Source organism: Phenylobacterium kunshanense, from assembly GCF_003254525.1.
In the GTDB taxonomy this organism is placed as follows: domain Bacteria; phylum Pseudomonadota; class Alphaproteobacteria; order Caulobacterales; family Caulobacteraceae; genus Phenylobacterium; species Phenylobacterium kunshanense.
This window is the reverse complement of the sequence record NZ_QFYS01000006.1, coordinates 53,559-108,646: the sequence shown is the minus strand read 5'-3', so window position 1 is coordinate 108,646 and position 55,088 is coordinate 53,559. Positions and strand designations below refer to the sequence as shown.

The 55,088-nt window shown below is 70.4% G+C and carries 52 protein-coding genes (2 of these 52 cut by a window edge); 28 read left to right on the top strand and 24 right to left on the bottom strand.

Annotation, left to right across the window (positions count from 1 at the left end):
- Positions 1-448 carry the end of an amidohydrolase family protein gene (locus DJ019_RS14075; RefSeq protein WP_111276688.1) on the top strand. 734 nt of this gene lie to the left of the window's left edge, so 448 of the gene's 1,182 nt are visible here — the last part of the coding sequence; its start codon lies beyond the left edge, outside the window; it ends in the stop codon at positions 446-448.
- Positions 449-455: 7 nt separating this feature from the next.
- On the opposite strand, the gene DJ019_RS14070 is transcribed toward DJ019_RS14075, so the two are convergent.
- Both DJ019_RS14070 and DJ019_RS14065 read right to left on the bottom strand, forming a co-directional pair.
- On the bottom strand, positions 456-2,279 hold the full coding sequence (locus DJ019_RS14070; RefSeq protein WP_111276687.1) for an ATP-binding protein: 1,824 nt from the start codon (positions 2,277-2,279) through the stop codon (positions 456-458).
- 80 nt (positions 2,280-2,359) lie between these two features.
- The gene (locus DJ019_RS14065) at positions 2,360-4,102 is read right to left on the bottom strand and encodes an acyl-CoA dehydrogenase family protein (RefSeq protein WP_111276686.1); all 1,743 of its coding nucleotides are present in this window, start codon (positions 4,100-4,102) and stop codon (positions 2,360-2,362) included.
- 101 nt (positions 4,103-4,203) lie between these two features.
- Between DJ019_RS14065 and DJ019_RS14060 the strand changes: the two genes are divergently transcribed.
- Genes DJ019_RS14060 through DJ019_RS14050 form a run of 3 tightly spaced genes read left to right on the top strand, consistent with a single transcriptional unit; the run spans position 4,204 to position 7,180 of the window.
- On the top strand, positions 4,204-4,782 hold the full coding sequence (locus DJ019_RS14060) for a YceI family protein (protein ID WP_111276685.1): 579 nt from the start codon (positions 4,204-4,206) through the stop codon (positions 4,780-4,782).
- Between the two features lie 33 nt (positions 4,783-4,815).
- The gene (locus DJ019_RS14055; protein WP_111276684.1) at positions 4,816-5,745 is read left to right on the top strand and encodes an L-threonylcarbamoyladenylate synthase; all 930 of its coding nucleotides are present in this window, start codon (positions 4,816-4,818) and stop codon (positions 5,743-5,745) included.
- A 25-nt stretch (positions 5,746-5,770) separates the two neighbouring features.
- Positions 5,771-7,180: an FAD-binding oxidoreductase gene (locus DJ019_RS14050; protein WP_111276683.1), complete on the top strand. Its 1,410-nt coding sequence runs from the start codon at positions 5,771-5,773 to the stop codon at positions 7,178-7,180.
- Here the strand turns inward: DJ019_RS14050 and DJ019_RS14045 are convergent.
- Positions 7,177-9,042: a CHASE3 domain-containing protein gene (locus tag DJ019_RS14045; protein ID WP_111276682.1), complete on the bottom strand. Its 1,866-nt coding sequence runs from the start codon at positions 9,040-9,042 to the stop codon at positions 7,177-7,179. The genes DJ019_RS14050 and DJ019_RS14045 overlap by 4 nt on opposite strands.
- A gap of 101 nt (positions 9,043-9,143) precedes the next feature.
- Here DJ019_RS14045 and yaaA point away from each other — a divergent pair, with 101 nt between their 5' ends.
- Together yaaA and DJ019_RS14035 are read left to right on the top strand one after the other, a co-directional pair.
- On the top strand, positions 9,144-9,941 hold the full coding sequence (gene yaaA, locus DJ019_RS14040; RefSeq protein ID WP_111276681.1) for a peroxide stress protein YaaA: 798 nt from the start codon (positions 9,144-9,146) through the stop codon (positions 9,939-9,941).
- A 1-nt stretch (position 9,942) separates the two neighbouring features.
- Complete coding sequence (locus tag DJ019_RS14035) at positions 9,943-10,746, top strand: 3-hydroxybutyrate dehydrogenase (RefSeq protein WP_111276680.1); 804 nt, start codon at positions 9,943-9,945, stop codon at positions 10,744-10,746.
- On the opposite strand, the gene DJ019_RS14030 is transcribed toward DJ019_RS14035, so the two are convergent.
- Together DJ019_RS14030 and DJ019_RS14025 are read right to left on the bottom strand one after the other, a co-directional pair.
- A complete protein-coding gene (locus DJ019_RS14030) occupies positions 10,671-11,588 on the bottom strand; it encodes a pyridoxamine 5'-phosphate oxidase family protein (RefSeq protein WP_111276679.1) in 918 nt (305 codons plus the stop codon). The two genes, DJ019_RS14035 and DJ019_RS14030, sit on opposite strands and share 76 nt — an antisense overlap.
- A 2-nt stretch (positions 11,589-11,590) precedes the next feature.
- Positions 11,591-12,202: a glutathione S-transferase family protein gene (locus DJ019_RS14025; RefSeq protein ID WP_111276678.1), complete on the bottom strand. Its 612-nt coding sequence runs from the start codon at positions 12,200-12,202 to the stop codon at positions 11,591-11,593.
- Positions 12,203-12,299: 97 nt separating this feature from the next.
- On the opposite strand from DJ019_RS14025, the gene DJ019_RS14020 reads away from it, so the two are divergent.
- On the top strand, positions 12,300-13,199 hold the full coding sequence (locus tag DJ019_RS14020) for a LysR substrate-binding domain-containing protein (RefSeq protein ID WP_111276677.1): 900 nt from the start codon (positions 12,300-12,302) through the stop codon (positions 13,197-13,199).
- Positions 13,200-13,265: 66 nt separating this feature from the next.
- The gene (locus DJ019_RS14015; protein WP_111276676.1) at positions 13,266-14,246 is read left to right on the top strand and encodes an NAD(P)H-dependent flavin oxidoreductase; all 981 of its coding nucleotides are present in this window, start codon (positions 13,266-13,268) and stop codon (positions 14,244-14,246) included.
- Between the two features lie 10 nt (positions 14,247-14,256).
- Here the strand turns inward: DJ019_RS14015 and DJ019_RS14010 are convergent, their stop codons facing one another.
- On the bottom strand, positions 14,257-14,781 hold the full coding sequence (locus DJ019_RS14010) for a glycine cleavage system transcriptional repressor (RefSeq protein ID WP_111276675.1): 525 nt from the start codon (positions 14,779-14,781) through the stop codon (positions 14,257-14,259).
- Between the two features lie 81 nt (positions 14,782-14,862).
- Positions 14,863-15,372: a YbjN domain-containing protein gene (locus DJ019_RS14005; protein ID WP_111276674.1), complete on the bottom strand. Its 510-nt coding sequence runs from the start codon at positions 15,370-15,372 to the stop codon at positions 14,863-14,865.
- Between the two features lie 131 nt (positions 15,373-15,503).
- Here DJ019_RS14005 and DJ019_RS14000 point away from each other — a divergent pair, with 131 nt between their 5' ends.
- The 4 genes from DJ019_RS14000 to DJ019_RS13985 all read left to right on the top strand — a co-directional run bounded on the left by DJ019_RS14000 (position 15,504) and on the right by DJ019_RS13985 (position 18,829).
- Positions 15,504-16,463, top strand: a complete 960-nt coding sequence (locus DJ019_RS14000; RefSeq protein WP_420849879.1) for an SPFH domain-containing protein — start codon at positions 15,504-15,506, stop codon at positions 16,461-16,463.
- Between the two features lie 4 nt (positions 16,464-16,467).
- The gene (locus DJ019_RS13995) at positions 16,468-16,929 is read left to right on the top strand and encodes an NfeD family protein (RefSeq protein WP_111276673.1); all 462 of its coding nucleotides are present in this window, start codon (positions 16,468-16,470) and stop codon (positions 16,927-16,929) included.
- 167 nt (positions 16,930-17,096) lie between these two features.
- Positions 17,097-18,410 (top strand): hypothetical protein, encoded by a 1,314-nt coding sequence (locus DJ019_RS13990; protein ID WP_133255308.1) that lies wholly within the window; start codon positions 17,097-17,099, stop codon positions 18,408-18,410.
- Positions 18,411-18,535: 125 nt separating this feature from the next.
- Complete coding sequence (locus tag DJ019_RS13985; RefSeq protein ID WP_111276671.1) at positions 18,536-18,829, top strand: DUF1330 domain-containing protein; 294 nt, start codon at positions 18,536-18,538, stop codon at positions 18,827-18,829.
- A 45-nt stretch (positions 18,830-18,874) separates the two neighbouring features.
- Here DJ019_RS13985 and DJ019_RS13980 read toward each other — a convergent pair whose 3' ends face one another.
- From DJ019_RS13980 to DJ019_RS13960, 5 genes are all read right to left on the bottom strand, one after another.
- Entirely contained in the window at positions 18,875-20,416 is a 1,542-nt protein-coding gene (locus DJ019_RS13980) for an acetolactate synthase large subunit (protein WP_111276670.1), read from the bottom strand.
- Complete coding sequence (locus tag DJ019_RS13975) at positions 20,413-22,191, bottom strand: feruloyl-CoA synthase (protein ID WP_111276669.1); 1,779 nt, start codon at positions 22,189-22,191, stop codon at positions 20,413-20,415. Before DJ019_RS13975 ends, DJ019_RS13980 begins: the two co-directional genes overlap by 4 nt.
- 54 nt (positions 22,192-22,245) lie before the next feature.
- Positions 22,246-22,632, bottom strand: coding sequence for a hypothetical protein (locus DJ019_RS13970; protein ID WP_111276668.1), 387 nt, complete (start codon positions 22,630-22,632; stop codon positions 22,246-22,248).
- A 98-nt stretch (positions 22,633-22,730) separates the two neighbouring features.
- Complete coding sequence (locus tag DJ019_RS13965; RefSeq protein ID WP_111276667.1) at positions 22,731-23,942, bottom strand: RNA polymerase sigma factor; 1,212 nt, start codon at positions 23,940-23,942, stop codon at positions 22,731-22,733.
- 2 nt (positions 23,943-23,944) lie between these two features.
- Positions 23,945-24,295 carry a YciI family protein gene (locus tag DJ019_RS13960; RefSeq protein ID WP_111276666.1) on the bottom strand — a complete coding sequence of 117 codons (351 nt, stop codon included), beginning with the start codon at positions 24,293-24,295 and terminating at the stop codon, positions 23,945-23,947.
- Positions 24,296-24,392: 97 nt separating this feature from the next.
- On the opposite strand from DJ019_RS13960, the gene DJ019_RS13955 reads away from it, so the two are divergent.
- Positions 24,393-25,745 (top strand): serine hydrolase domain-containing protein, encoded by a 1,353-nt coding sequence (locus tag DJ019_RS13955; protein ID WP_111276665.1) that lies wholly within the window; start codon positions 24,393-24,395, stop codon positions 25,743-25,745.
- A gap of 148 nt (positions 25,746-25,893) precedes the next feature.
- On the opposite strand, the gene DJ019_RS13950 is transcribed toward DJ019_RS13955, so the two are convergent.
- Together DJ019_RS13950 and DJ019_RS13945 are read right to left on the bottom strand one after the other, a co-directional pair.
- Positions 25,894-27,228: a dihydroorotase gene (locus DJ019_RS13950; protein ID WP_111276664.1), complete on the bottom strand. Its 1,335-nt coding sequence runs from the start codon at positions 27,226-27,228 to the stop codon at positions 25,894-25,896.
- Positions 27,221-28,198, bottom strand: a complete 978-nt coding sequence (locus tag DJ019_RS13945) for a glycosyltransferase family 9 protein (protein WP_111276663.1) — start codon at positions 28,196-28,198, stop codon at positions 27,221-27,223. The genes DJ019_RS13950 and DJ019_RS13945 overlap by 8 nt, the downstream gene beginning before the upstream one ends.
- Before the next feature lie 61 nt (positions 28,199-28,259).
- Here DJ019_RS13945 and ygfZ point away from each other — a divergent pair, with 61 nt between their 5' ends.
- The 6 genes from ygfZ to DJ019_RS13915 all read left to right on the top strand — a co-directional run bounded on the left by ygfZ (position 28,260) and on the right by DJ019_RS13915 (position 34,870).
- Positions 28,260-29,102 carry a CAF17-like 4Fe-4S cluster assembly/insertion protein YgfZ gene (ygfZ, locus tag DJ019_RS13940; RefSeq protein ID WP_111276662.1) on the top strand — a complete coding sequence of 281 codons (843 nt, stop codon included), beginning with the start codon at positions 28,260-28,262 and terminating at the stop codon, positions 29,100-29,102.
- A 103-nt stretch (positions 29,103-29,205) separates the two neighbouring features.
- Complete coding sequence (locus DJ019_RS13935) at positions 29,206-29,796, top strand: DNA-3-methyladenine glycosylase I (protein ID WP_111276661.1); 591 nt, start codon at positions 29,206-29,208, stop codon at positions 29,794-29,796.
- Positions 29,796-30,461 carry a ribonuclease HII gene (locus DJ019_RS13930; protein WP_111276660.1) on the top strand — a complete coding sequence of 222 codons (666 nt, stop codon included), beginning with the start codon at positions 29,796-29,798 and terminating at the stop codon, positions 30,459-30,461. The genes DJ019_RS13935 and DJ019_RS13930 overlap by 1 nt, the downstream gene beginning before the upstream one ends.
- A gap of 107 nt (positions 30,462-30,568) precedes the next feature.
- Positions 30,569-32,809 (top strand): ATP-binding protein, encoded by a 2,241-nt coding sequence (locus DJ019_RS13925; protein ID WP_111276659.1) that lies wholly within the window; start codon positions 30,569-30,571, stop codon positions 32,807-32,809.
- Between the two features lie 83 nt (positions 32,810-32,892).
- On the top strand, positions 32,893-33,972 hold the full coding sequence (locus tag DJ019_RS13920) for a site-specific DNA-methyltransferase (protein WP_111276658.1): 1,080 nt from the start codon (positions 32,893-32,895) through the stop codon (positions 33,970-33,972).
- 73 nt (positions 33,973-34,045) lie between these two features.
- The gene (locus DJ019_RS13915) at positions 34,046-34,870 is read left to right on the top strand and encodes a carbonic anhydrase (RefSeq protein ID WP_111276657.1); all 825 of its coding nucleotides are present in this window, start codon (positions 34,046-34,048) and stop codon (positions 34,868-34,870) included.
- Positions 34,871-34,872: 2 nt separating this feature from the next.
- On the opposite strand, the gene DJ019_RS20990 is transcribed toward DJ019_RS13915, so the two are convergent.
- The gene (locus tag DJ019_RS20990) at positions 34,873-35,037 is read right to left on the bottom strand and encodes a hypothetical protein (protein WP_165844017.1); all 165 of its coding nucleotides are present in this window, start codon (positions 35,035-35,037) and stop codon (positions 34,873-34,875) included.
- Between the two features lie 119 nt (positions 35,038-35,156).
- Here DJ019_RS20990 and DJ019_RS13910 point away from each other — a divergent pair, with 119 nt between their 5' ends.
- On the top strand, positions 35,157-35,576 hold the full coding sequence (locus DJ019_RS13910; protein ID WP_111276656.1) for a PaaI family thioesterase: 420 nt from the start codon (positions 35,157-35,159) through the stop codon (positions 35,574-35,576).
- Position 35,577: 1 nt separating this feature from the next.
- Here DJ019_RS13910 and DJ019_RS13905 read toward each other — a convergent pair whose 3' ends face one another.
- Positions 35,578-36,009, bottom strand: coding sequence for a DUF3237 family protein (locus tag DJ019_RS13905; RefSeq protein WP_165844016.1), 432 nt, complete (start codon positions 36,007-36,009; stop codon positions 35,578-35,580).
- 185 nt (positions 36,010-36,194) lie between these two features.
- On the opposite strand from DJ019_RS13905, the gene DJ019_RS21210 reads away from it, so the two are divergent.
- Positions 36,195-36,980 (top strand): PEPxxWA-CTERM sorting domain-containing protein, encoded by a 786-nt coding sequence (locus tag DJ019_RS21210; RefSeq protein ID WP_205854165.1) that lies wholly within the window; start codon positions 36,195-36,197, stop codon positions 36,978-36,980.
- A gap of 76 nt (positions 36,981-37,056) precedes the next feature.
- Here the strand turns inward: DJ019_RS21210 and DJ019_RS13895 are convergent, their stop codons facing one another.
- Positions 37,057-37,431, bottom strand: coding sequence for a VOC family protein (locus DJ019_RS13895; RefSeq protein ID WP_111276654.1), 375 nt, complete (start codon positions 37,429-37,431; stop codon positions 37,057-37,059).
- 184 nt (positions 37,432-37,615) lie between these two features.
- Between DJ019_RS13895 and DJ019_RS13890 the strand changes: the two genes are divergently transcribed.
- Positions 37,616-37,843, top strand: coding sequence for a hypothetical protein (locus DJ019_RS13890; protein ID WP_111276653.1), 228 nt, complete (start codon positions 37,616-37,618; stop codon positions 37,841-37,843).
- A 7-nt stretch (positions 37,844-37,850) separates the two neighbouring features.
- Here the strand turns inward: DJ019_RS13890 and DJ019_RS13885 are convergent, their stop codons facing one another.
- On the bottom strand, positions 37,851-38,525 hold the full coding sequence (locus DJ019_RS13885; RefSeq protein ID WP_111276652.1) for a nitroreductase: 675 nt from the start codon (positions 38,523-38,525) through the stop codon (positions 37,851-37,853).
- Positions 38,526-38,652: 127 nt separating this feature from the next.
- Between DJ019_RS13885 and DJ019_RS13880 the strand changes: the two genes are divergently transcribed.
- The 3 genes from DJ019_RS13880 (at position 38,653) to DJ019_RS13870 (ending at position 43,327) form a co-directional block, all read left to right on the top strand.
- Positions 38,653-41,454 carry an ATP-dependent DNA helicase gene (locus DJ019_RS13880; protein ID WP_240606483.1) on the top strand — a complete coding sequence of 934 codons (2,802 nt, stop codon included), beginning with the start codon at positions 38,653-38,655 and terminating at the stop codon, positions 41,452-41,454.
- Positions 41,455-41,520: 66 nt separating this feature from the next.
- Positions 41,521-42,528, top strand: a complete 1,008-nt coding sequence (locus tag DJ019_RS13875; protein ID WP_133255307.1) for a hypothetical protein — start codon at positions 41,521-41,523, stop codon at positions 42,526-42,528.
- Positions 42,455-43,327, top strand: a complete 873-nt coding sequence (locus DJ019_RS13870; RefSeq protein ID WP_111276649.1) for a prephenate dehydrogenase — start codon at positions 42,455-42,457, stop codon at positions 43,325-43,327. The genes DJ019_RS13875 and DJ019_RS13870 overlap by 74 nt, the downstream gene beginning before the upstream one ends.
- 6 nt (positions 43,328-43,333) lie before the next feature.
- Here the strand turns inward: DJ019_RS13870 and DJ019_RS13865 are convergent, their stop codons facing one another.
- The 6 genes from DJ019_RS13865 to DJ019_RS13840 all read right to left on the bottom strand — a co-directional run bounded on the left by DJ019_RS13865 (position 43,334) and on the right by DJ019_RS13840 (position 53,314).
- Positions 43,334-44,464 (bottom strand): pyridoxal phosphate-dependent aminotransferase, encoded by a 1,131-nt coding sequence (locus DJ019_RS13865; protein ID WP_111276648.1) that lies wholly within the window; start codon positions 44,462-44,464, stop codon positions 43,334-43,336.
- 33 nt (positions 44,465-44,497) lie between these two features.
- On the bottom strand, positions 44,498-45,304 hold the full coding sequence (locus DJ019_RS13860) for a chorismate mutase (protein WP_111276647.1): 807 nt from the start codon (positions 45,302-45,304) through the stop codon (positions 44,498-44,500).
- A 97-nt stretch (positions 45,305-45,401) separates the two neighbouring features.
- Entirely contained in the window at positions 45,402-46,508 is a 1,107-nt protein-coding gene (locus DJ019_RS13855) for a response regulator (protein ID WP_111276646.1), read from the bottom strand.
- Positions 46,509-46,690: 182 nt separating this feature from the next.
- The gene (locus DJ019_RS13850) at positions 46,691-49,171 is read right to left on the bottom strand and encodes a TonB-dependent receptor (RefSeq protein WP_165844014.1); all 2,481 of its coding nucleotides are present in this window, start codon (positions 49,169-49,171) and stop codon (positions 46,691-46,693) included.
- Between the two features lie 652 nt (positions 49,172-49,823).
- Positions 49,824-50,375, bottom strand: a complete 552-nt coding sequence (locus DJ019_RS13845) for a demethoxyubiquinone hydroxylase family protein (RefSeq protein ID WP_111276644.1) — start codon at positions 50,373-50,375, stop codon at positions 49,824-49,826.
- Positions 50,376-50,527: 152 nt separating this feature from the next.
- On the bottom strand, positions 50,528-53,314 hold the full coding sequence (locus DJ019_RS13840) for a TonB-dependent receptor (RefSeq protein ID WP_338066088.1): 2,787 nt from the start codon (positions 53,312-53,314) through the stop codon (positions 50,528-50,530).
- Between the two features lie 280 nt (positions 53,315-53,594).
- Here DJ019_RS13840 and queC point away from each other — a divergent pair, with 280 nt between their 5' ends.
- The 3 genes in view from queC to DJ019_RS13825 are tightly spaced (at most 36 nt apart) and all read left to right on the top strand, a layout consistent with a single transcriptional unit that may run on beyond the window.
- Complete coding sequence (queC, locus tag DJ019_RS13835; protein ID WP_111276642.1) at positions 53,595-54,320, top strand: 7-cyano-7-deazaguanine synthase QueC; 726 nt, start codon at positions 53,595-53,597, stop codon at positions 54,318-54,320.
- A complete protein-coding gene (gene queE / locus DJ019_RS13830) occupies positions 54,317-54,949 on the top strand; it encodes a 7-carboxy-7-deazaguanine synthase (protein ID WP_111276641.1) in 633 nt (210 codons plus the stop codon). The genes queC and queE overlap by 4 nt, the downstream gene beginning before the upstream one ends.
- 36 nt (positions 54,950-54,985) lie before the next feature.
- Positions 54,986-55,088: the 5' end (the start) of a 6-pyruvoyl trahydropterin synthase family protein gene (locus DJ019_RS13825; RefSeq protein ID WP_111276640.1), read on the top strand. It continues 269 nt past the right edge of the window; 103 of the gene's 372 nt are visible here — the first part of the coding sequence; the start codon lies at positions 54,986-54,988; its stop codon lies off the right edge, out of view.

The window sequence follows — 55,088 nt, the reverse complement described above, 5'->3', positions numbered from 1 at the left end:
CTGGCAGACCCTGTCGGCGCTGGTGATCGACGGGGTCTTCGACCGGTTCCCGCGCCTGAAGTTCGGGGCCATCGAGCTGGGCGCCTCCTGGCTGCCCAGCCTGATGAAGTTCCTGGATTCCGGCTGCGCGGCCTTTGGCCGGGAGGAGCGGTTGCAGCGCCTCAGCGGCAAGCCGTCCGAGATCCTGCGCCGCCAGCTCCGCGTCACGCCCTATCCGCACGAGGATGTGGCCTGGATCATGGAGAACTCGGGCCAGGACATGGTGCTGTTCTCGTCCGACTACCCCCACGTGGAGGGCGGCCGAAACCCGCTGAAGCGGTTCAATGACAGCCTGGCGGGCGTCAGCGACGCCGGCCGGCGGGCCTTCTACCGCGACAACTTCATCGACCTGATGGGCAAGGGGCTCGATCCTTCGCTGCACGACCTGCCGTCGCTGCAGGCGGCGTGAGCGAGCCTCAGGCCGGCTCCGCCAGCGCCGCGGCGGAGGCGGATGTCGCGCGACCGATGGCCTCCAGCAGGTCGGCGAGTTCGATCGGCTTGGCGCAGTGGTCTGTGAAGCCCTGGTCGAGATAGCGCTGACGTCCCCCGGAGGCGACGTCGGCGGTCAGGGCGATGACCGGTGTCGCCTGGTTCGGGCCCGGCGCCGCGCGCAGCCGCCGAAGCAGATCGAGCCCCGTCATGCCCGGCATCTGGATGTCGCTGAGCACGAGGTCGTAGGCCGAGCCGGCAAGAGCGGCCAGCGCCTCGGGCCCGCTCGCCGCGCTCTCCACCACCAGGTCGAGACTGCTGAGGAGCTGGTCGAGGACCATCAGGTTCACGGGGTTGTCGTCGACGGCCAGGATGCGGAGGCGAGGAAAGGGCGCGCTCAACAGGTGCTCGTCGGCGTCGGGTTCCTCGGCCGGGGCTGAGGCCAGGTCCAGCGGCAGCTCCACGTGGAAGGTGGAACCGGTCCCCAGCTCGGTCTCGACCCACACGCGCCCGTCCATGAGCTCGACGAGCTGGCGGACGATGGCGAGGCCGAGCCCCGCACCGCCGTGGCGTCGCTCGTCCGAGCGGTCGGCCTGGGAGAAACGGTCGAACAGTCTCGGGACCTGTTCCTCGGCGATGCCGGGCCCGGTGTCGCGCACCGACAGGCGCACGCGGGCCTCGCCGGGGCCGCGGCGCGTCGCATGGACGATCACGTCGACCGACCCGGAGTCTGTGAACTTCAGGGCGTTGCCGACCAGGTTGAACAGGATCTGACGGAGACGGACCGCATCGGCCATCACCCAGGCGGGCGTCTCCGGCGTCATCCGCAGGTTCAGCTCCAGGCCGCGCTCCTGGGCCCTGGGGGTCCAGAAGGCGACCAGCCGATCGAGAAGTCCATGCAGGTCGGTCGGCGCGGCGACGATCTCCAGCCGCCCGGCGTCGATCCTGGCCACGTCGAGCACGTCGTTGAGGATCGCGAGCAGGTGTTCGCCGGATTGGATCAGCACGTCCAGGCGTTCGGCCTGCCCTGGGTTGGCCTCGTCCCGGCGCAGCAGGCGGGCCATGCCGAGCACGCCGTTCATGGGTGTCCTGATCTCGTGGCTCATGGTCGCGAGAAAGGCCGATCGCGCCTGGCTGGCCTCGGCCGCGGCCTCGCGGGCGGCGTCCGCCGCCGCGCGTTCGGCCACGCTCTGCATGAACGCGCGATGCCAGTTGCTGATGGTGGTGGAGGCTCCGCTGGACGAGACGGCGAACACGGCGAGCAGCACCAGGGCGGCCGGCAGCAGCGCAAGGACGGCGATCGGCGGCAGCAGGACAGCCGCGACCACCAGGACCTCGATCGCCATCGGCGCGGCGAAGGCCCAGAAGATCTTGGGGGACAACGCGCTGGCGCCTCCCGCCACCATGAGCAACGTGGCGAGCTGAAGGCCGAACAGCATCAGCTCGGCGACTCCACGGCCGGCGAGCACCATGGCGAGGGTCGGCGCCGTGTAGGCCAGCGTGCGCGCCAGTGAAAGCAGCGCCAAGCGGCGGTGGCCCGCCGTCTCGTCGGCGCCCACGCTCTCGGCGAACCAATGGCCCAGGATCCGCTGCATCGCCGCGTCGAACGCGGTCGCGCCCACGAACAGGCAGGCGGCCAGCATGGGGTGGCCCAGCAGCAGGATTCCGGCCGCGGTCAGCGCGTTCGCCAGCGCGTGGACGCTCACGGGCAGGCGGAAGGCGCTCAGGGCGAGCTGATAGGTGGTGAGATTGACGTCCACGACGCCGGCGACGGGCGGGGCCCGCACCTCGTCCGTCTCGGCCGTCGCCATCGTCACACTCCCCCGAATGGCGGAGCTTTAGCCGCCGGGAGGTAAACCGTTGGCGAACGCCGGGGTTGAGTTGACCTCTCCTATCCGGCGAGCGCCGCCGCGGGCGTCGATTCCAGGTCGTTGGCGTCGGTCTCGGCGATGGCGTCGGCCAGGCCCGGTGTCAGGGCCAGCACTTGGCTGGCGTAGACCCGCGCCAGGGCGCGCTTGCTTTGCAGCCAGGGGTCGTCCGATCCGGCCGCCGCCAGGGCCTGGCGCCCCAGGATCCAGCCGCCGACCACGTCGCCGGCCAGTTTCAGGAACGGCGTCGCGGCCGCGAGCGCCGCCGCGTTATCGGCGGCCAGCAGCCAGTCGGTCGCGCGCTCCAGGGCGGCGACTCCGGCGGCGAGGCGGTTGCCGACCGGGGCCAGCCCGGCGTTGTCGGCCAGCGCGTCGGCCGAGCCGGCGATCTCCGCGCAGAGGGCGCGCAGGGTCTCACCTCCGTTGGAGCGCACCTTGCGGCCGATCAGGTCGATGGCCTGGATGCCGTTGGTGCCTTCGTAGATCGGGGCGATGCGGGCGTCGCGATAGTGCTGGGCCGCGCCGGTCTCCTCGATGAAGCCCATGCCGCCGTGGACCTGCACGCCGGCCGAGGCGACCTCGACGCCGATGTCGGTGGACCAGGCCTTGGCGATCGGGGTCAGCAGTTCCTGGCGCGCCTTGGCGGCGGCGCGTTCCTCCGGCGTCTCGGCGCGATGGGCGACGTCGGCGAGGACCCCGGTGGTCAGGCAGATGCCGCGCGCGGCCTCAATCTTGGCCTTCGACAGCATCAGCGTACGGCGCACGTCCGGATGGCCATAGAGGCCGTCGCCGCCCCAGGCCGCGCGGCCTTGCACGCGCTCCTGGCTGAAGGTCAGCGCCTGCTGGAACGCCCGCTCGGCGATCGCCACGCCCTGTACGCCCACCTGCAGGCGCGCGGCGTTCATCATGACGAACATGTGGGCCAGCCCCTGGCCCAGCTCGCCGACCAGCTCGGCCTCGGCGTCCTCGTAGACCATGACGCAGGTGGGGGAGCCGTGGATGCCCAGCTTGTGCTCGATGGAGGCGGGCCGGAAGCTGTTGCGCGGACCCAGCGACCCGTCGTCCTTCACCTGGAACTTGTTGGCCAGGAACAGGCTGATGCCCTTCACGCCCGGAGGCGCGTCCGGGGTGCGGGCGATAATCAGGTGGCAGATGTTGTCCGCCGCGTCGTGGTCGCCCCAGGTGATGAAGATCTTCTGGCCCGAGAGCAGCCAGCCGCCCTTGCCGTCCGGCCGAGCGATGGAGGTGAGGGCGGCGAGGTCGGAGCCGGCCTGCGGCTCGGTCAGGCACATGGCGCCGGTCCATTCCCCCGAGACCAGCTTGGGCAGCACCAGCGCCTTCTGGCGTTCCGTTCCGTGCAGGGTCAGCGCCTCGATCGCGCCCTGGGTCAGCATCGGGCAGAGGCCGAACGCCATGTTGGCCGCGTGCACCATCTCGAAGACCGCCAGCTCCATGGCCTTGGAGAGGCCCTGGCCCCCGTGCTCGGGCGGGGCGGACAGCGAGTTCCAGCCCTGCTCCACGAAGGCGCGGTAGGCGTCGGCGAAGCCGGGTGCGGCCGTGACCGCGCCATTGGCGTAGCGCGCCCCCTCCAGGTCGCCCTTGCGGTTCAGCGGCGCCAGCTCGTTGTCGGCGAAGGCGCCGGCCGCCTCCAGCACCGCCTGCACCGTCGCCTCGTCCAGATCGGGGAAGGCGCTGGCAAGGAGTTGCGGATGGCCGACGGTCTTCAGGGCGAAGGCCAGGTCGCGGACGGGGGCGCGGAAGGTCATGGGCGTCCTCTGGAAGTTCGGCCGCGTTCTAGTGCGCACGGTGCGGCGCGCGCACGCAAAATCTCGCGAGCCGGCTAGGATGGGCGCTTCCGGAGGCCGCATTGCCGAATCTGATCCGCCCGCTCGCCATCCTCGCGGCCCTGCTCCTGGCGCTCCCGGCCCGTTCGGCGCCCGACCCCGTGCAGGCGCCGGCAGGCGTCTATCGGCTTGACCCCTCGGCGTCCCGGCTGACGGCGCGCGCATCGCTCTTCGGCGGTCTCTACCACTATCCGCTCCGCTTCACGGTCCTGGACGGGCGGCTGGACCACGAGCCGGCCGATCTGGCCGGTTCGCCCGTCTGGATCACGGTCGATCCCCGGTCGCTGGATGCGCCCGACAAGACAGGCGTCCGCGCCGCGCTCGCGCTGTTCGAGCCGGATCGCTACCCGACCATAGCCTTCCGTTCACGGGCCTATCGGCCGGGGCGGGACGGGCGCGGCGTCCTCTCGGGCGACCTCACGCTCCACGGGGTCAGCCGGCCGCTGACGCTGGACGTGATCCTGACCACGGCGGAACCGCGCCGGCTGGCTTTTACCGGCAAGGGCAAGGTGCGGCGGTCCGAACACGGGATGACGTCGGCCCGGCTCGTCACCGGCGACGTCATCGACCTGACCTTCGATGTGGAGTTCGTCCGCAAGTAGGCGCGGCCGGCAAGGCGGTGTAACGAGCCCCCGGTGAGCGGGACGGCAGCAACATCCACGGTGGCTGAGGCGGCGCGGGCGTTGAACGCCGGCGGCCTCGTGCTGATGCCGACGGAAACCGTCTATGGCCTGGCCGCCGACGCGGCCAACCCGCGCGCGGTGGCCGCCGTCTACGAAGCCAAGGGCCGGCCCAGCTTCAATCCCCTGATCGCCCACGTGGCGGACCTGGCCATGGCGCGCGGGATCGCCCGGTTCGACGCGCGGGCCGAGGCGCTGGCGGCGCGGTTCTGGCCGGGTCCGCTCACCCTGGTGCTGCCGATCGCGGACGAGGTGGCGGTCTGCGACCTCGCTCGGGCGGGGCTCGACACCGTTGCGGTGCGCGCGCCCGGCCATCCGCTCGCGCACGCATTGATCGAAGCGCTCGGCCGCCCGGTCGTGGCCCCATCGGCCAACCGCTCGGGTCGGCCGAGCCCGACCACCTTCGCCGACGCCGTGGAGGAGACCGGCGCCGCCGCCGCGGCTGCGCTCGACGGCGGTCCCTGCGCCGTCGGCCTGGAGTCCACCGTCGTGGCCCTCCTGGACCAGCCGCGCCTGCTGCGACCGGGCGCCGTCACCCGGGCCGAGATCGAGGCGGTGGTCGGCCCGCTCGACGAGGCCGACGACGACGCCAGGCGCTCGCCCGGGCGCCTCGCCCGCCACTACGCCCCCAACGCGCCGGTGCGCCTGGAGGCCGAGACGCCAAACCCGGGCGAGGCCTGGCTGGCGTTCGGCCCAGGCGGGCACGGACCCTGGAACCTCAGCCCTTCCGGCGACCTCGCCGAAGCGGCCGCCAACCTCTTCGCCTTCCTGCGCGCCGCCGACCGCACGGCCCCGGCCGGCATCGCCGTCGCCCCCATCCCGCACGAGGGCCTGGGCGAGGCGATCAACGACCGGCTCAAGCGCGCCGCCGGGTTTGTGGGCTAGGCTTCGAAGGCCTAGATTTCCGCACATGACCGCGCCCGTCCCTGCCGATGTGATCTCACGCCTCAAGGCCGTGCTGGGGCCGGGGGGATTCAGCGAGGACGCCGAGCGCATTGCGCCCAAGCTTGTGGAATGGCGCGACCGCTGGGTCGGGACCACGCCGTTCCTCGCCCTGCCCAGGACGACGGAGGAGGTCGCCGCGGTGGTCGGCGTCTGCTTCGAGGCCGGCCAGGCGATCACGATCCAGGGCGGCAACACCGGCCTCGTGGGCGGCCAGATCCCCCAGGGCGAGATCCTCCTGTCCACCGAGCGGCTGTCGTCGATCCGCGAGGTGGACGCGCTGGATGATGCGCTGATCGCCGAGGCGGGCGTCACCCTGTCGCGCGTGCACGAGGCGGCCGCCGAGGTGCGGCGCCGCTTCCCGCTGGGGCTGGCGTCCGAGGGCTCGGCGACGGTGGGCGGAGTGGTCTCCACCAACGCCGGGGGCACCCAGGTGCTGCGCTACGGCATGGCCCGAAATCTCGTGCTGGGCCTGGAGGCGGTGCTGCCCAACGGCGAGGTCTGGAACGGCCTCAAGCGCCTGCGCAAGGACAACACCGGCTACGACCTCAAGCAGTTCCTGATCGGCGCGGAAGGCACGCTGGGCGTCGTCACCGCGGCGGCGCTGAAGCTCTATCCGGTGATGGCCTCGCGGGCCGTGGCGATGATCGGGGTCTCGAGCCCGGACGATGCGATCCGTCTGCTGGCCCGCGCCAAGGACGAGACGGGCGGCGCGGTCGAGGCCTTCGAACTCATGGGCCGGTTGGGTATCGACTTCGCCCTCAGGAACATCGCCGGCACCCGCGATCCGCTGGCCGCGCCGCATCCCTGGTACGTGCTGGCCGAGTTCGCTTCGGGCGAGCCGGGATCGGCCGAAACGGCGATGGAGCGCTTCCTGGCGAAGGGCCTCAAGGACGGCCTCGTGCGGGACGCCGTTGTGGCGCAGACGGACACCCAGGCCAAGGCGCTGTGGGCCATCCGCGAGAACCAGTCGCCGGCCCAGAAGCCCGAGGGGGCCACCTGGAAGCATGACGTGGCGGTGCCGGTCAGCCTCGTGCCGCGGTTCCTGGAGGAGGCGTCGGCCGCCATGCGGGCGCTGGTCCCCGGCGCGCGGATCGCCGCCTTCGGCCACGTGGGCGATGGCAACATCCACTACGATGTCCTGCGGCCCGACGGCGGCTCGGACGCCGAGCATTCCGCCCTGCGCGACCGGGGCTCGCGCATCGTCCACGACCTCGTCGCCTCGCTGGGCGGCTCGATCAGCGCCGAGCACGGCCTGGGGGCGATGAAGACGGCCGAGGGCGCCCGCTACAAGTCGGAGGTCGAGCTTGCCGCCCAGCGTGCGATCCGCCTGGCGCTGGACCCGAAGCGCATCCTCAATCCGCGGGTCCTCTTCTAGGCGGTCTGGCTGTCCAGCACCTGCCGGATCTTGCGGGCGAGCTGCTCGATGGTGAACGGCTTGGGCAGGAACGCCACGTCCGCGTCCAGCATCCCGTTGTGGACGATGGCGTTGCGCGTGTAGCCGGTGGTGTAGAGCACCTTCAGGCCCGGCCGCTGCTCGCGCGCCCGGTCGGCCAGCCGCCGCCCGTCCAGGTCGGGCATCACCACGTCGGTGAACAGCAGGTCGATACGCGGCTGCAGGGTCAGCACGGTCATCGCCTGTCCGGCGTCGGCGGCCTGGACGACGGTGTAGCCCAGCTCGCGCAGGGCATCGACCGACAGGTGCCGCACGCGCTCGTCGTCCTCGACCACCAGCACGATCTCGTCGGTCGAGCCGTGGGGCAGTTCGCCGACCGGCCGCTGCTGGGTGTCGAGCGCTTCCAGCTCGCCCATGTTGCGCGGCAGGTAGATCTTGATCGAGGTCCCGACGCCCGGCTCGGAATAGATCTTCACGTGCCCGTGGCTCTGTTTGACGAAGCCGTGCACCTGGCTGAGGCCCAGGCCCGTGCCCCGTCCGGCGCCCTTGGTGGTGTAGAAGGGGTCGAACGCCCGCTCCACGACCTCGGGCGGCATGCCGGTGCCGGTGTCGGTCACCGAGATCATCACATACTGGCCGGCCTGCACGTCGTTGTTGGCGGCGGCGTAGTCATCGTCGAGGTGAGCGTTTGCCGTCTCGATGGTCAGCCGACCGCCGTCCGGCATGGCGTCGCGGGCGTTGACGCACAGGTTGACGATGGCGTTCTCGAGCTGGGCCGGGTCGGCGAAGGTGCGCCACAGGCCGCCGGCCAGCACCGTCTCGACGCGCATGTTCTCGCCGATGGTCCGCCGCAACAGCTCGGACATCCCGCCGACCAGCTTGTTGACGTCCAGCACCTTGGGGTCCAGCGGCTGCTGGCGCGAGAAGGCGAGCAGCCGGGCGGTGAGCTGGGCCGCGCGGTTGGCGCCTTCCAGGGCGTTGTCGATGCAGCCCTCGGCGCGGACCGGGTCGGTCTTGAGCCGGCGCTTGGCCAGGTCCAGCGAGCCGATGACGATGGCCAGCATGTTGTTGAAGTCGTGCGCGATGCCGCCGGTGAGCTGGCCGATCGCCTGCATCTTCTGGAACTGGCGGACCTGGGACTCGGCGGCTTCACGGCTTGCGGCCTCCTGCTCCAGGCGCGTGTTGGCCTCGGCCAGGGAGTTGCGCGCCTCGACCGCCGTGCGGAGGCGACGCCGGGCGTCGGTGAAGGCCATCAGACCCAGCGCCAGGACCGCGACACCCGCGGCGATCAGCGCGCCTCGCAGCACCGCGCCCTGGAGGCGGGCCCCCGCTGCGCGATCTTCGAGCTGGCGCGCCTCCTCGGCCTTCATCTCGGCGACGATGGCCCGCATCTCGTCCATGTAGCGGCGTCCGCGCTCCAGCTCATCGGCGAAGCTCTCGACCGGCTCGCCCCGGTCCGCGCGCTCAAGATTGGACTTGAGCAGGCTCGCGCGGGCGGCGGCGGCGGCGCGAAGCTGCCTAACCCGCTCGGTCTGGGCCGGATGCTCGGCTACGGCGTCGGCGAGATCCGCGATCTGCCGGTCCAGCGTGGTCGCCGCACGCTCGTAGGGCTCAAGGAAAGTCGTGCGGTGGGTCAGCAGGTATCCCCGCTGGCCGGTCTCCGCATCCTGCAGGGTGGACAGCACTGAGCTGAGGCGATTGTCCACCTCCAGCGTTTGGCGGACGCGGGCCGCGGCCTGGTCCTGGCGCTCGCTCAGCCAGACGGTGCCCAGCACGAGGACGGCCAGGACGGCGAAGCCCGCGATCAGGCTCAGCAGCGCGCGGTCGTTGCGGATCGGCCTCATGCCCCCTCATGGCTGACCCGGATCGGGCACACAAGATCAAGGTCGTCGCAGCATGCCGGCCGCCCTTGGCGCCGGCGGCATGTCGCGGCTAAGGAGCGCCGATGCTGATCGTGCTCTCCCCGGCCAAGGCGCTGAATTTTGCTGCCGGCCCGGAGTCCGCGCCGCTCACCCTGCCGCAACTCGCCGACCAGACGGCCGAACTGGCGCAGACCACCCGCAAGCTGCGCGCCGCCGACCTCAAGAAGATGATGGCCCTGTCCGACAGCCTGGCCCAGCTCAACCGCGAGCGGTTCCAGGCCTTCGATCCGGCCAGCGAGGACGGGCTGCAGGCCGCCTTCGCCTTCAACGGCGACGTCTATGCGGGGCTGAAAGCCCGGGAACTCGACAAGAAGGCCCTGGCCTGGGCCCAGGATCACGTGCGGATCCTGTCGGGGCTCTATGGCGTGCTGCGTCCGCTCGACGCCATCCAGCCCTACCGCCTGGAGATGGGCGTCCGGATCAAGACGAAGCGCGGCCAAAGCCTCTACGACTTCTGGGGGCCCCGCATCGCAGAGGCGCTCAACGCGACCGCCGCCGGCCACAAGGACCGGACGCTCGTGAACTGCGCCAGCGAGGAATACTTCGGCGCCGTGGACCGCGCGGCGCTGAAGCTGCCGGTGATCTCCTGCCGCTTCCTCGAGGAGAAGGACGGCGAGGCCCGGATCGTCTCCTTCTACGCCAAGCGGGCGCGGGGGATGATGGCGCGCTACGCCATCGACAATCGGATCGGGCGCGCCGCCGACCTGCGCGGCTTCGACGTGGACGGCTACCGCTTCCGGCCCGAGCTGTCCTCGGACGACACCTTCACCTTTTCGCGGCCGCAGCCTCCGCCGCCGAGCCAGCAACGCAAGGAGGCCTGAGATGGCCGTCGATTACGGACTGCAGGGCCAGGTGGCCGTCGTGACCGGATCCACCAGCGGCATTGGCCAGGGGCTGGCCCAGGCGCTCGCCGGGCAGGGGGTCAGCGTCGTGCTCAACGGCTTCGGCGACCCGGCGAAGATCGAGGCCGACCGCGCGGCGATGGAGTCGTCGGCGGCCGGCGGGGCCCGCGTGCTCTATCACGGCGCCGACATGAGCAAGCCGGCCGAGATCGCCGACCTGATCGCCTTCGCCCATCGCGAGTTCGGCCGCCTGGACATCCTGATCAACAACGCCGGCCTGCAGCATGTGGCGCCGGTGGACGAGTTCCCGGACGAGAAGTGGGACCTGCTGATCGCTGTGATCCTCTCGTCCACCTTCCACGCCACCAAGCACGCCGTGCCGATCATGAAGGCCCAGGGCCGCGGCCGGATCATCAACCTGGCCTCGGCGCACGGCCTCGTCGCCTCGCCGTTCAAGTCGGCCTATGTGGCGGCCAAGCACGGCGTGGTCGGCTTCACCAAGTCCACCGCCCTGGAGCTGGCGCGCAGCGGCGTCACCGTGAACGCGATCTGCCCCGGCTACGTGAAGACTCCGCTGGTGGAAATGCAGATCGGCGACCAGGCCAAGGCGCGCGGCATCCCCGTGGAGCGTGTGGTCGAGGACGTCATCCTGGCCGCACAGCCGAACAAGGCGTTCGTGGAGTACGAGCACCTCGCGGGGCTGCTCTTCTACCTCGTCTCCGACATGGGGGCGTCGACCACCGGGACCGCCCTGCCGGTGGACGGCGGCTGGACGGCGGCCTGACGCAGGCCCGAGTCCCGCCGGAAGCCCCGCTCGACCCGGAAGCGCCAGACGCGCTCCGCGTTCGGCAGGCTGCGGTCGTCCCACAGCACCTCGGCCACGCCCTGGAGTTGGGTGAGCCGTCCCGACTTGAAGTCGAGGAACAGCAGCGCCGCGCGCGGGTCCAGCAACAGGTTGCCCAGGGTGTTGAAGTAGCGGTTGCCGCGATAGTCGGGGATCGTCAGCACGTCGCCATCGACCTGCACGAAGCCGGGCGGCCCGCCCCGATGCGAGACGTCCACGCCGCCATTCTCGACGCCCGCGCCGCTGGCGGTGGCGACGAAGAAGGTGTCGGCGCCCAGGACGTGGGCCCGCGCGCCGGCGTCCAGGCCTTCGAAGGTCTCGACGTCGGGCGGGGCCGTCGGGTCCAGTTCGACCAGGCGGGGGTGGATGTATTGCGGGCAGTTGCCGAAGCTCTGCTCGATCGCGACGATCAGGCCCGGGTCGCCGGCGAAGGTGACCTTTCCGTTGGCGCGGTTGCGGCGGCGCGTGTGCAGTTCGATGCCGAGCAGGCCCACCGGCGCGCCCTTCGTCAGCCTCGCGCCCGCCGGGTCCGCGTTGTGGGCCGCGATGGCCAGGGTGGTCGGGTCCGGGCTGCCGACGAACCCCGCGCCCCCCGCCAGGATGGTGGCGGTTGGCGCGCCGGCGGCGTCCAGGGTGGCCGCCACCATGAACGGAAGCTGGGCGAAGAACAGGCGGTGCTGGTCAGGCATGAAGGTGCGGATGCCGGCGCCCGTGGGGACCTGCTCGATCCCCACCCGCACCTGGGCCTGCCGCTCCCCGACATGCCAGGGGTGCGCGTCCATGGTCAGGCCGCCACGGCGCTGGGCATGGGCTTCACGCCCGGCTGCGCCTCCACTCGCGCCAGCCACGCGCGGACCGCCGGATAGGGCGAAAGGTCGACGCCGCCCTCAGGCGCGCAGGCCAGATAGGGGTAGCAGGCGATGTCGGCGAGGGTGATGCGGTCGGTGGCCAGCCAGTCCGCGGCCGTGAGCCGCTGCTCCATCACGCCGAGGAGCGTGCGGGCGATCGCCTGCGCGGCCTCGAGATCACCTGGACGGCCCATCAGCTTGATCACCCGGGCTGTCGCGGGGCCGAAGCGGATCTCCCCGGCCGAGATCGAGAGCCACCGCTGCACCTGAGCGGCGCCGACGGCGTCGGCGGGCAGCCAGCCGCCCTCGGCATCGTAGCGCTTCGCCAGGTAGACGAGGATCGCGTTGGAATCGGCGAGGACGAGGTCGCCGTCCTCCAGCACCGGAATCTGGCGCAGCGGGTTGAGGCGCGTGAACGCCTCCGAACTCCAGGTCTCGCGGGGCGCGTTCACGTACTCGAACTCCAGCCCCAGCAGCCTGAGGAAGAGTTCCACCTTGTGGGTGTGGCCGGAGAGCGGGACGCCGTGCAGGCGGATCTTGGCGGTCATGTCGGGTCCTTCCGATCGTGTCGCCAGGAAGCTAGGCGTTGCGCCGGACGGGCATAACGGGTTCAGTCATCAAGTCAGAATTGCAGTTTTCGCAACAATGGATCGACTGGACGAGCTTTCGACCTTCCTCGCGGTCATCGAGACGGGGAGCCTGGCGGCGGCGGCTCGCCGGCTGCGCCGGTCCCCTGCCGCGGTCACCCGAACGCTTGCTGCGCTGGAGGGGCGGATCGGCGCACGGCTGATCGAGCGCACGACGCGCCGGCTCGCGGTGACGCCCGCCGGTCGGCGGCTGGCGGACGAAGCCCGGGCGGTCCTGGCCGCCTACGAGACCGCCATGGCGCGCGAGGAGGCCGGGCCCCTGCGCGGGTTACTGCGGATCAGCGCTCCGCTGGTGTTCGGCCGCCGACATGTGGCGCCGCTGCTGGGCCGCTTTCTCGACGCCCACCCGCAGCTCGCCGCCGAGCTGGTGCTCAACGACCGCAACCTCGACCTCGTGGACGAGGGGCTGGACGTGGCGCTGCGTATCGGCGCGCTCGCGGACTCCAGCCTGGTCGCCCGCAAGGTGGGTGAGGTCCGGCGACAGGTCGTGGCCGCGCCGGCCTATATCGCACGGCGCGGCGCACCGCAGCGGCCGGCCGAACTGGCCGCGCACGACGTGGTCTACGCCAGCACCCAGCCCGGTCCGACCGAGTGGCGCTTCGACAGCCGCCTCGGGCGGGAAGCCGTGCGGTTGCGCCCCCGCCTGATGGTCAACGCGATCGAGGCGGCGGTGGCCGCCGTGGTCGAGGGGCGCGGGGTCAGTCGGCTCTTCTCGTATCAGGTGGCCGACGAACTCGCCGACGGCCGTCTCGTGCGGCTGCTGGAGGACTGGGAGCCGTCTCCGATCCCGGTTCAGCTCGTCACGGCCAGCAGCCGGCTGATGCCCCCGCGGGTGCGCGCGTTCCTGGACTTCGCGGCCGTCGAGCTTTCGGCCCTGCCGGTGATCCGGCCCGCCTGACCTCGCGTCATGGTTTTCAACGATAACCCACGGCGCCATGGTGCCCGCAAATTCGGGAGGACCACCATGACCCTGCATACGCCGCTCTGCGATCTCTTGGGCGTCAAGCACCCCATCATGCTGGCCGGCATGGGCGGCGTGTCCTACGCCGAGCTGGCGGCGGCGGTGTCGAACGCCGGCGGCTACGGCGTCCTGGGGATGGCCGGACGCGGTCCGGACTTCATCCGCGAACAGATGCGCCAGGTGCGCAAGCTCACCGACAAGCCGTTCGGCGTCGACCTGCTGGCGGCCAGCCCGGAGAGCCTGATCGAGTCTGTGGACGTGATCATCAGCGAGGGCGCCTCCAGCTTCGTCGCCGGTCTCGGCGTGCCGATGCCGATCCTCGAGAAGCTGAAGAAGGCCGGCCTCAAGGTCATGGTCGTCTGCGGGGCCGTGAAGCATGCGGTGAAGGCCGAGCAGGCCGGCTGCGACGCGGTGATCTGCCAGGGCGGCGAGGGCGGCGGCCACACCGGTCTCGTCGGCACCATGCCGCTGGTGGCTCAGGCGGTCGAGGCTGTGAAGGTCCCGGTGGTCGCCGCTGGCGGGCTCTATGACGGCCGGGGCCTCGCGGCCGCGCTCAGCCTCGGCGCCGTGGGCGTCTGGATGGGCACCCGCTTCATCGCCAGCGCCGAGGCCCACGCCGGCCAGATGTACCGGGACACCATCGTCGAGGCGACCGATGAGGACACCGTCCGCACCCGCTGCTACTCGGGCAAGCCGATGCGGGTGAAGAAGAACCCCTACGTCGAGGACTGGGAGGGCCGTCCGCAGGACATCAAGCCCTTCCCGTTCCAGGCCATGCACTCCAGCCAGGCCGGCGTCATGGGCGGCATCGGCGGCCAGATCGAGGGCCTCGACGCCGACAAGTCCTGCTTCGCCATGGGCCAGTCGGCCGGCGGCGTCCACGACGTGCTGCCGGCGGCCGAGATCGTCGCTCGGATCATGTCCGAGGCCGAGGCGGCCATCGACCGCGTGTCGGCGATCCGCAAGGCGTCGGTTCCGGCCTGAGGCCCGCGGTTCAGCCGCGCTGGGCCGGGGTCAGCGTCAGGTCGACCATGATCTCGGCCGAGATGGCCTCCAGCGCGGCCTGCACACCGGCGGCGGAAAGACCGGGCGGCAGACGCAGGTCGGCGTCCATGTGGAACAGCGGCGCGCCGGAGTGGGGCTCGGCCGTGATCTTGGTGTCGAAGGCTTCGATATTGACGTCCAGGCCGCTCAGCACGGCCGTCACCTGACGCACGATGCCCGGACGGTCCTGTCCCACCAGGCTGAGGTGCAGCGCCTCACCGGGCGCGCCGTCGGCCTCGACCGCTGCGGCTATACGCACCTCCAGCCCTTTGGCGTCGACCGCACGGACGGCGTCGCGCAGTGCCTCGACCCTGTCCGGGGCCAGCGCCACCAGCACCGAACCGACATAGAGCCCGCCCAGGCGGCTGAGGTGGCTCTCCAGCCAGTTGCCCCCGGCCGCGAGCACGGCGGCGGCGAGCGCCTCCGTCAGGCCGGGCCGATCGCTGCCGATCACGCTGAGGACTACCGAGGGCATGGGGATCTCGCTGCTTGGTCCCGGTCACGGTAGCAGACGCCGACGGCCGGGCGCGAGCCTCGGCATGCGTCGTCCTGCCCTTCAGGCGGCGTTGGCCAGATAGGCTACCGGATCGCGGACGAACTCCCGCGCCTCGCCCAGGCATCCCTGCCAGGCCGCGAGGTGGGTCATGGCGCTGTCGCGCGTGTCGCTCTTCACCAGCATGGCCGCATAGATCGCGTGCGGCTTGCCGGCCTTGTCCTGATAGATGCGGCAGAAGACCGAGGTCTGGTTGAAGCCGTTGACCTGGCCCAGGGTCGGCGCGCCGCCGTCGATCACGCTGTCGAACAGGGCGGCCCGACAGGCGCGTCCGTTGGCGTCGCAGCCGGCGAACTGCAGCGAGAAGTTGGCGGCCGCCGAGGTGGCCGTGACGAACACCGAGTCCTCTTCCCGTCGGCCCATCGTTGTCTTCGCCCCGAGTTCGGCGATGAGGCCCGTCAGGGTCTGCGGGTTCTGGACATCGAACACCGGCGCCTTCGCAGGCGGGGTCTTCGGGGCCGGCGCGGCGGCCAGGCAGGCGAGGGCGGCGGGGATCAGGATCAGGCGGCGCATGTCGGATCGCTAACAGACGCCCGATCCTGGCGCGAGCATGGCGGATGGCGGTCCGTCCGGTTTCCGTGGCGGGAGGACGAAAGCCTGGATAGACTTCCGCGCGTGGATCCGGGGGAGGACACGCCGTGGGTATGACTGTCGCTGTCGTATTTCTGGTGCTGGCGCTGGTGGTGGCGTTCGGCGCCATCAAGATCGTGCCGCAAGGGCGCGAATACACGGTGGAGCGGTTCGGCCGCTACACCCGGACGCTGAAGCCGGGCATCAGCTTCCTGACGCCCTTCGTCGAAGGCGTCGGCCGGCGGGTGAACATGATGGAGCAGGTGCTGGACGTCCCGCGCCAGGAGGTCATCACCAAGGACAACGCCCTGGTCCAGGTGGACGGCATCGTCTTCATCCAGGTGATGGACGCGGCGGCCGCCGCCTATCGCGTCGACAACCTGAACTACGCCATCCAGCAGCTCGCCATGACCAACCTGCGCACGGTGGTGGGCTCCATGGAGCTGGACGAGGTTCTGAGCCAGCGCGACCAGATCAACACCCGCCTGCTGGACGTCATCGACCAGGCCACGACGCCCTGGGGCGTCAAGGTCGCGCGCATCGAGATCAAGGACCTGCAGCCGCCGCCCGACATCACCGCGGCCATGGCGCGCCAGATGAAGGCCGAACGCGAACGGCGCGCGGTGATCACCGAGGCCGACGGCGAGAAGTCGGCCGCCATCGCCCGCGCCGAGGGCGCCAAGCAAGCCGCGATCCTCGAGGCGGAGGGCCGCCGCGAAGCCGCCTTCCGCGACGCCGAGGCCCGCGAACGCGAGGCCGAGGCCGAGGCCAAGGCCACCGAGATGGTGTCGAACGCCATCGCCCGCGGCGACGTGAACGCGATCAACTACTTCGTGGCCCAGAAGTACGTCGACGCGTTCGCCGAACTGGCGCGCAGCCCGCAGCAGAAGACGGTGATCGTGCCCGCCGAGATGGGCGCCCTGGTCGGCACGGTCGGCGGCATCGGCGAACTCGTGAAGGCCATCGGGGCCGAGGGGCCGCCCGCCCGTCCGGCGGCGCGGGGCCGCGGCTCGGTTCCCACAACGGGAGCGTGACGTCATGGACACGCTGATCGGACTCTACGCGGCCCAGCCGTTCTGGGTCTGGGCGGGGATCGCCGCGGCCATCCTGGCCGTGGAGATCGTCACCGGATCGGGCTGGCTGCTCTGGGCGGCCGCCTCGGCCGCGATTACCGGAACGATCGTGGCGCTCGTCGGGATGTCCGTTCCGACGACGCTGCTGGTCTTCGCGCTCCTGACCATGGTCTCCACCCTGCTGGCGCGGCGCTACCTTCCCCGATCGGTGGCCGCGGCCGCCGGCGACATCAACGACAACGTCGGCCGCCTGATCGGCCATCGCGGTTCGGCCGTGGGCGCCTTCGCGGGCCGGAGCGGACGAGTGTTCATCGACGGCAAGGAATGGGCCGCCGAGCTCTCGGACGGCGAGGCGCTGGAGGCGGGCGCCGCCATCGAGGTCGTCGGGGTCAGCGGCGCGTGCCTGCAGGTGCGCCCGGCCGCATGACGCCGGTTTGTCAATGGCGGGGCGACACCCCTGCCAGCCGGAAGTAAAGCCTTGGAATGACGCCACACTTCGGTCGACATCCCCGGGCAGCTTGACCCGCGGAAGGACGCGGCGCTTATGTGCGCCAAAATCACGACCCCAAGGTCACGACCCAGGAGAAACTCAAGGTGAAGACGCCTAAGGCAATCGGGCTGGCGATGGCCCTCGCGGCCACGCTGATGGTCCCGGCGGCGGCCGTATCGCAGGGCAAGAAGCCCGCCGGAGTCCCCGAAGCCGCCCGCAAGGCGGGCATGGCGCAGGCGCCGGCCATCGTGCAGGCCGCCGGCCTGAACTGCCCGGTGTCGGACGCCCGCCTGATCGGCCAGGACAAGAAGACCAAGAAGTCCTACTTCGAAGTCGCCTGCGGCACGGGCGCCATGGGCTTCCTGCTCGAGCAGTCCGAAGCGGGCGTGAACGCCTTCTCGTGCGTCGAAGCCAACTATCCGGCCGACGGCAGCAAGCCCAACACCCCCTGCATCCTGCCGGGCAACGAGAACCCCATCGCGGCCCTCCAGCCGCTGCTGCAGGGCGCTGGCGTTCAGTGCGTTCCTGAAAAGGCGCGCGGCGTCGGCCAGACCAAGACCAGCACCTACATGGAAGTCGCCTGCCAGGGCGGCGCGGGCTACATCGTCGTCGCCAGCGCGCCGTATGACGGCGCCAAGCCGGCCCAGGCGCAGAGCTGCCTGCTGTACGATTCCGCCGAAGCCTCGAACATCAAGTGCACCCTGGCCGACGCCGCCACGCGCCTGGCCGTGATGGACAAGTACGTGACCCAGGCCAACAACGGCTGCGCGATCAAGGATCGCCGGTTCGTCGGCGCCGCGCGCGACAACTCGACCTTCTTCGAAGCCTCATGCCAGGACGGCAAGGGTTACATCTACAAGGTCAACGCGGCTGGCGCCCTGGCCGAGACCTACGAATGCGCCAAGGCCACCAACATCCTCGGCGGCTGCACCCTGACCGACGCCCGCCAGGCCCAGAGCGAGCAGGCCGGGCTCTACTCGAAGCTGGTGACCAACGCCGGCGGCAAGTGCGACGTCGAGCGCTATGCCCTGTTCCCGTCGAAGAATCCGCGCGAAGAAGTGGTCGAGATGGTCTGCAAGGACGGCAAGGGCGCCATCGGCATCTTCCCGGCCGGCGGCAAGGGCCAGGTGGTCGATTGCGGCCGCGCGCCGGTGGCCGGCTACAAGTGCTCGCTGGGAACCGACAAGGGCCTGAGCAACCTGACGGCCGACCTGAAGAAGTTCAACTTCAACTCCTGCGAGGTCTCGGAAACCCGCGTGGTCGGCAAGACCGAAAAGGGCACGACCTATGTGGAAGTCGCCTGCGCCGACAAGCTGAAGGGCTATGTGATCGAGTACCAGTCGGCCCCGACGGTGACCGCGGTCAACGCCCTGGGCTGCGCCTTCGCCGGCAACTGCACGCTGCCGACCAATAAGTGATCTCGCCGGTTTCCGGTTGATCGCGAGGGCCCGCGGAGCGATCCGCGGGCCCTTTGCATTGGGGCTTGCCGGACGCTGCGGCAGACCCGCGACGTAGCGCCTCCCATAAGGAGGAGAGCCGGCCGATGCCCGCCTATGTCGTCTTCATCAAGAACAGCACGATCGACGCCGAGGAACTGAAGACCTACGGCCAGAAGGCCGCGGGCGCGCGCGGCGATCACAAGATGGTCCCGCTGGCCTTCTATGGCGCGGTCGAGACGCTGGAGGGCGACGCCGCCGAGGGCGTGGTCCTGATCCAGTTCCCCGACATGGCGGCGGCCAAGGCCTGGTACCACAGCCCCGCCTATCAGGACGCGCTGCAGCACCGCCTCAAGGGCGCGGACTACCGCGTGATCCTGACGGAAGGCCTTGGCGGCTGATCCGGCGCGCGGCTCCTGCCGGAGGGCGGGAGCCGCGCCTGCGCCTCAGATCTTCGCCTCGATGAACATCGGGCCGCGCTGGGCCATGGCTCCGGCGAAGGCTTTCTCGAACTCCTCGCCGGTCGAGCAACTCACCGCCGGCAGGCCGAGCCCCTTGGCCACGGCCACGAAGTCGATGTCGGGGCCGCCGAGGTCCAGGAGTTTGCGCGCCGACGGCCCGGCCTTGCCCGCGCCCGTCCGCTCCATCTCCACGTTCAGGATGCGATAGGTGTAGTTCGCGAACACCACGACGGTGATGTCGAGGTTCTCGCGCGCCATCGTCCACAGCGCCTGGATCGTGTACATCGCCGCGCCGTCGCCGTTCAGGCTCAGCACCTTGCGGTCGGGCGCCGCCACCGCCGCCCCGATGGCCAGCGGCAGGCCGATGCCGATGGCGCCGCCGGTCAGCGCCAGCACCTCGTGCGGCCGCGCGGTCGCGGTGTTCGCCGCCACGCCGGCGCCCGAGGTCACCGCGTCGTCGCAGATGATCGCGCCCTCGGGCATGTGCCGGGCGATCGATGCGCCCACGGCGTAAGAGGTCAGCTTGCCGGTCGGCCCGGCATCGGGCAGCGCCAGCGACTGGACAGGGCCCGACTTCGGCGCGCCCAGGGCGTCGGCGAGCGCCGCCAGGCCCGCCACGGCGTCCTCGCCGCGCTCGATCACGGTCAGGGTCTCGCACCCCTCGGGCGCCAGCACGCTGGGCCGGTTCGGATAGGCGAAGAAGGCGACGGGCACGGTCGTGCCGGCGAAGACCATCAGGTCCACGCCCTCCAGCTCGGCCAGGGCCATCTCGCCGAAGTATTGCATCTTCTTCGGCAGGTAGCCGCCGGCGCCGCGCGGCTGCCGGGCGACGAAGGTGTCGGTGTAGACGGTGACGCCGGCCGCCTCGAGGCGCGCGGCCTCCTTCAGCGCCTCGGCGCGGCAGGCTTGGCCGCCCAGCAGGACGACCGGCTTCTTCGCCCCCTTGATCGCCTTGGCCGCCCCGTCGATCGCCGAGCCCGCGGGCGCGGGCCGGACAGGCTTCTGGGCGATCACCGGCTCTCCCTGCGCCGGCAGCCACGCGGAGTCGGCCGGCAGGATCAGGCTGACCGGGCCGCCGGGCGGGCCGTAGCTGGCGGCCACCGCCTCGGCGGTGATGGCCGCGACGCTCTCGGGCGTGTCGGCCGACTTCACCCAGATGGAGTTCGGCTTCACCAGCGTCGCAATGTCGGAGTTCAGCGGCGCATCGTACTGGCGGTGGTAGGTGGCGTGGTCGCCGATCACGTTGACGATCGGGGTGAAGGCGCGCCGGGCGTTGTGCAGGTTGGCGACGCCGTTGCCGTAGCCGGGGCCGAGGTGCAGCAGGGTGCAGGCGGGCCGGTCGGCGATCCGGCCGTAGCCGTCGGCGGCGCCCGTCGCCACGCCCTCGAACTGGCAGAGCACCGGGCGCATGGCCGGCACGCCGTCCAGGGCCGCCACGAACTGCATCTCCGAGGTGCCGGGGTTGGCGAAGCAGGCGGTGACCTCGTTGGCCACCAGGGTCGAGATCAGGGCGTCGGCGCCGTTCATGCGAAATCCATCACGTCTGGAGGAACGGGAGAAGCGAACAGCCGCTCGGCGGCCGCCGCGTGTCGGGTGCGGGCGAGACTCTGGGCGATGTAGCCCTTGTCGGTGATCTCGCCGCTGTGGGGATCGGGCGCGTCGGGCAGCACCAGCGCCCGCGCCACCCGGCCGCCCGAGCCCTTGGCCCTGGCGTTGAAGGCGGCGACGCCCTGGCGGACGGCCGCCTCGATCGTCGCGCGGTCCATGGTCGGGTTCGGATAGAGCAGCAGGCCCACCGCCTCCTGGCCCTCGCCGCAGACCACCGCGTCGGTCACCGCGTCGCCGATCGCGCCGATCGCGCCGATGCGCAGCTCGCCCACGGAGACGAAGGTGCCGGACGCCAGCTTGAAGTTCTCGGAGAGGCGGCCGTCGAAGATCATCCCGGCCTGCGGATTGCCGGGCTCCACGAACCGGGCGGCGTCGCCCAGGCGATAGAAGCCTTCGTCGTCGAAGGCGGCGGCCGACAGCTCGGGCCGGCCCAGATAGCCGGCGGTGACCTGCGGGCCCTTCACGCGGAAGTCCAGCTTGCCGGCCTCCGGGACCAGGCGGACGGAGGTTCCGGGCAGCGGCAGGCCGATCATCCCCATCCGCGCGTTCGGCCAATGGACGTTGCAGGCGGTCGGGCCGGTTTCGGTGGCGCCATAGCCGCTGCCGAAACTGATCCGCTCACCGACGGTCCGCACGGCGACAGCCTGGATCCGGTCGGCGGTCGCCTGCCCGAGGGCCGCGCCACCGTACTGCAGCAGTCGCACGCGCGAGAAGAAGGCCCGCGCCAGGGCGTCGTCCTTCTCCAGTTCGTCGGCGAACAGCATCCACGCCGCCGGCACCATGTTCTGGTAGGTCGGCGCGACCTCCCTGAGGTTGCGCACCGTCTCGCCGAAGCGGGCGGCGGTCGGCTGGCCGGCGTCGATGTAAAGCGAGCCGCCGCGGTGCGCCGAGTAGTGCAGGATCGCGTTGGCGCCCAGGCTGTGGCTCCAGGGCGCGGAGTGCACCATCACGGGCGGATCGGGATCGTCGAAGCAGGCCGTGATCTGCGAGGCGTTCAGGCTCATCGCCCGGTGAGTGCAGATCACCGCCTTGGGCAGGCCCGTGGAGCCCGACGTCAGCAGGTACTTGGCGTGTTGGTCCGGGGTGGCGGTCGGGCCGGTCGATCCGGCGCCATAGAGCCGCTCCAGCGGGACATCGCCGGGGCGAGGGTTCATGCCTGCGATCACGGGCAGGCCTGCCAGCACCTCGGCCGAAAGCCCGTCGGCGAACAAGGCGGCGTCCTCGGTGTAGACCGCGGCGGGCCTGAGCACCTCGCAGGCGTGGGTCAGGCGGGTCAGGTTCGCGCCCGGCAGGCCGTACTGTGGCGACACCGGCGCCACCGGCAGTCCCTGGCTCATGGCGGCGTAGGCGACGAGGGCGTGGTCGATGCCGTTCCGCGCCAGGATCAGCAGCGGCCGCTCGCCCACGACGCCCAGGTCGCGCAGGCCTGCCGCCAGCGCGCCGATCCGCTCCCAGGCTTCGGCGAATGTCACGGTGCGCCAGCCGTCGCCGGATCGCTCGGCCAGCCAGACGGTTTCAGGTGTCGTCGCCGCCCAGTGCGCCAGCGCCGACGTCGTGGTCACGTGCTGGGTCGAATAGGGGGTCGGATTGGTGAGGATGAACTCCCCGCCCGGTCGCTCGATGACATCCAGTCGGCGCGGCGCGTAGCGCGGGTCGCGGAAGGGGGCGGTCTCGGTGCGCAGCTCGGCGTCCATCCGGCGAGGGTTACGGGCCTCCGCCGCGAAAGGAAAGCCCGTCGTGTACGGCCGTCAGCGGACGGCGGCCGCCGCCAGCACTCGCTTGGCCGGATACCAGACCGTCCGGTTCGCCTCGTCCTCGATCGAGAAGCCGTCGCGCTGCATCTTGTAAAGCCGCGCCAGCAGTGGGAACGGCGCCTCGGCCAGGCGGCCCACGTAGCGGTCGCCGACCTTCTCGAAGAGAACGCCGCCCACGCCCGGCACCTTGGCGGCCAGCAGGCTGCAATACCATTCCGCGATATCGGGGCGGTCGTACTCCAGGCGCGGATGCTTCGCGTAGAGCTCGGCGCCCGCCTTGAGCACGCCCGCCGGCGTCGCCCCGTTCAAGGGTTCCAGGCCGGGCGGAAGCCTTGCCACATCCGGCAATTTGACGACGACGGTGTTCAGCAGCACCAGCATCACGGACTCCGCTGGAGCGGGAAACTTCTGCAGCCGCTCCTGCAAGACGCAGACTAGCCGGTGACGGTTAGCGGACCCCTTAGAAACGGCGTAAATTTTCAACCGGGGAGGCTGCGACGCTGCGCCTCCAGGTAGAGTTGTTCAGCCGGCGCAGGGCCCAGGCCGAGCGCGGCCTCGTAGGCCCGACGCGCGTCGTCCGGGCGGCCATCTCGGGCGGCGAGGTGCGCCCTGGCGGCCTGGTAGGGCAGCCAGCCCTCCAGGCCATCGATTCGGCCCAGGGCCGCCAGCCCGGCCCCGGCGCCTTGAGCCTCCCCGATCGCCACCGCGCGGTTCACGAGGACTGGCGCGTGCGGGCGGATTTCGGCCAGCACCTCGTACAGGGCCGCAATGGTCGCCCAGTCGGTCCGTCCCGTCTCGAGGCGGGCGCAATGCGTCGCGTGGATCGTGGCGAGGATCTGCCTCGGCCCGCTTCGGCCATGGCCCGCCGCACGGCCGAGAAGGCGGGCGCCTTCCATGATCAGGTCCCGGCGCCAGAGCGCCATGTCCTGTTCCGGCGGGGGAACCATGGCGCCCCGATCGTCCAGCCGGGCGGGTCGCCGCGCCTCGGCGAACCGCACCAGCGCGGCCAGGCCAAGCGCTTCCGGTTCGTCGGGCATGAGCTCGGCGAGCATCCCCGACAGCCGCAGCACGTCCTGCGCGAAGCCCGCGGCCTGGCCGGCCAGGGCGGCGTCCTCGTAGGCCTGGGCATAGGCGACCTCGAGCGTCGCCAGCACCGCCTCCAGCCGCTCGGGCCAGGCGTCGGGCTGCGGGACCTCGAACGGAACGCCGGCCGCGGCGATCTTGTGCTTGGCGCGGGTGATCCGCTGCAGCATCGCAGGCTCCCCCACGAAGAACGCCCGCGCGAGCCGATCGGTGGACAGGCCGCAGACGACCTTGAGTGTCAACGCCACCCGGCTGTCGGCCGCCAGCGCGGGGTGGCAGCAGACGAAGATCAGCTTCAGCCGCTCGTCGGGGATCGGTCCATCCGCCGCCATGAGCACGTCCTCGGGCGTCGGCGGCGGCTCCGGCCAGTCGGGCGCCGCCCTGGCCCGAACCGCCGCGCGTCGCCTGGCGTCCAGCGCCTTGCGCAGAGCGGCTCGCCACAACCAGGCCGCCGGGTCGCGCGGAGCCTGCGACGGCCAGGCGGCGAGGGCGGACGCCGCCGCTTCGGAGAAGGCGTCTTCGGCCAGGTCCAGATCCCTCAGCCGGGCGGCCAGGGCGGCCACGACCCGAGGGCGCGCGCCGGCGATCGCAGACCCCAGCCGATCCATGGTCAATAGACCGCCAGCGGCCGCACCTCGACCTTGCCGCCGTCCGCCACCGGCACCCGCCGCGCCACCGCCAGCGCCTCGTCCAGGTCGCCCACGTCGATCAGGTAGTAGCCGCCCAGGTGCTCGCGGGTCTCGGCGAAGGGGCCGTCGTGCAGGGTCTGCCGGCCGCCCTGCGTGATGATCGTCGTCGCGGTGCTGGAATCCTGCAGGCCCGAACCGTCCTTCATCACCCCACTGGCGCTGAGGTCTTCCGCCAGCGCCATGTGCTTGGCGACGATCTCGGCAAGCAGCGCCTGGCCCGCCTCGCCGGCATAGGCGTCCTCAGGCTCATAGATCAGGATCATGTACTGCATGGCTGTCCGCCCCTTCCGATAAGAGATTGCGCGACGCAGGGCGCTGCGTCACCGGGGAGACGCGCGGGCGTCCGCGGATTCGACAGGAGGCCTCCGCATGCGGGCGATTTTTCTGGCGGCGACTGTCGTCGCGACCCTCGCGGCGCCGGCCCACGCGGCCGAGGACGCGCATGTCCGGGCGCTGGCGGCGGGCTACAAGGCGGCGTTCCTGTGCAGCGGCGTCTTCAACGCCGGCCGCCCCGAGGCCGAGATCTCTGCCGACGACCTGGAAGGCATCTATCCGGACTACCAGGACCTCGTCCGCACGCTGCCGGCGACGGTGGATCGCGCGGCGAAGACTGTCAGCGTGTCCTTCGACCCGAAGCTGCCGCCCCGGATCGCCGCCTGGCGACCGAACCTCGGCTGCGCCCAGCTCCCCATCGGCGCGCCGGCGTCCGCCGCCGGGGCGCTGCCGCGTCTTGACCTGAAGGCGCCAGACCTCCGTGCCCGCCCCTGGCCCCACGGCGACGCCGACGCCACGGCGCCCGGTCCCGCGGCCCTGGAGCCGCTGTTGGCCCAGGCCTTCGACGTCTACGGCGGCAAGACCACCGCGGTTCTCGTCATCCGCGACGGCCGGATCATCGGCGAGCGCTATCGGCCGGGCTACGACCTCTACACGCCCCAGCGCACCTGGTCGGCGGCCAAGAGCCTGACCGCCGCGGTGGTCGGCCGCGCCGTTCGACTGGGCAAGGCCAAGGTCGATGCGCCGGCCGACATCCCGGAGTGGAAGACGCCGGGCGATCCGCGCGCCGCCATCACCCTGGCGCAGCTCATGCACATGGGCTCGGGCCTCTGGACCGACGGGCCGGGCAACCGCACCGACGAGGTCTACCTGGGCGGCGCGCTGGTGACCCAGTGGGCGACCCACATGCCGATCGAGGCCGCGCCGGGAACGCGCTTCCGCTACGCCAACAACGATACCCTGCTGGCCGCCCGCAGCGTCCGCGCCAGCCTGGGCGACGGACAGGCGGCCCTGGCGTTCCCGTTCAGGGAACTGCTCTGGCGCATCGGCATGACCCACACGACGCCCGAGACGGATTCGGCCGGGAACTTCATCCTCTCCAGCCAGGTCTGGACCACGGCCCGCGACCTCGGCCGGCTCGGGCTGCTCCACCTGAACGATGGCGTCTGGAACGGCGAGCGCCTGCTGCCCGAGGGCTGGTCGAGGTTCGTCGCGACCCCGGCGCCGGTCCAGCCCGACAAGGGCCCCGGCTACGGCGCCTTCTTCTGGCTCTACGGCCCGGAGCAGGGCCTGCCCGCCGGGACCTACGGCATGAACGGCAATCGAGGGCAGTACGTGTTCATCGTCCCGTCGAAGAAGGTCGTCATCGTCCGTCGCGGCTTCGACAGCGCGGCGGCCCGCTTCGACGAGCAGCGGTTCGCTCGGGATGTGCTGAAGGCGCTGGAGTAGCGGCGCCGCCCCCCTCCACCACTTCGTGGTCCCCCTCCCCCATAAATGGGGGAGGTTCTGCAGGTCGTCGACGCTCCAAACCTCCCCTGCGAAGCGGGGGAGGGGGACCACGAAGTGGTGGAGGGGGCGGTGGACCACCCCACGCGCTTCAGCCGCTCAGCGTCTCCAGGAACCGCACCGGCTGGCCGCGCCCCGGCGCCGTGATCTCGTCGTCGCGCATCACCACCGTTCCGCGGATGATGGTGGCCATTGGCCACCCCTTGGCCTCGAAGCCGTCGAACGGTGTCCAGCCGGCCCGGGTGGCCATCCAGTCATGCGTGATCGCGCGGCGGTGCTTCAGGTCCACCAGCGTCAGGTCGGCGTCATAGCCCACCGCCAGCCGGCCCTTGTCGGCCAGGCCGAAGACCCGGTTCGCGCCGTGGCTGGTCAGGTCCACCAGCCGCTCCATCGTCAGCCGCCCCTCGGCGGCGTGGGTCAGCAGGATCGGCAGCAGGGTCTGCACGCCGGGCATCCCCGACGGCGAGGCGGGGTAGGGGCGGGCCTTCTCCTCGCGGGTATGCGGGGCGTGGTCCGAGCCCACCACGTCCGCGACGCCGTTCGCGACCCCGACCCATAGGCCGTCGCGGTGGTCGGCGCTGCGGATCGGCGGGTTCATCTGGGCGAAGCCCTTCAGCCGCTCATAGGCTTCCGGCCCGGCCAGCGTCAGGTGCTGGGGCGTCACCTCCACCGAGGCCACGTCCTTGTGCGCGGCGAGGTAGGCGATCTCCTCCTTCGTGGTCACGTGCAGCACGTGGATCCGCTTGCCCAGCTTGCGGGCGATCCGCACCAGCCGCTCGGTGGACTGGATCGCCGATTGGGCGTCGCGCACCTCCGGGTGGCTGGTCCAGTCGCCGGTGCGGGCCAGCGGGCGGCGCTCGGCCAGGCGATACTCGTCCTCGGAGTGGAAGGCGGCCCGGCGGTTCACGTGCCGCAGCACCTGTTCCACGCCCTCGTCGTCCTGCACCAGCAGGGTGCCGGTGGACGCGCCCATGAACACCTTGATCCCGCAGCAGCCGGGCAGGCGCTCCAGCTCGCCCAGGAAGGCCGCGTTCTCGTGCGTTCCGCCGACATAGAAGGCGTGGTCGCAGTGCATCCGGTTCGCCGCCCGCGCCAGCTTGTCGGCCAGGCTGTCCGGATCGGTGGTGGTGGGCTCGGTGTTCGGCATCTCGAACACCGCGGTCACGCCGCCCAGCACGGCGCCGCGCGAGCCCGTCTCCAGGTCTTCCTTCCACTCCAGCCCCGGCTCGCGGAAGTGGACCTGGGTGTCGATGACGCCCGGCATCACCAGCAGGCCCGTGGCGTCGAAGACCTCGCCGGCGCTCGCCTGCGACAGGTCGCCGATGGCGGCGATCTTGCCGCCGCGCACGCCCACGTCGGCCGGCCCGCGGCCCGCGTGGTTGATCACCTCGCCGCCGCGGACGATCAGGTCGTAGGTCTCAGGCATCTTTCGGTTCCGTGGCTTTCAGGAGGTCGCGGGCGGCGGATACGACGGCCTCCACCGGCAGGTCCATCATGTGACAGAGCGCCTGCTGGAAGCCGGGGTCAACGGCGCGGATCTGCTCGTAGCTGCGCGGGCCGCGCACCACGCGCGCATGCTCTCCCCAGGGGGCGTAGAGCCGTTCGTCCGACGGGCCGAACAGGCCGATCGTCGGGCAGCCGGCCGCCGCCGCCAGGTGCATGGCGCCGCTGTCGTTGCCGATGAACAGCCGCGCGCGCTTCAGGCAGGCGTAGGCGGCGACGAGATCAGCCTTGCCCGCGAGGTCGATGAAACCCTTGCCGGCGACATCCTTCAACGAGCGCGCCAGGGACTCGTCCCCGGGACCGCCCAGCACCATCAGCCGCCCGCCCGTCAGGGGGCCGTAGTCGCGCAGCAGCTTCATCGCCACCTGGCTGAACCGCTCGACCGGCCAGGTCTTGCCGACCCAGTTGGCGGCGGGCGCCAGGGCCAGGATCGGCCCCTTCCCGGCCGTCAGTTCGTCGGCGTAGGCCTCCACGTCGGCGTTGGTGAAGATGTGCGGCGGCGCCGGATCGTCCTCGATCCGCAGGATCCGCGCGGCCTCCAGCACCTTGTGGACCGGCTCGGCGCTCTTGCGGTGGATCGCCCGCCGCTTGGTCTTGAGAAAGCGCGAGATGCCTGAACCGCGCAGGTCGACGACCAGGCCCCACCGGCGATGGCGCACCTTCTGCCAAAGCTCGAACCAGTGGCCGCCCGTCTTCGACTTCTCGAACACGATCACGCGGTCCAGCCCCGGGACGTGGGCGAACAGCGGGGCGGCGACGGGTCCGGCGACGATCGTGAACCGGGCGTTCGGGATCTCGTCCGCCAGCCGCTTGATCAGTCCGGACGACAGCACCGCGTCGCCGATGCGTGTCGCGGTGATGAACAGGATCGGAAAGCCGGATGTGGGGGACATCGGCGTCTCTATAGTGAACGGACGGCTGGCGCTCCACAGCGGGCGGCCCCAAATTGCACCCATGTCGCAGACTGTCGCCTTCGCGCAATTGCCGAGCCGGGCCCTGATCGCGGTCGGCGGACCGGACTGGCGGAGCTTCCTGCAGGGGCTCATCACGCAGGACGTCGAAACCCTGGAGTCTGGCGAGGCCAGGTTCGGGGCCCTCCTCACGCCGCAAGGTCGGCTCCTCTATGACCTCTTCATCGTGGGGCGCGACGAAGGCGGCTGGCTGGACGTCGAGGCCGTCCATCGCGAGGCGATCCTCCAGCGCCTGACCATGTACCGCCTGCGGGCGAAGGTGGAGCTGGCGCTCGACGAGGCGCCGGTGTCGATCCTGTTCGCGGATTCAGGCGTTCCGACGCGGCCCGCAGGCGTCTGGGTCGCCGACCCGCGCCTGTCGGAACTCGGCTTCCGCGGCTATGGCGTGGAGCCGCCGCCCGGTGCGGAGACCGTCGCCGAGGCCACGCGCGAGGCGCAGAAGCTGCGCCTGGGCGTGCCCGGCCCGGCCGACTGGGGCTCGGACAAGACCTATCCCATCGAGGCGAACTTCGACCTGCTGAATGGCATCGACTTCAAGAAGGGCTGCTTCGTCGGCCAGGAGACCACCTCGCGCATGAAGCGCCGCGGGACGATCAAGAACCGGATGCTGCCGATCGTGTTCGAGGGGCCCGCGCCGGCCTTCGGAACCGAGATCCTGGTCGGGGACCTCCGGGCGGGCGAGGTGCTCTCCGGGGGCGACGGCCGCGCCATGGCCCTGCTGAGGCTGGATCGCGCGCTGGGCGTGGATCTCATCGTCGACGGCCGCCCGGCGAGGGCCGAGGTCCCCGCCTGGATGGCGGAGGCGGTAGCGCCGGCCGCCGCCTGAAGGCGGAAAGCGGACCCGTCATCCGCGACATCTGGAAGCCTTCGGCCGTCGCCGCACCATCGCCCCTTGTCTCGACTCCCAGCCTGCGCTGAGAGTGCGGCCGATGAGCGAGCCCCTGATCCGGTGCGAGTGGCGCGGCATGGCCGGCGATCCGCTGTACGAGGCCTACCACGACACCGAGTGGGGCGTGCCGGAGTATGACTCCCGCGCGCTGTGGGAGAAGCTGGTGCTGGACGGGTTCCAGGCCGGGCTCGCCTGGATCACCATCCTTCGCAAGCGCGACGCCTTCCGGGCCGCCTTCGACAACTTCGATCCGGAGAAGGTCGCCCGCTATGGCGAGGCCGATCGCGCCCGGCTGATGGCCGACGCCGGCATCGTCCGCTCCAACGCCAAGATCGACGCCGCCATCGAGGGCGCGAAGATCTATCTGCAGATGCAGGCGCGCGGCGAGGACTTCTCCGAGTTCTGCTGGGGCTTCGTCGGCGGCAGGCCGATACAGAACCGCTGGAACGCCTTTGGCGAGGTCCCCGCCCAGACGCCGCTCGCCGTCGAGGTTTCCAAGGCGCTTAAGGCCCGCGGGTTCAAGTTCGTCGGCCCGGTGATCGTCTATGCCTGGATGCAGGCGGTCGGCATGGTCAATGACCACTTCACCTGCTGCCACCGCCACGAGGCGGTGAAGAAGCTGGCGCGCTAATGGCCAAGGGCCCGACGCTTCTCCTCGAACGCGCCTTCGTCGGCGGGCCCGTCTGCGGCGTGGACGAGGCGGGCCGCGGGCCCTGGGCGGGGCCGGTCAGCGCCGCGGCAGTGATCCTTCCGGACAATCCGCGCAGGGTCCCCAAGGGCCTGGACGACTCCAAGAAGCTAACCGCCAAGGCGCGCGAGGGCCTTGAGATCGAGATCAAGGAAAAGGCGGTGGCCTGGGGCGTGGGCTTCGCGAGCGTCGAGGAGATCCACGAGCTCAACATCCTGCACGCGACGGGCCTCGCCATGCGCCGCGCCATCGAGGCGCTCAGCGTCCAGCCGGCCTATGCGCTGGTGGACGGCAACTACCGCTTCCAGCTCCCCTGCGAGGTGAAGACGGTCGTCGGGGGGGACGCGAAGTCGAAATCCATCGCCGCGGCGTCCATCCTCGCCAAGGTCGCGCGCGACCGACTGATGATGGAGATGGATGCGCTCTACCCCGGCTACGGGTTCGCCAGCCACAAGGGCTACAACGCCCCCAGCCATCTGGAGGCCCTGGTCGCCCTGGGCCCGTGCGAGATCCACCGGCGGGCGTGGCGGCCGGTCAAGCTTGTCCTCGCCGGCGTCGATCCGCGCGTGGAAGGCGGCCTTCAGGACGAGCTGCCGTTCGACGGCTGACGCCACTACCCGGGGGTGCGTGGTGCGGCCACTCGCCGCAACGTGGTGATCGGTAACCTGAACCGAAGGACTTCCGGCTCTTTTGCGAGGCGTCCCCAAGGAGCCTCATGTCCCGCGTTCTGGCCTGTATCGCCGTCGACCACGATCTGCGCCTCGTCCTTGTCGCCGCCCTGGTCTGCGCGATCGCCGCCGGCGCCGCCTTCGGGGCTCATGTGCGTCTCCATCGCGCGCACGGCGTGACCCGCTGGGTCTGGGCGGGCGTGACCGCGTTGGTGGCCGGCTCCGGGACTTGGGCCACCCACTTCATCGCCATGCTGGCCTACGAGCCCAGCCTGCCGATCGGCTACGCCGCGCTCGAAACGGCGATGTCGCTGGTCATCGCGGTCGTCGGCATGGGCGCCGGCTTCGCGCTGCCAGCCCTGGTTCGGACCCGCGCCGCCGCCGCGGCCGGCGGGGCGCTGGTCGGTCTGTCGGTCACCGCCATGCACTTCGTCGGCATTGCCGGAGTCCGCGCCGCGGCGCGCCTGGAGTGGGACTACGCCTACGTGGCCGCCGCCGTGGCGATCGCGATGGCCGGGTCGACCACCGCCTTCCTGTTGCGCGTGCGCCGCTCCCATCGGGCGACTTGGCGCGCGCCAGCCCTCGTCCTCGCCCTGACCATCGTCGGGCTGCACTTCACGGCCATGGCGGCGGTGACCCTCAGCCCGGACCCCACGATCGTGACGCCCGAGGACCTGGTCAGCCGCACGACCTTGCTGTCGGCCAGCATCGCCCTGGCGGCGCTAGTGATGGCGATCGCCGGCGGCCTTGCGGGCATGGAGCGCGCCAGCCAGCGATCCACGCTGATCAGCCTGCGGCATGCGCTGGACGCCGTGCCCAGCGGCCTGGCCTTCTTCGACGGCGCCGGCCGCCTGACCACCTGGAACAGGACGTTCGCGGACCTGACGTCGGCCTGCGGCGCCGACCTCGTCCGGGGGCTTTCCCACCGGGACCTGCTGGAGGCGGCCGCCCGCACCGGCTGGTTCGAGGAGGTGGCCGGGGATCTGCCGTCCGACCTCTTCGCCTGGAACGCCACGCACGGCCTGCGCTTCCGCATTCCCGACGGGCGCTGGCTCAAGCATGAGGTCCATCGCACCGAGGACGGCGGGGCTGTCACCGCGCTCACCGACATCAGCGCCGAGAAGGCGAGGGTCCGGGCGCTGGCCGCCGCGCGCGACGAGGCCGAGGCGGCCAGTCGGGCCAAGACGGCCTTCCTCGCCAACATCAGCCACGAGATCCGCACGCCGCTCAATGGCGTGCTCGGCGTTGCGGAGGTGCTGAGCCAGGCTGGCCTCACGTCTCGCCAGGCGGAACTGGTCGACGTGATCCGCAGCTCGGCGGGTCATCTGGACACGCTGCTCAGCGACGTACTGGACCTGGCCAAGGTAGAGGCCGGGGTGGTGGAACTGCGGCCCGAGCCCACCGACATCGGCGCGCTCGTCGCCAGCGTTCGACTGCTCTTCGCGCGCCAGGCCGAGGAGAAGGGCGTGGCCCTCAACGTCGAGGTTTCGGACGACGCCGCAGGCTGGGCGCTCGGCGACCAGACGCGCCTGCGGCAGGTGCTCTCCAACCTGGTGTCCAATGCGGTGAAGTTCACTGACGAAGGCGAGGTCGTCGTCGCCGTCCTCCGGTCCGGAGACGACCTGGAGTTCTCGGTGCGCGACACCGGCCCCGGCTTCGACGCGGAGCGGAAGGCGGCCCTGTTCGCGCGCTTTGGCCAGGGGGACGACAGCCATACGCGCCGGCACGGCGGCGCCGGGCTCGGCCTCGCGATCTGCCAGCAGTACGTGGCCCTGATGGGCGGCGGGCTGGACGTCCAAAGCGTTCCTGGCGAGGGCGCGGAGTTCCGCTTCCGCCTGACCTTGCCGCCCACCTGTCCGCCCGTCGCGACGCCCGCGTCAGGAGAGCCTCGTCCGGAGGACGGCCTGCGGGTGCTGATCGTCGACGACAACCCGGTCAATCGCCAGGTCCTGGGCATGATCCTCGACGCGGTGGGGGTCGAGCACGCGTCAGCGGAGAACGGCCAGGAAGGCGTCGAGGCGGCGACGACCGGCGCCTATGACCTGGTCCTGATGGACATCCAGATGCCCGTGATGGACGGCCTCGAGGCGACCCGCCGCATCCGCGCGTGGGAGATCCAGACGAGCCGGCCCCGCATGCCGATCATCATCGTGTCGGCCAACTGCCTGCAGGAGCATGTGGACGCCGGCGTCGCGGCCGGCGCGGACGGCCACCTCAGCAAGCCGGTGTCCGTGCCCCAGCTCGTCGGGGCGCTGGAGCGGCACGCGCCGCTGCGCCTGGTGGCTTAACCTTCGGTTCACCATGGCCGTTGACGGCCCGTTCACCATGTTGGCCTGAAGATTCAGCTTCTGTTGAGCTTAAGGGTTGGGCCATGGGGCTGCCGGTCGACGCCATTCTGCAGGGCGATTGTCTTGAGGAGCTGAGGAAGCTCCCTGACCGGTCGGTGGACCTGGTCTTCGCCGACCCGCCCTACAACCTCCAGCTCGGGGGCGACCTGCTGCGGCCGGACAATTCCAAGGTCGACGCCGTCGACGACCATTGGGACCAGTTCGAAAGCTTCCAGGCCTACGACGCCTTCACCCGCGACTGGATGAAGGAATGCCGGCGCGTCCTGAAGGACGACGGCGCCCTGTGGGTGATCGGCAGCTACCACAACATCTTCCGCGTCGGGTCGGTGCTGCAGGACCTGGGGTTCTGGATCCTGAACGACATCATCTGGCGCAAGTCGAACCCGATGCCCAACTTCAAGGGCACGCGCTTCACCAACGCCCACGAGACCCTGATCTGGGCGGCCAAGAGCCGGGGCGGACGCCGCTACACCTTCAACTACGACGCCATGAAGATGGCCAACGACGAGCTGCAGATGCGCTCGGACTGGACCATTCCGCTGTGCACCGGCGACGAACGGCTGAAGGACGACGCCGGCACGAAGGCCCACCCGACCCAGAAGCCCGAGGCCCTGCTCGCCCGGCTGATCCTGGCCTCGACGAAGCCGGGCGACATCATCCTGGACCCGTTCTTCGGCACCGGCACGACCGGCGCCGTCGCCCGCCGCATGGGCCGCAAGTTCATCGGCATCGAGCGCGAGGCCGAGTATGCGAAGATCGCCAAGGCGCGCATCGCCAAGGTGATCCCGGCCACGGCCGACGAAATGATCGTCACCGGCTCCAAGAAGTCGGAGCCGCGGGTGCCGTTCGGCAGCCTCGTCGAGGCGGGTCTCGTCCGTCCCGGCGACGTCCTCTACTGCCCCCAGGGCCGCAACGCCGCCCGCGTCCGCGCCGACGGCAGCCTGGTGGTGGGCGAACTGGCCGGCTCGATCCACAAGGTCGGCGCCATGGTGCAGTCGGCCCCGGCCTGCAACGGCTGGACCTACTGGCACTTCAAGACCGACAAGGGTCTCGCGCCCATCGACGTCCTGCGCGCCAAGGTCCGGGCCCAGCTTCCGGGCTGAACCCCGGCAAACTGAATCTTAGAATATCCGTGGTTTCTTCCCGCCGACTTACATCGGCCCGGGATGCCTTCACATGACTGCCCGTCTTCTGCTTTCGCGCCGCCGCCTTGTGGCGGGCCTGGGCGTCGGCCTCGTGGCCGCGCCTGCCATCGCCTGGGCGGAGGGCGGTCCCGAGCCTGCGCCGGTCCACAAGGCGAAGCCCAAGCCCAAGGCGAAACCGAAGGCCGCCGCGCACGCGGCTCCGGCGGCTGATCCCCATGCGGCGGCGGCTCACGCCGGGCCACCGTCCGTGCCGCCCGAGGAAGCGCTCGCGCGCCTGATGAGCGGCAACGCCCGCTATGTGGAAGGCTTCGCCGCCCACCCGCACGCCGACGCGCCGCGCCGCATCGAGGTGGCCTCCGGCCAGCGCCCCTTCGCCACCATCCTCGCCTGCGCCGACAGCCGCGTGGCGCCCGAGGTGATCTTCGACCAGGGCCTCGGTGACCTGTTCGTCGTCCGCGTGGCCGGCAACGTCGTCGACGACGCGATCCTGGCCTCTATCGAATATTCGGTCATCCATCTGGGTTCGACCCTGATCATGGCCCTGGGCCACGAGCGGTGTGGTGCGGTGAAGGCCACGGCCGACGCCCTGGCTGGCCGCGGCGACCCGGCCGACAAGGAGACCCGCATCGGCGCGCTGGCCAGCCTGATCGCGCCCGCGGTCCGGGCGGTCCCTGCGGGCACTGTCGACGCGGTGGACGCCGCGGTCTCCCTCAACGCCGCCCACGCGGCCGGAGAGATCTTCGCCGGGTCGCGCCCGCTCCGCACATGCGTGCTGGCCGGCTCGCTGAAGATCGTGGCGGCGCGCTACGACCTCGACGACGGTCGCGTCACGCCCACCCGGACGCAGCAGGCCTGACCTCAGGCCGCGGCGGGCAGCGCCTGGCTCTCGACCGCCCCAGCCAACGCCAGCCAGTGCTCGGCCAGCGCCAGGAACGAGGCCCGTATCGCCGGCTCGTGACAGCTCTCGGCGATCTCGCTCGCCGCCAGTGCGCGCAGCACGAAGTCGCGGGCGCGGTCATCCATGGGTCGTTCCTCCGCTTCGGATAGGCGGCTCAACGGCCAAGGTCCGGCGCGCGTTCCGCGACGGCGTCTGTTCTTTCCGCCGCGATCTCGTCTATTCGGGAACGGCAGAGGAGATCCGCATGACCGACGCCATCGCCCCCAGCCTGCCGCAGACCCTGGGCCAGGTCCGCGTGATCGCCATGGAGGGCGGCCGCGCCAGCATCGAGTACGAGGTCGGCCAGCACATGTGCCACTCGGGCGGCGTCGCCCAGGGCGGTTTCGTCTGCGGCTGGATCGACGCGGCCATGGCCCACGCCTCCATGTCGCTGGCGCCGGAAATGACGCCGATGTCGCTGGAGCTGAAGGTCAGCTACTTCGCGCCCGCGCGGCCCGGCCGCGTCGTGGCCGAGGGCTGGATCGAACGCCGCGGCAAGGCCACCTGCTTCGCCGAAGGCCGCCTGCTGGATCTGGAAGGTAACGTCCTCGCCAAGGCCAGCTCGACCATCCGTCTCATCCCCACCGCGGCCGTCGAGGCCAGCGCCCGCAAGGCCCTCGGGTAGCCTACTGCTGATAGACCTCGATATGGATGCTGCCGCCTGACGAGGTCCCGATCGCCCAGAAGGGGCGGGTGTTGACCCAGGCGTATTCCGGCGAGGCGGTGGTGAGCTGGACCGTCTCCACGAGGTCCATGACGCCGTCCGCCCGGGGCGTCGTGATCCCCGTCGCCACGAGCGAGATCCGGTGGCCGTCGCCGGTCTCGATCACGCCGCGGATGTCCAGCTCCGCCCGCCCGTCGGCCCGCATCCGGAAGTAGTCGATCCCGTGGATGCGGCCGGCGATCTTGCCCTGCGCCTGTCCATCGAAGGTGAAGTCGAACCGCGCGCCCTGGGGCGGAACCGGCGTCTGGCCCGAGAGAATCGCCTCGGCGGTCACGCCGAAGTCCGTGACGCCCGTGATCTGCACCGTGTATTCGTAGACCTTCTCGCCGCGCATGCGCCTTCTCCCTCTCAGCCGGGTGGGCTGATACCACCGTGACGTGCGGGGAAGGAAAGAGCCCTTCCGGTCCATCGCCGAGGCCCCCATCCGGGGGGCGTGAACAGGCGCGAGGGATTCCAGTATGCGCTCGCCAGCCAGGGCTGAGGCGCCTGGTCCGGCATTGTGCATCGCGGGGATAAATTATGAAATTCAAGATGTTCGCGGCCAGCGTCGCCCTGACGCTTGGTCTTTCCGGCGTGGCCCAGGCCGCCGCCATCAACATCGCCGGCTATTCGACGGTCGGCCGGCACGTGATCGACTTCGAGGACGTGGCCGGGACCAACTTCCCGGGGACCACCTACAACGGGATCCTTTCCTCGGGCGGCGCCACCTTCGCCGAGCGTTTCGAGGGGCAGACCCTGTCGTTCGTCACCGACAACGTCACCGGTGCGCCGCTCGACGTCCTGTCGGGAACTCCCGCGGGGCCGCTCACGCTCGCGCCCGGCGCCGCCGGCAGGAACCTCGCGATCGGGACCGACAGCACCAAGAACCTGCTGCCTTGCGGCGACTACACCTGCGCCGATCCCAACGGCTACGGCGAGGGGTCCTTCGCCGTGCTGTTCTCGGGCGGGGTCTCGTACTTCGGGATGCAGCAGCTCTTCGGCCACGACACGAGCAAGCTCACCACGCTCGACTTCTTCAACAGCTCGGGCGGCCTGATCCAGCGGGTGACGGTCAATGTGACCAGCTCCTTCGTGGCCTTCTCGCGCGAGGGCGGGGTGAAGGATATCGCCGGCGTGTCGGTGTTCACCCGCGATCCCGGCGGCCTCAGCTACGACAACCTCGTCTACGACACGCCCGCAGCGCCCGTCGTCACGGGCGTGCCCGAGCCGGCGACCTGGACGCTGTTGATCGGGGGCTTCGGTTTCGCCGGCACGGCGCTTCGCCGTCGGCGCACCTTCGTGGGAACCGGACCGGCGACGGTCTGATTCCGCGCTCGCCCGTCCGTTCGCCGGGGAGATGGCGCGCGGACGGGCGATGCCCGCCGTCCGCGCGCCGCCTGATCTACATGCGATGCAGGGCGCAGAGCTTGTTGCCGTCGGGATCGCGCAGGTAGGCGAGGTAGAGCTTGCCCATGCCGCCTTCACGCACGCCCGGCGGGTCTTCGCACGTGGTTCCACCGTTGGCGACACCGGCCGCATGCCAGGCTTCCACCTGCTCGGGCGAGGCGCACGCAAAGCCGATGGTGCCGCCGTTGGCCGAGGTCGCCGGCTTGCCGTCGATCGGCTTGGAAACGGCGAAGACGCCGCCCTGGGTCATGTAGAACATGCGGTGCCCGTCCACCATCGACGGCCCGACGCCCAGCGTGGCCAGCAGGGGGTCGTAGAACGCCTTGGCCTTGTCCAGGTCGTTGCAGCCGATCATCACGTGCGAAAACATGGGTGCTCCCTTCCAGTCCGGCGCCGCCCGAATCTCGGGCCGGTCCGCCGGCTCGGGCGACGATAAGCCCGGCGGACGTGAGGGGATGCAAGGCGCCGCTGGCGGGCAAGTGGCCTCCCGGCGCCGCTTCCGGAACCGCCGAAGTCGGCCGGGCGTTCGTCAGGCCTTCCGAGGAGACCTTCCCATGCGCACGAACCTTGCGATCGCCGTGCTGATCTATCCGATGGTCCAGGCCGTCGCGTTCGGTCTCGGCATGCTGCTGGTCCTGACGACGGGGACGGCGCAATGGGCCACGCCCTGGATGATCGCCGCCACGTTTGCGGTTTCGGTCCCGGTCGCGTGGATGATCGCGCCGAAGCTCAGGTCCCGCCGGTGGCGGGTGGCGCATGGCCGGCGCCCCGATCTGAGCTAGGATCGGCTCAGAACCCCCGAAACGTCGCGAACGCCTCCAGCGGCTCGCGCTCGGCGCGGAAGCCGTTGGCCCGCGCCTCGCGATCCGCCTCGCCCAGCGCCACCGCGCAGAACAGCATCAGCTCGTCCGGCATCCCCAGGTGCTCGCGCACCGTCCGCGGCCACAGCGACCAGGCCTCCAGCGGCGCCGTATCGAGGTCGTGGCCCTTGGCCGCCAGCATCAGGGTCTGGAGGAAGAGGCCCAGGTCCGCCCATTGCGGCGGTCCCATCCTGCGGTCGACGGCGAGGAACAGGCCCACAGGCGCGCCGTAGAGTTCGAAATTGGCCGACACCTGGCGGATGCGCGCGGCCATGTCGTCCCGAGCGATGCCCAGGGCCCCATACCAGGCCTCGCCATTGCGGAACCGCCGGCCGGCGTAGGGCTCCTTCAGCGGTTCCGGATAGATGGCGTACTCGACCTCGCCTTCGAAGAGCTGGCCCGCCGCGGTCTGGGCGCGCACCTTGGCCTTCAGCGCCTCCAGATCGTCGCCGGCCAGCGCCCACACGCGCCAGGGCTGCAGATTGCCGCCCGAAGGCGCCCGCCCGGCCAGCTCCAGGATCGCCGCCACCGTCGCCTGCGGCACGGGCGTCGGCCGGAACGCGCGACAGGTGAACCGCGACCGGATCGCTTCGCAGACGTCCATGCCCAGCTCCCCCCATCGCGCCCGTATCCGGCGGCAAGACCAGACCCTCGTCCTTGACCGCGATCAAGCTGGGATGTCGCATCCGGTTCCTCTTCCGTTCGCGGCGGCGCGCACGTACCCTCTCGCGGTGACTCTCCCCGCCTCCGTCGCCCAGCTCACCCTCGCTCCGGCGCTTGTCGTCCTGCCGGGACCCCGGTGCGCCGTCTGCGCGCCGAACGGCGACGCCCAGCCGCTACGGACGCCGGACGCCCGCGACCTGTTCGAGACTGCGCCCGTGCTGGTGGCCCACGCCTCGATGACGGCGCGGCGGCTGGGCCTCCATGCGCCCGCGCGCAGCCCGCGGCTTTTCGACGTGCTGGAGCTGTTCGCCTTCGTCCGGCCCGCCCAGTTCGCCGCCCCGTCGGCGGCCGGGCTCGCGCAGTCGCTGGGACTCACGGAGCCGAAGACGCCTCAGGAGCAGGCTGCGGCGCTGCGCCAGGCCGCCCACGCCCTGCTCGCGGAGCTGGCCGCCGCGCCGGTCCCCAGCCGCGAGGAGGCCCTGGCCATCGCCGAGACCCTGGCGCGCGCCGGATGGCCGTGGGGGACGGCGACGATCGCCGCCCTGCGCTCGGCCCCGGCCGGCAACCAGTTCCGCTCGTCCGGCCTCGATGTCTGGATGCGGCTCACCGAGTGGGAGGCCGAGGCCCCGGTGGGCGAGCCGGGCTCCAAACCCATCGTCCCCGACGCCGCGGCCGAGCGGCTCAAGGCCCTGCTCGCTCAGGCGGGCCTCGACGAGGCGCGTCCGTCCCAGGCCGAGTACGCCGTCGAGGCGGCCCACGTCTTCCAGCCTCGCGACCGCGAGGGCGAGCCCAACATGATGCTGGCCGAGGCCGGCACCGGGGTCGGCAAGACCCTCGGCTACCTCGCGCCCGCCTCGCTCTGGTCCGAGGCCAACGGCCCCTCGGTCTGGGTCTCCACCTACACCCGCGCGCTCCAGCGCCAGATCGAGCGTGAGAGCCGCGCCATCTGGCCCGACGAGAAGGTGCGGGCGAAGAAGGCCGTGGTCCGCAAGGGCCGCGAGAACTACCTCTGCCTGCTGAACTTCCAGGAGCAGGCCAACGCGGCTCAGCTCGGCGGGTCCGACCTGGTCGGGATGGCCCTGGCCGCCCGCTGGGCGCGGGCCACGCGGGACGGCGACATGACCGGCGGCGACTTCCCGGCCTGGCTGCCGACCCTGTTCGCCATTTCCCCGGCCGCCCAGGCCAGCGCGGCGAACCTCGTCGACCGGCGCGGCGAGTGCGTCCATGCCGGGTGCCAGCACTATCGCGCCTGCTTCGTGGAGAAGGCGATCCGCGGCTCGCGCCGGGCCGACATCGTCATCGCCAACCACGCCCTGGTGATGAGCCAGGCCGCCTTCGACGGCGCCCGCGCCGCGCGCGGCAGCAAGGGCGACGCCGAGACCACCCTGCTCAAGCGCATCGTCTTCGACGAGGGCCACCATCTGTTCGAGGCCGCCGACAGCGCCTTTTCCGCCGCCCTCTCGGGGGCGGAGGCGGCCGAGCTCCGGCGCTGGATCCGCGGTCCGGAGGGGCGCGGCCGGCGGGGCAGGGGGCTGGAAGCCCGCCTCTCCGACATCCTCGGCGACCGCGAGGACGCCCGCGCCCAGCTCGACGCCGCCGTCCACGCGGCCACCGCCCTGCCGGGCGAGGGCTGGAGCGGCCGCATCGCCCCGCCCAATGGCGAGGTGCGCCCGACCGGCCCCGTCGAGACCTTCCTCGTCGCCGTCCTCGAACAGCTCCGCGCCCGCGCCGCCCCGTCGGAAGTCGGCATGGAGTGCGCCGCGCGCCCCGCCCTCGACCTCGTCCGCACCAGCGCCCGCGACGCCGCCGCGGCCCTGGCCAAGGTGGAGGCGCCCCTGCTGGCCCTGGCTCGCGCGCTGGAGGACGTGCTCGACGCCGAGGCCGACCAGCTTTCCGGCTCCGAACGCGCCCGCATCGAGGGCGCCCTGCGCGGCCTCGACCGCCGTGCCCGCATGACCCTGCCGGCCTGGCGCTCCATGCTCCGCGCCATCGACGAGGACGCCGAGGACGACCCGGACTTCGTGGACTGGTTCGACGCCACCTTCCTGTACGGCCGGGTCGTCGACGCCGCCTGCCGCCGCCACTGGGTCGACCCGACCGAGCCCCTGACCAACGCCGTCATCGCGCCCGCGCACGGCGTGCTGGTGACCAGCGCCACCCTGGCCGATCCGACGCTGGAGGACCCCTTCGCCCTGGCCGAGATGCGGACGGGCGCGGCGCGCCTGCCCGACCGGCCCAAGACCCTGAAGGTCGCCTCGCCGTTCGACTACGCCGCCAACGCCCGCGCCCTGGTGGTCACCGACGTCGGCAAGGACGATCCGCGCCAGATCGCGGCGGCCATGCGCGAGCTGTTCCTGGCCTCGGGCGGCGGCGGCCTCGGCCTCTTCACCGCCATCCGCCGGCTGAAGGCGGTGCACGAGCGCATCGCCCCCGCCCTCGCCGACAAGGGCCTCGCCCTCTACGCCCAGCACGTGGACCCGCTGGAGGTCGGCGCCCTCGTCGACATCTTCCGCGCCGAGGAGGACGCATGCCTCCTGGGCACCGATGCGGTGCGTGACGGCGTTGACGTGCCAGGCCGCTCGCTGCGCCTCCTGGTGTTCGACCGGGTGCCCTGGCCGCGCCCCGACATCCTGCACAAGTCGCGGCGCGCCCGCTTCGGCGCCAAGAGCTACGACGACGCCATCGCCCGCGGCCGCATCGCCCAGGCCTTCGGCCGCCTCATCCGCCGGGCCGACGACAAGGGCGTCTTCGTCATGCTCGACGCCAGCTCGCCCACCCGCCTGTTCTCCGGCCTGCCCCCGGGCGTCGAGCTCCAGCGCGTGACCCTGGTCGAGGCGATCGAGCAGGTGGCGGGGTTTCTGGGGCCCTGAGGGGTCCTCGGGGGTCGTTCTATTTTCGTTCTTTACAAGTTCAGGTTGTTACGCCAAAGCTTCGCCGTGAAGGGAGTGGTTTCGAGCTCCCGAGTTGCTTTGGGGGCGCGTTTGCCAAACCGTTTCGTCGCGGCTGTGTCGGCTCTTCTTCTGGCGGCGACCTCTGCGTCCGCCGCACCGCAGGACGCGGTGATGAACAAGGAGGGCTATTGGGGGATCGATGTCGACGGCGCGGCCTGCGCCGCCAGCATGACCCTGCAGGGCGGCTCCATCTTCCTGCTGCGCGCGGAAGCAGGCGAGGTATCGGTGGCCTTGTTCACCCAGACGCCTATGCCAAAGGGCAAGTCGCTCAACCTCGACGTCGATGGCCGCATGATCAAGCTCCCGGCCACGCTTCTGGACAAGCGGACCACTGTTTTTCTCGACGGCGCGCTCGATGCGCCCTCCCTCGCCAGTCTGCGTATTGGGCGCACCCTGAGGGTTCTGCTGGACGACCAGACCGTCGCGACCATGACGTTGGAGGGCACGGGCTTCGCCGGCGCGGTCGATGGCGTCGTCGCCTGTTCCAAGGGTGAGCCGGGCTGGTGGGGCAAGGGGGTGTCGCGCGACGGCGGAGCGGCGCCTGCGGACCTTGTCTACAACAAGGAAGACGTGTGGACTCTGATCCCGGCCGACAAGCCCGGCGGTTGCGTGGCCCAGGCCGAGGTCGGAGAAGGCGGTCGGTTTCTGCAGATCATCCGCCAGAATGAGGATGTGACCGTGGCCGTCTGGTCCAGCGGGCCCGCGCTGCGCAGGGGCCGCAAGGGTGTGCTTTCCGTGGACGGCGTGAGCTTCGACTTCGTCCCGGCCTACGATGGCAAGACCTACATGGTCCTCGACGGAACCCTCGCCGGCGAGCCTCTTCAGGCGCTCCGGGCCTCCAAGGGCGTCGAAGTGTCGATCGACGGCAAGGTGCTGGTCAACGCCAACCTCGAGGGAACTGGCTTTCCGCTGATCCTCGATGAACTCGCGGCCTGCGCCCGGGGAGAGGCCGGCTGGTGGACTCCCAACGCCACGGTCGGGGCAAGCCAATAGCTCGGCAGATTGGCGCCAGTCGTTTGCGGAGCGGCGCCGTCCCCGCTATCGAGCCCGCATGCAGCGCCTCGGTCTCATCGGCTTCGGACAGTTCGGCCAGCTCGCGGCCAGCGTCCTGAAGGACCACTTCGACGTCCTGGTGGCCGACCGGGCGTCCGACGCCGCCGCCCGCGCCGCCGCCTTGGGCGTGGGCTTCGGGACCCTGGAGGAGGCCGCCGCACGTGACATCGTCGTCGTGGCGGTCCCCGTCGTGGCCATGCGCGAGGTGTTCGCCGCCATCGCCCCGCACCTGAAGCCGGGCGCCCTGGTGGTGGACGTGGGCTCGGTGAAGGTGCTGCCGGCCCAGTGGATGGTCGAGCTCCTGCCCGCCAGCGTCGACATCGTCGCCACCCACCCGCTGTTCGGCCCCCAGAGCGCGCGGACGGGCCTCAAGGGCCTGCGCTTCGTGGTCTGCCCGATCCGCGGCGGGCGCGACCGGTGCGTCGCCGATTTCGGCCGCGCGCTGGGCCTGGCGGTCACGGTGACGACGCCCGAGGAGCACGATGAGGAGATGGCCTACGTCCAGGCGCTGACGCACCTGATCGGCCGCTCGCTGGTGAACCTCGGCATCCCGGACGAGCGGCTGGCGACCCAGTCGTACCAGCACCTGCTGGAACTCTGCGGCCTGATCGGCGCCGACACCTTCGAGCTCTTCACCGCCATCCAGACGCAGAATCCCTACGCGCCGAAGATCGCCAACGCCTTCGTGAAGGAGGCCCAGAGCCTGCTGGAACAGGTCGGCTCGCGACCGAAGGCCTGAGCGGCCTCAGCCCTTCATGAACTCCGCCAGGGCGTCGACCAGCGCGCGGTTGTGCGCCTCGAGGCCGAAGGTGATCCGCAGGTGGTCCGGCAGGCCGTAGTTCAGCACCCGGCGGGTCAGCAGGCCGCGCGCGCTCAGGAACGCGTCGGCGTCGGCCGCGGTCTTGCCCGGGGTCTTCGGGAAGCCGACCAGCACGAAGTTGGTGGCCGAGGGGCCGACCACGTCCAGGCCCAGGCCGCCGAGCTGCTGGGTCAGCCAGGGCCGCCACTGTTCGATGTGGTCGATGGAGGCCTTCTGGAACTCCAGGTCCTTCAGCCCCGCCACGGCCGCGAGCTGGGCCGGGATCGAGGTGTTGAACGGCAGGCGGATGCGGTCCACCGCGGCGACGATCTCGGCCGGCGCGTATCCCCAACCCACCCGAAGCGCTGCCAGCCCATGCAGCTTCGAGAAGGTGTGGGTGACCACCACGTTGCTGGCCGTGCGCGCCAGGTCCAGCCCGTCGCTGAAGGTCGGGTCGAGGGCGAACTCGCTGTAGGCGCCGTCCAGCACCAGCACCACGCTGGGCGGCAGGGCGGCGTGCAGCCGCTCGACCTCCGAGAACGGGATCCAGGTGCCCGTCGGGTTGCCTGGGTTGGCCAGGAAGACGAGCCGCGTGCGCCCATCCACCACCTTCAGGATCTCGTCCACGTCGATGCGGTAGTCCGGCTCGCGGGCGATCTTCACCTCGGCCTGGCAGGCGTGGGCCCCGATGGCGAAGGCGGCGAAGGCGTATTCGCCCTGCACGATGTTGTCGCCCGGCTCCAGGAACGTCTGGTTCAGCAGGGCGAACACCTCGTCCGAACCGCAGCCGAAGATCAGCCGCTCGGGCTCCAGCCGATACTGCTCGGCGATGGCGTTGCGCAGGATCGTCGTGCGGCTGTCGGGATAGATGTGGAGCTGGTCCACGGCGGAGGCGTAGGCCTCCCGCGCTTTGGGGCTGGAGCCCAGGATGTTCTCGTTGGCCGACAGCTTGACCGGCTCGGCGACGCCCTCGGCCTTGGCCTTGCCCGGCACGTAGGCGTGGATGTCCATGATCCCGGGCTTCGGGAGCGGCCGGGAGGCGCGGGCGCGGTCGTCGAGGTCGGCTGTGTCGGGCATGGCGATCGTTACATTTGAAACGAGTTTCGCTTCTTACACGTCCAGCGGCGCCGGTGAAGCCCCGATGACGCCGCTGAGCCGGCCGGGCGCGCGGGCCAGCCGCTCGTCCTCGCGCTGGTAGTAGCCGGCCAGGGCGAACAGCTTCAGGCCCCCGGCCTCGACGACCAGGTCGGCGGCGACCCCGTCGCGGCTCAGGGCGTCCTCGATGGCGGCGGCCGGGCCGGCCGCGTCGGTCACCCAGAAGGTCATGTCGGCCCCCGTGGGCTCCACGTCCACGGCGGCCACGGCCAGGGCCGAAAGCGGGCCCCAGCTCCTCAGGCAGGGCAGGGCGGCGAACACCCGCAGGTGTGGCTCCGCCAGCAGGCGGCCCCACCAGGCGCTGTCCGTCGTCAGGGCGCAGACCGCGACGCCGCCGGGCGTGCGCGCCTGGGCGATGGCGTCCTCTGGCTTGCCGACCTGCTGCAGCGGGGGTGCGGCGCCGAAGCGGCTCCGTGCCAGCTCCACCGTCCGGCCCGGATCGCGGCCACCCCAGACGGACACGTGGAACGGTCCCTGGTTGGCCAGGCTGTCGCCGATCAGCTCGCGCCAGATCCGAACCAGCAGGCCAGGGCTCGCCGCGGTGCGCTCCGAAGTGACCAGCTTGCGCATGATGGCGGCTTCGCGACCGGGGCGCAGGCCGAACTTGTCGCCGTCGCCGGCGGCCTTCTTCGCGGCCGCCACATAGCGGGCCAGCGACGCCCGCTCGTCGACGAGGCGCAGGAGTTCGCCGTCCAGCGCATCGATGCGCTGGCGCACGTCGTCCAGAGAAAGTGGGGCGGCCACGGGCTTGGCCTCGGACATAATCTATCCCCGAAACTGAGGCTCGGGACCTAGGTCATTGCCGCGGGCGGCGCAATAGGGCCGCCACTCGCAAAAAAGTTGCAGATGAAACCGGGGTTTAGGCCGCGGCCGCGGCGCCCTCGGGATCCAGCGCCTGCTGCAGTGCGGTCAGCAGGTGCTCGGGCTTCATCGGCTTCTCGACCACGCCGTTCATGCCGGCGGCCAGATAGGCCTCGGCGTCGTCCGGGTCGGCGTTGGCCGTGAGCGCGATGATCGGCGTGGCGCCGACCGGGCCGGGCAGGGCGCGGATCGCGCGGGTGGCGGCGACGCCGTCCATCCGCGGCATGCGGATGTCCATGAGGATCAGGTCGAAACGGCCGGTGCGCGCCGCTTCCACGGCGGCTTCGCCGTCCTCGGCCGCCTCGCTCGTGCAGTCGAACATCTCGACCAGCGACTGGGCGACCATGCGGTTGGTGGCGTTGTCGTCGACCACCAGGATGTGCGCGGCGCGGCCGGTATCCTCGGCCGGAGCCTCGACGGTCTCGGGGATCGGCGCGAGCAGGATATGGAAGGCGGCGGTGTCCGAGGCCCCGGCGTTGGCCACATTGCTCACCCGGCCGTCCATGCTGGTGAGCAGATGGCGCGCGAGCAGGGCGTCCAGGGCCACTTCCAGCCCGAGGCGCGCCTCGATCCCGCGGACGCGACCTTCCACGTCCTGGTCATCCCAACTCGAGCCTCGCGGACCGCGGACCCGGCCTTCCAGCCGTACCCTGCCGTCGGCGGCCTGGACGTGCAGACCGGCCTCGACCGCCCCACGCCCCTGCGCCCCCACGGCCTCGCCGATGAAGCCGTCGAAGATCTGAAGCAGCCGTTTGCGGTCGGCCATGGCGGCCGCTTCCGGATCGCCGTCGTAGGAGACGAGCAGGGTCACGCCCGCAGACGCCGCCCGGGGCTGCCAGCGCTCGTGGATCTCGTCCATGACGTCGCGGAGGCGGACAGGCTCGACCTGAAGTTCCAGTCCGTTCTGAGCGACGGTGCGCAGATCGAGCGCCGCGTCCACCATGCGCCGCACGCTGGCGGCCGCTTCGGCCACGCTCGCCACGCACGCCTCCCCGTCGACAGTCAGGCGTTGCCGCGCCAACTGCTCGGTGAGGGCCAGGACGCCATCCATCTGCTGACGGATGTCGGCCGTGACGCGGTCGAAGAAGAACTCAGGCAGAGACATGGGCCGCCGGGCTATTGGGACCTTGGATACTCATTCTGTGGGCCAGCGCTTGCGCAGAGGTTAAATCCGCGCCCGGCACACGCAGGAAAATGGGTTGCGCGGCAAAAAGAAGCGGGCGGCGGACCGCTGAAGGTCCGCCGCCCGGAGGTAGGCGCATTGCGATAGGGAGGAAACGCGCCGGATTAGAAGCGGTACTGCAGCTCCACGCCGTAGGTGCGGGGCTGGATCAGGCCGCGGGTGATGGCCGTGCGGGTCTGCGTCAGGCCGCCGACCTGCGGGTTCGGCGGGCTGTCATAGATCGCGGTCGGCGTGGTCGAGCCGTTGGAGGTGAAGCCCTTCTGGTCGAAGGCGTTCTTCACGAAGCCGATCACCGTGTAGCGCTCGTCGACGTCGTTCCAGAGGACGCGGAAGTCGGTGACGTCATACGCCTTGACCCGGTTCGCTTCGCTCTTGAACGGCTGGTAGTAGGTCTCGTCGGTCCAGGTGTAGGTGGCCGACAGGATCAGCGAACCGGCGTCGAAGTCGAAGGTGTAGTTCGCGTTGCCGGCGAACTTGTGCTTCGGCGACTGGTAGATCCGCGAGCCCTTCAGGGTCTGGAACACCAGCGGCGCGCCGTTGCTGACGACCGAGCCGCCCGACGGGGTGGCGTTGGGGTCGCGCGCGCCGGGATCGGCCGGATCGTAGAAGCAGCAGCCCTCGGTGATCTCGGTGTGCAGGTAGCCGTAGCTGGCCGACAGGTCGAGCGCACGGGTCGGACGCCAGATGGCTTCCAACTCCAGGCCGTAGGCCTCGGCCCCGACGTTGACGAAGTTGTTCGCCGACGCCGTGCCCGCCGCGTTGAGCTGCGACAGGTTGAGCTGCATGTCCTTGTAGTCGTTGTAGAACGCGGCCGCGTTGAGCTGGAACTGGCCGAAGAAGGTCTTCTTCAGGCCCACTTCGAACGCATCGACCTGCTCCTGGTCGGCCGTCGGATCGGGGGCCAGGGTGCCCAGCAGGAACCCGCCCGACTTGTAGCCGCGGCTGTACTTCGCATAGCCCAGGGTGTCGCTGTCCGGCGTCCAGTCCAGGTTCAGCACGCCGGTGACCGCATCCCAGCTGTCCTTCAGCGCGCGGAAGTTCTGCACGCCGGGGGTCGTGGGATCCATGTCGCTGGAGACGTCGAACGCGAAGGCGCCGCCGGCGATGCCCGGCGTCTGGATGATCAGGCGCTGGTACTCGGTGCCCGACTTCTTGTCCTTGGTGTAGCGGATGCCGGCCGTCAGGGCGAACTGCTCGTTGAACTCATAGGTGGCCTGGCCGAACACGGCGTAGGCCTTGGACTCCAGGGTGGCCTGGTTGTCGGCGAAGTTGCGCAGCGGGTTCGGCGTCGCCGGCGTGCCGGCCAGCGTCAGCGGCGTGGCCAGGGCGGCCTGGTTCGGGTTCCCGAGCTGGATGCGCTGGCGATACTCTTCCTCGTACTGGTAGACACCGAGGATCCAGCGCAGCGGCCCGTCGCCGTTCGAGGTCAGGTTGATCTCGTTCGAGTAGTAGCGCTTGTTCTCATCGAAATCGGTGGTCTGGGTCGGGAAGTAGAGCTGGCCCGCCAGGATGCCGGGGATGCCCGCCGTCCGGCTGGTTCCGTCGTAGTCACCGCCGGTCTGATAGTTGTACTGCTGGAAGCCGCCGATGTACTTCAGCTCGGCGAAGCCCAGGTCGTAGCTGACCGTCGCGGTCAGGACGTGGTTGCCGCGCAGCTGGCCGTAGCCGTCGGTGTTGGTGTTCTGCACATAGGGGTCTTCGACGCCCGGGTTCGGCGTGGTGTAGCCGAACTGCGGGTTCACCTGCAGCTGGCCGATCGGGCCGAACACGCGGGTGGTGTCGTAGGGGGTCACCAGGTTCGAGAGGCGGTCGCCCACGCCCATGGTGTCGTCCCAGTTCGAGCGGTTGTAGCGCGCGAACACCCGCATCTTTTCGGTGGGCTCGGCCTCGACCATGAATTCGAAGTAGGTGCGCTTGATCTTGGCGCCGTCGTTGGCCGTGCCGATGTTCTTGATGAAGCCGTCGCGCTGATGGTCCTGGCTGCCGCCGACCTTGAAGCGCAGGTTCTCGGCCACCGGCAGGGAGACGACCGCCTCGATGCGCGTGCGGTCATAGTTGCCGTAGGAGGCGCGGATCTCGCCGCCGAACTCCTGGCTCGGGCGCTTGGAGACCTGGTTGATGGCGCCGCCGATGGCGTTGCGGCCGTACAGGGTGCCCTGCGGGCCGCGCAGGATTTCCGTGCGCTCGATGAACAGCGGGGTCTTGAACAGTTCCGACGACGAGGCGGAATAGAAGCCGTCCGAGTAGGAGGCCACGCCCGGGTCGTTGCCGATGTAGAAGGTGTTGCGGCCGGCGCCGCGCAGGCTGACGCGGTCGGTGCCGGAATAGTTCATGCCCGGCGTGAAGTTCACGAAGTCCTGGATGCCGGTGATGCCGGCGACGTCGCGACGCTCGGAGGTGAAGGCCGACACGGCCACCGGCACGTCCTGCAGCGACTGCTCGCGCTTTTCGGCGGTGATGACCAGTTCTTCCAGGGTGGCCTCGCCGGCGTCCTGGGCGAGGGCGGGTTGAGCCACGGCGGCCAGGGCGATGGCGGAGACACTAGCGGCCAGGATCGGCCGCACAGAGGCGGTCTTGCGAGACATAAAGGTCCTCCCAAGGCGCATCCGACGTCGCCGTCGCCGGCCCTGTGGTTTGAATTGTTGGAGCCGGCGCGGGGAGGCGCACGACGGGCGGACCCTCAGGGCGGATCGGCCGCGTCGTCAACTCATCGGCGATAACTTACGTCGCGCAAGCGCCGCCATTTTTTCAGACTGTGGCGAAAAGACCGCATTTTCGAAACAAGGCGTTAAAATCGAACAATGGTCACCGACCCCTTGTGCGGTAAGGCGTGGCGTAACGACGAAATGCGTATTGGCGCGTACCGGTATGTCAAAAATGACCCGCGGCAGGATGGGCGTGCAGGGCCCGCTCAAACCCGCGCCCGCCGGAAGGGCGGTCCCCACGCGGTGTCATCCCGGTTTCGCCAGAGGCGAAGACCGGGATCCAACCCGCCGAAAGCTCCGCGCCGTGGAAGCCCCCTCCACGCCGACGCCCCTCCGGCGCGCCCGGTCGCCCGGAACGACGTTGGGTCCCGGTCTTGGGCCTTCGCCCAAACCGGGATGACACCCCGTGGGAGCTATCCTCTACCCGTCGATGGGTCGGCTGACGTGCGTTCCTTGCTGCCTGTCGCGTCGACCGCATGGCGGATCGGCCTGCCGGCAATCGACCCAGTGCAGTCGTCCAACTAGCGCCGGACTAACGCCCGATCCGGCGCGCCATCCGCGAGGACGCGCCGTAGGTGGATATCCAGATCAGAAGTTCCGTCGCTTTAGCGATGAACGCATCAAGCACCCTCCCGCCGCGAGACCGCCGCCTCTCTCGTGCTCCTTCCAGGTGTGCAAGTTCTTCTACCTGGATGGTCGCTATCGCCCGTGAGACCTCGGCGTCACGGTCAGCGAGCCAGGCAAGCTGAGCTTGCAGATGGGCGTGCACCGTCCGTTCGACGGCCTCGGTGCAGATGAGGATCGCCGATCTGCCCAAGCCTGCGGTTGCCAAGCCAGGAAGCCAACCGCCCACGCCCCACAGTGCGATCGCGCCGCACGGCGTGATCCCGCGCTGCTTCATCAGAGCGGCGAACTCATCTTTGTGGCCGCGCTCGTCCCTCAGCGACTGATCCAGGAAGGGCAGCAAGTCTGGCGAGCGCCAGCGAGCGAGGTAGCGCTGGCCGGTGTAGATGCGGATAGCGCCGCACTCTCCAGCGTGATTGACGCGAAGGATATCGGCGAGGGTTCGATCTACTGCAGGCACGTGTGGAGGTCACCACACAGCAGAGACGCGAGCCATCGCAATGTTCGCTTTCCACGCGCCTCGCACGGAGATCCCGGCGCCCTGCCGGCCGCCCATGAAAAAGGGGCGGCGGATTGCTCCGCCGCCCCCAAAGGCTCCCTGGAAGGCGCTGGTTACCAGCGCTTGGTCACCGACACGCCGTAGGTGCGCGGCTCGGTGTAGAAGACGTTCCGGAACATGCCGGAGCTGTCGTCGGTCAGGTAGAAGTCGGTGATCGCCTTCTCGTTGGTGGCGTTCTTGATGTAGCCGCCCACCTCGACGCCCATGTCGCTGTTCACGATCGTCAGGGTCAGGTTGACGTTTTCCCAGCCTTTGATGCGGTCCGGCTCGGAGTTGTAGATCCGGGCGAACGTCTTGGTCTGGCGGTAGTAGTCGCCGCGCAGGGTCGCGTCCCAGTCGCCGAGGGTCCAGGTGTACTGGGCGCCCAGCGAGACGGTCCAATGCGGCGAGTTCGGCAGTTCGTTGCCGCTGATGTCCGCCGCAACGCCCTCGCTGACCAGGCCGCCGAAGGCGTTGGTGCCGGCCGCGATGGCCCCGCCGCCGATGTTCGTGCCCGCGCCGGCCGCGGAGGCCAGGGTGCAGACGCCGAGCAGGTTGAACGGGTTGGTGGCGTTGGCGATCGTCAGCGCCGTCGCGGCGTGGGCCGTGGTGACGACGCAGTTCGACGCGGCGCTCGACTTCACCAGGGTCAGCAGCGAGTTGCTCTGGGTCCGGTTGAAGGTGTCGATCGAACTCGCGTCGCCGATCTTGGAGTCGAGGTAGCCGATGGCGGCGTTCAGGCGAAGGCCATCGAGCGGCTGCCAGATCGACTCGAACTCCACGCCCTTCACCTTGGCGTCGATGTTCTCGTTGATCGAGGTGCGGTTGATGATCTTCGAGACCTGGTAGCCCTTATAGTCGTAGTGGAAGGCCGCCATGTTCACCTGCAGGGTGCCGTCCAGCAGGGTGTTCTTGGTGCCGATTTCGAAGGAGTCGATGAACTCCGGTTCGAAGGTCGGCGAGACCGGCACGACGCCGATGCCGGGGCTGAACGGCGGGTTCACGCCGCCGCCCTTATAGCCGCGGGCATAGAAGCCGTAGATCAGGGTGTCGTTGGTGAAGCCCAGGTCCGGCTGCCAGTCGAAGCCGAAGCGGCCCGTCGGCTCCTTGAACTTGACCTTCTGGGTGCCGATCGGCGTCGGGCCCACGCCGGGCGCGCCCAGCGTGACCGAGTGCGCCAGCACCTTCTTGTCGTCGATCGAGTAGCGCAGGCCGAGCGTCCACTTGAAGTTCTCGGCCATCTGCCAATAGAGCTCGCCGAACACCGCGTAGGACGTCAGGCGGTACGGGCCGTAGCTGTCATAGTAGTTGTGGCCCGAACGATTGGGATCGGCGTTCGGATCGACGGACACGCAAGGCGCCGGACCAACGCAGTTCGCGTTGCCGGTCGCGAACAGGTTGTTGATCTGGTAGTAGCCGGTCCCGGTGTTGAACATGACGTAGTAGTCGCCGTCGGTGCGGAACTTCGTCATGAAGGCGCCGACGTTGAAGTTGAACGGCCCGTCGAAGCTCGACTGGAACCGCACTTCATGGCTCCACTGCTCGGTGTAGGCCGAGGAGATGTCGCTGGTCGTGAAGCGGTTAAGGGTGCCGTTCTGCGGGTCGCGGATGGCGCCGTTCGGGAACAGGCTGGGGTAGATCGCCGTCGCATAGCCCGGCACGGCCGCGAACACGTTCACCGGGTTCGGCGTGGCGTTGAAGCCGACGCTGGGCGTGTAGCGGTTGTAGTCCTGGCGCGTGTACAGCTTGTAGAAGGTGTACGACGACAGCCAGTTCAGGCTGACGTTCTCGGTCAGGTCGAAGACGGCGTTGAACTCGTAGATGTCGGTCTTCGACTTGTAGATCGGGTCGAAGGTCGACTCGATGTCGCGGATGTTCGGCGTCTGGACCTTGCCGGCGTAGGCGTCGCCGGTCTGGAAGCCGCCGAGGGCGCCGAACAGGCCGCCGAGCGTGCCTGCCGAGTTCACCGTGCCCAGCACGTCCGCGGAGTAGAGGGACGTGGCCGCGCAGCCCTGGGTGAAGAAGCCGCGCTGGACCTGGCCCACCAGCCCGCCGGCCGCGCTTGAGAAGGCCACGCCGCCGACGTTCGCCGGACCGTTGTCCTTGGTGCAGAACTGCTTGCCGATGCGCGAGCGGTTGTCGTCTTCCTCGAAGTGGTCCCACATCACCCAGGTCTGCAGGCGATCGCTGGGCTTGAAGGACAGGGTGGCGCGCGTGCCCCACAGGTCGCGGTCGTCGGCGTCGTTGCCGGTGACGATGTTCTCGCCGAAGCCGTCACGCTTCAGATAGCTGCCCGCCAGGCGCAGGGCGAGCATGTCGCCCAGCGGCAGGTTGACCATCCCGCGGGCCTTCATGGTGTTGTAGTTGCCGTACTCGGCCCGAAGGTTGCCCTCGAAGGTGTCGGTGGGCTTGGCGGTCAGCAGGTTGACGACGCCGCCGGTGGCGTTGCGTCCGTACAGGGTGCCTTGCGGACCGCGCAGCACTTCCACCCGCTCGACGTCGTAGAACTCGGTCTCGAACAGGTTGTTGGCGATCAGCGGGGCGTTGTTCAGGTGGATGCCGGTGCCGGCGTCGCCCGAGGCCGCCACCAGCTTCGAGCCGATGCCGCGGATCTGGAAGTTGTAGCCGGTGAAGTTCCCCTTGGAGAAGTTCACGTTCGGCACGGCCAGCACCAGGTTCGGGCCGCCGTCGATCTTCGATTTCTCGAGCGCGTTCTGGTCGAACGCCGACACGGCGATCGGCACGTCCTGGAGGGCTTCCTCCTTTTTCTGCGCCGTGACGACCAGTTCCTCGATCACGTTCGCCTGGCCCGATTGGGCGAAGGCAGGCGCCGCAAGCGCCGAAATCGCTGCGGCGGACACGCCAACAGCCAGCCAACTCCGAAGAGTTCGGGTATCCGTCATATGTTCCTCCCAGGGCGGTCCAGGCTCTTTTTGTGGCCCGTGGTCGCCAGTTACGCCGCTAAAGCGTAGCCGATGGGGAGGCGGCGTAGCCCCCCAGTCAGCCAGGCCAAGCTCAACCGACTGCGGCGAACTGTCAACGGAAGCCTAGGCTCCGTAAGGGATTGCGTTACGTAACTGTGGCGCCTGGAACAACGAACTTGCCCTTACGTCGCTTCCCTGGAGGGCCCGCGCGGGCCATATGGGCCCGATGAACAACGGCGCCCTCGTGCTCTTTTCCGGCGGTCAGGACTCCACGGCATGCCTCGCCTGGGCCCTTTCCCGGTATGATCGTGTCGAGACGGTGGGTTTCGACTATGGCCAGCGGCACGCGGTCGAACTGGAGGCCCGGCAGGCGGTGCGCGCCCGGATCGTCCGCGAATTTCCGGACTGGAGCCCGCGACTCGGCGACGACCACATGCTCGACATCCGCAGTTTCGGCGCCCTCGCCGAGACGGCCATGACCTCCGAGCGGGAGATCGAGATCACCGAGAAGGGTTTGCCCTCCACCTTCGTGCCGGGTCGGAACCTCGTGTTCCTCGTCTACGCGGCCGCCCTGGCCGACCGCCGGCTCCTGGGCGCGCTCGTGGGTGGGATGTGCGAGACGGACTTCTCCGGCTATCCGGACTGCCGCCGCGACACGCTCGACGCTATGCAGCAGGCCCTCAATCTCGGCATGGAGCAGACCTTCCGAATCGAGACCCCGCTGATGCGCCTGACGAAGGCTGAAACGTGGGCCTTGGCCAAGGGCCTGGGCGGCGAGGCGCTGGTCGAGCTGACCGTCCAGGACAGCCACACCTGCTATCTCGGCGAGCGCGGCGTGCTCCACGCCTGGGGCCACGGCTGCGGGACCTGCCCGGCATGCGAGCTGCGCCGCCGGGGGTTCGAACAGTGGGACGCCGACGGCCGGCCGGCGCTGGCGTCATGAGCTATGCGGTCAAGGAGATATTCCTGACCCTCCAGGGCGAGGGCGGTCAGGCCGGCCGTCCGGCCGTGTTCTGCCGCTTCGCCGGCTGCAACCTGTGGAGCGGGCTGGAGCGCGACCGCGACAAGGCCGTCTGCACGTTCTGCGACACCGACTTCGTGGGCATGGACGGTCCCGGCGGTGGCCGCTTCGCCGACGCGGAGGCCCTGGCCGCGGCTATCGAGGCCGCCTGGACCGGCGGGCCCGACAATCGCCTCACGGTGCTGACCGGGGGCGAGCCGCTGCTCCAGGTCGACGCCGCCCTGGTCGATGCGCTGCACGCCCGCGGCTTTTCCATCGCGCTGGAGACCAACGGGACCCTGCCGGTCCCCGATGGTGTCGACTGGATCTGCGTCAGTCCCAAGGCCGACGCGCCCGTGGTCCAGACCCGCGGCCAGGAGCTGAAGCTGGTCTTCCCCCAGGAGAAGGCGCCGCCCGAGCGCTTCGAGCACCTGGATTTCGAGCGTTTCCTGCTGCAGCCGATGGACGGACCCGATCGCGACCGGAACACGCAGGCGGCGATCGCCTATTGCCTCGCACACCCCCGCTGGCGTTTAAGCGTCCAGACCCACAAGTACCTCGGCATCGCCTGAGGCCCTTCCGGCCTCCGCGAGCCCCTGCACGTTGAAATGACCCAGCCCTATTTCGAGATCACCAAGGCCGCGACGTTCGATGCGGCGCACTACCTGGCGGAGGGCCCGGCGCACCGGCCCTATACCAACCTGCACGGCC

Excerpts from the sequence above, each read along its gene's own strand:
- queC (WP_111276642.1), top strand. The coding sequence starts at position 53,595 with ATGGGCCCGATGAACAACGGCGCCCTCGTGCTCTTTTCCGGCGGTCAG.
- yaaA (WP_111276681.1), top strand. The coding sequence starts at position 9,144 with ATGCTGATCGTGCTCTCCCCGGCCAAGGCGCTGAATTTTGCTGCCGGC.
- DJ019_RS13905 (WP_165844016.1), bottom strand. The coding sequence starts at position 36,009 with ATGCGCGGCGAGAAGGTCTACGAATACACGGTGCAGATCACGGGCGTC.
- DJ019_RS13895 (WP_111276654.1), bottom strand. The coding sequence starts at position 37,431 with ATGTTTTCGCACGTGATGATCGGCTGCAACGACCTGGACAAGGCCAAG.
- DJ019_RS13925 (WP_111276659.1), top strand. The coding sequence starts at position 30,569 with ATGTCCCGCGTTCTGGCCTGTATCGCCGTCGACCACGATCTGCGCCTC.
- DJ019_RS13870 (WP_111276649.1), top strand. The coding sequence starts at position 42,455 with ATGAACTCGCGGCCTGCGCCCGGGGAGAGGCCGGCTGGTGGACTCCCA.
- DJ019_RS14020 (WP_111276677.1), top strand. The coding sequence starts at position 12,300 with ATGGATCGACTGGACGAGCTTTCGACCTTCCTCGCGGTCATCGAGACG.
- DJ019_RS13865 (WP_111276648.1), bottom strand. The coding sequence starts at position 44,464 with ATGCCCGACACAGCCGACCTCGACGACCGCGCCCGCGCCTCCCGGCCG.
- DJ019_RS13980 (WP_111276670.1), bottom strand. The coding sequence starts at position 20,416 with ATGAACGGCGCCGACGCCCTGATCTCGACCCTGGTGGCCAACGAGGTC.
- DJ019_RS13860 (WP_111276647.1), bottom strand. The coding sequence starts at position 45,304 with ATGTCCGAGGCCAAGCCCGTGGCCGCCCCACTTTCTCTGGACGACGTG.
- DJ019_RS14070 (WP_111276687.1), bottom strand. The coding sequence starts at position 2,279 with ATGGCGACGGCCGAGACGGACGAGGTGCGGGCCCCGCCCGTCGCCGGC.
- DJ019_RS13855 (WP_111276646.1), bottom strand. The coding sequence starts at position 46,508 with ATGTCTCTGCCTGAGTTCTTCTTCGACCGCGTCACGGCCGACATCCGT.
- DJ019_RS13995 (WP_111276673.1), top strand. The coding sequence starts at position 16,468 with ATGGACACGCTGATCGGACTCTACGCGGCCCAGCCGTTCTGGGTCTGG.
- DJ019_RS13965 (WP_111276667.1), bottom strand. The coding sequence starts at position 23,942 with ATGGATCGGCTGGGGTCTGCGATCGCCGGCGCGCGCCCTCGGGTCGTG.
- DJ019_RS13945 (WP_111276663.1), bottom strand. The coding sequence starts at position 28,198 with ATGTCCCCCACATCCGGCTTTCCGATCCTGTTCATCACCGCGACACGC.
- DJ019_RS13910 (WP_111276656.1), top strand. The coding sequence starts at position 35,157 with ATGACCGACGCCATCGCCCCCAGCCTGCCGCAGACCCTGGGCCAGGTC.
- DJ019_RS21210 (WP_205854165.1), top strand. The coding sequence starts at position 36,195 with ATGAAATTCAAGATGTTCGCGGCCAGCGTCGCCCTGACGCTTGGTCTT.
- DJ019_RS14025 (WP_111276678.1), bottom strand. The coding sequence starts at position 12,202 with ATGACCGCCAAGATCCGCCTGCACGGCGTCCCGCTCTCCGGCCACACC.
- DJ019_RS13950 (WP_111276664.1), bottom strand. The coding sequence starts at position 27,228 with ATGCCTGAGACCTACGACCTGATCGTCCGCGGCGGCGAGGTGATCAAC.
- DJ019_RS13885 (WP_111276652.1), bottom strand. The coding sequence starts at position 38,525 with ATGGACGTCTGCGAAGCGATCCGGTCGCGGTTCACCTGTCGCGCGTTC.
- DJ019_RS14010 (WP_111276675.1), bottom strand. The coding sequence starts at position 14,781 with ATGCCCTCGGTAGTCCTCAGCGTGATCGGCAGCGATCGGCCCGGCCTG.
- DJ019_RS14050 (WP_111276683.1), top strand. The coding sequence starts at position 5,771 with ATGACCGCGCCCGTCCCTGCCGATGTGATCTCACGCCTCAAGGCCGTG.
- DJ019_RS14065 (WP_111276686.1), bottom strand. The coding sequence starts at position 4,102 with ATGACCTTCCGCGCCCCCGTCCGCGACCTGGCCTTCGCCCTGAAGACC.
- DJ019_RS13985 (WP_111276671.1), top strand. The coding sequence starts at position 18,536 with ATGCCCGCCTATGTCGTCTTCATCAAGAACAGCACGATCGACGCCGAG.
- DJ019_RS13970 (WP_111276668.1), bottom strand. The coding sequence starts at position 22,632 with ATGCTGGTGCTGCTGAACACCGTCGTCGTCAAATTGCCGGATGTGGCA.
- DJ019_RS13850 (WP_165844014.1), bottom strand. The coding sequence starts at position 49,171 with ATGTCTCGCAAGACCGCCTCTGTGCGGCCGATCCTGGCCGCTAGTGTC.
- DJ019_RS14015 (WP_111276676.1), top strand. The coding sequence starts at position 13,266 with ATGACCCTGCATACGCCGCTCTGCGATCTCTTGGGCGTCAAGCACCCC.
- DJ019_RS13955 (WP_111276665.1), top strand. The coding sequence starts at position 24,393 with ATGCGGGCGATTTTTCTGGCGGCGACTGTCGTCGCGACCCTCGCGGCG.
- DJ019_RS13920 (WP_111276658.1), top strand. The coding sequence starts at position 32,893 with ATGGGGCTGCCGGTCGACGCCATTCTGCAGGGCGATTGTCTTGAGGAG.
- DJ019_RS13960 (WP_111276666.1), bottom strand. The coding sequence starts at position 24,295 with ATGCAGTACATGATCCTGATCTATGAGCCTGAGGACGCCTATGCCGGC.
- ygfZ (WP_111276662.1), top strand. The coding sequence starts at position 28,260 with ATGTCGCAGACTGTCGCCTTCGCGCAATTGCCGAGCCGGGCCCTGATC.
- DJ019_RS13930 (WP_111276660.1), top strand. The coding sequence starts at position 29,796 with ATGGCCAAGGGCCCGACGCTTCTCCTCGAACGCGCCTTCGTCGGCGGG.
- DJ019_RS14005 (WP_111276674.1), bottom strand. The coding sequence starts at position 15,372 with ATGCGCCGCCTGATCCTGATCCCCGCCGCCCTCGCCTGCCTGGCCGCC.
- DJ019_RS14045 (WP_111276682.1), bottom strand. The coding sequence starts at position 9,042 with ATGAGGCCGATCCGCAACGACCGCGCGCTGCTGAGCCTGATCGCGGGC.
- DJ019_RS13935 (WP_111276661.1), top strand. The coding sequence starts at position 29,206 with ATGAGCGAGCCCCTGATCCGGTGCGAGTGGCGCGGCATGGCCGGCGAT.
- DJ019_RS13915 (WP_111276657.1), top strand. The coding sequence starts at position 34,046 with ATGACTGCCCGTCTTCTGCTTTCGCGCCGCCGCCTTGTGGCGGGCCTG.
- DJ019_RS14000 (WP_420849879.1), top strand. The coding sequence starts at position 15,504 with ATGACTGTCGCTGTCGTATTTCTGGTGCTGGCGCTGGTGGTGGCGTTC.
- DJ019_RS13975 (WP_111276669.1), bottom strand. The coding sequence starts at position 22,191 with ATGGACGCCGAGCTGCGCACCGAGACCGCCCCCTTCCGCGACCCGCGC.
- DJ019_RS14035 (WP_111276680.1), top strand. The coding sequence starts at position 9,943 with ATGGCCGTCGATTACGGACTGCAGGGCCAGGTGGCCGTCGTGACCGGA.
- DJ019_RS13890 (WP_111276653.1), top strand. The coding sequence starts at position 37,616 with ATGCGCACGAACCTTGCGATCGCCGTGCTGATCTATCCGATGGTCCAG.
- DJ019_RS20990 (WP_165844017.1), bottom strand. The coding sequence starts at position 35,037 with ATGGATGACCGCGCCCGCGACTTCGTGCTGCGCGCACTGGCGGCGAGC.
- queE (WP_111276641.1), top strand. The coding sequence starts at position 54,317 with ATGAGCTATGCGGTCAAGGAGATATTCCTGACCCTCCAGGGCGAGGGC.
- DJ019_RS14030 (WP_111276679.1), bottom strand. The coding sequence starts at position 11,588 with ATGGACGCGCACCCCTGGCATGTCGGGGAGCGGCAGGCCCAGGTGCGG.